This window comes from Bacteroides sp. 90-K9/2, from assembly GCF_047310725.1.
Classification (GTDB): domain Bacteria; phylum Bacteroidota; class Bacteroidia; order Bacteroidales; family Bacteroidaceae; genus Bacteroides; species Bacteroides vicugnae.
Genome location: NZ_JBCGVL010000016.1, coordinates 1 through 57,671 on the forward strand (window position 1 = coordinate 1; position 57,671 = coordinate 57,671).

At 39.8% G+C, this 57,671-nt stretch carries 42 protein-coding genes (1 of these 42 running past the window's edge); 26 read left to right on the forward strand and 16 right to left on the reverse strand.

Translation table 11 applies throughout. The features are described from left to right. Window positions 1–234: 234 nt before the first annotated feature. Window positions 235–846 (forward strand): HU family DNA-binding protein, encoded by a 612-nt coding sequence (locus tag AAHJ11_RS21615; protein ID WP_320975000.1) that lies wholly within the window; start codon window positions 235–237, stop codon window positions 844–846. A gap of 171 nt (window positions 847–1,017) precedes the next feature. Here AAHJ11_RS21615 and AAHJ11_RS21620 read toward each other — a convergent pair whose 3' ends face one another. Both AAHJ11_RS21620 and AAHJ11_RS21625 read right to left on the reverse strand, forming a co-directional pair. Next, window positions 1,018–2,571, reverse strand: coding sequence for an ATP-binding protein (locus AAHJ11_RS21620; RefSeq protein ID WP_320974999.1), 1,554 nt, complete (start codon window positions 2,569–2,571; stop codon window positions 1,018–1,020). A 364-nt stretch (window positions 2,572–2,935) separates the two neighbouring features. After that, window positions 2,936–4,135, reverse strand: a complete 1,200-nt coding sequence (locus AAHJ11_RS21625; RefSeq protein WP_074558232.1) for an ATP-binding protein — start codon at window positions 4,133–4,135, stop codon at window positions 2,936–2,938. A gap of 1,296 nt (window positions 4,136–5,431) precedes the next feature. Here AAHJ11_RS21625 and AAHJ11_RS21630 point away from each other — a divergent pair. The 5 genes from AAHJ11_RS21630 to AAHJ11_RS21650 all read left to right on the forward strand — a co-directional run bounded on the left by AAHJ11_RS21630 (window position 5,432) and on the right by AAHJ11_RS21650 (window position 10,910). Next, on the forward strand, window positions 5,432–6,757 hold the full coding sequence (locus tag AAHJ11_RS21630; RefSeq protein ID WP_258979038.1) for an MACPF domain-containing protein: 1,326 nt from the start codon (window positions 5,432–5,434) through the stop codon (window positions 6,755–6,757). Window positions 6,758–7,153: 396 nt separating this feature from the next. Continuing rightward, window positions 7,154–8,011: a glycosyltransferase family 2 protein gene (locus AAHJ11_RS21635; protein ID WP_259011304.1), complete on the forward strand. Its 858-nt coding sequence runs from the start codon at window positions 7,154–7,156 to the stop codon at window positions 8,009–8,011. Between the two features lie 190 nt (window positions 8,012–8,201). After that, the gene (locus AAHJ11_RS21640; RefSeq protein ID WP_320974998.1) at window positions 8,202–9,017 is read left to right on the forward strand and encodes a glycosyltransferase; all 816 of its coding nucleotides are present in this window, start codon (window positions 8,202–8,204) and stop codon (window positions 9,015–9,017) included. A 52-nt stretch (window positions 9,018–9,069) separates the two neighbouring features. Then, complete coding sequence (locus tag AAHJ11_RS21645) at window positions 9,070–10,071, forward strand: glycosyltransferase (protein ID WP_258979035.1); 1,002 nt, start codon at window positions 9,070–9,072, stop codon at window positions 10,069–10,071. After that, the gene (locus AAHJ11_RS21650; RefSeq protein WP_259011303.1) at window positions 10,071–10,910 is read left to right on the forward strand and encodes a glycosyltransferase family 2 protein; all 840 of its coding nucleotides are present in this window, start codon (window positions 10,071–10,073) and stop codon (window positions 10,908–10,910) included. Before AAHJ11_RS21645 ends, AAHJ11_RS21650 begins: the two co-directional genes overlap by 1 nt. Window positions 10,911–10,982: 72 nt before the next feature. Here AAHJ11_RS21650 and AAHJ11_RS21655 read toward each other — a convergent pair whose 3' ends face one another. Further along, entirely contained in the window at window positions 10,983–12,308 is a 1,326-nt protein-coding gene (locus tag AAHJ11_RS21655) for a glycosyltransferase (RefSeq protein ID WP_320978080.1), read from the reverse strand. 89 nt (window positions 12,309–12,397) lie between these two features. Beyond that, complete coding sequence (locus tag AAHJ11_RS21660; protein ID WP_258979029.1) at window positions 12,398–13,327, reverse strand: glycosyltransferase family 2 protein; 930 nt, start codon at window positions 13,325–13,327, stop codon at window positions 12,398–12,400. A 357-nt stretch (window positions 13,328–13,684) separates the two neighbouring features. Between AAHJ11_RS21660 and AAHJ11_RS21665 the strand changes: the two genes are divergently transcribed. Then, window positions 13,685–15,991, forward strand: coding sequence for a glycosyltransferase (locus AAHJ11_RS21665; RefSeq protein WP_320978081.1), 2,307 nt, complete (start codon window positions 13,685–13,687; stop codon window positions 15,989–15,991). 87 nt (window positions 15,992–16,078) lie between these two features. Here AAHJ11_RS21665 and AAHJ11_RS21670 read toward each other — a convergent pair whose 3' ends face one another. Both AAHJ11_RS21670 and AAHJ11_RS21675 read right to left on the reverse strand, forming a co-directional pair. After that, on the reverse strand, window positions 16,079–17,182 hold the full coding sequence (locus AAHJ11_RS21670) for a glycoside hydrolase family 99-like domain-containing protein (RefSeq protein WP_320974996.1): 1,104 nt from the start codon (window positions 17,180–17,182) through the stop codon (window positions 16,079–16,081). 28 nt (window positions 17,183–17,210) lie between these two features. Next, on the reverse strand, window positions 17,211–18,194 hold the full coding sequence (locus AAHJ11_RS21675; RefSeq protein WP_320974995.1) for a glycosyltransferase family 2 protein: 984 nt from the start codon (window positions 18,192–18,194) through the stop codon (window positions 17,211–17,213). Window positions 18,195–18,391: 197 nt separating this feature from the next. On the opposite strand from AAHJ11_RS21675, the gene AAHJ11_RS21680 reads away from it, so the two are divergent. Genes AAHJ11_RS21680 through AAHJ11_RS21705 form a run of 6 tightly spaced genes read left to right on the forward strand, consistent with a single transcriptional unit; the run spans window position 18,392 to window position 23,781 of the window. Then, window positions 18,392–19,201 carry a glycosyltransferase family 2 protein gene (locus tag AAHJ11_RS21680; RefSeq protein ID WP_234131657.1) on the forward strand — a complete coding sequence of 270 codons (810 nt, stop codon included), beginning with the start codon at window positions 18,392–18,394 and terminating at the stop codon, window positions 19,199–19,201. 1 nt (window position 19,202) lies between these two features. Then, window positions 19,203–20,252 carry a pyridoxal phosphate-dependent aminotransferase gene (locus AAHJ11_RS21685; RefSeq protein WP_148364199.1) on the forward strand — a complete coding sequence of 350 codons (1,050 nt, stop codon included), beginning with the start codon at window positions 19,203–19,205 and terminating at the stop codon, window positions 20,250–20,252. Next, entirely contained in the window at window positions 20,249–20,980 is a 732-nt protein-coding gene (locus tag AAHJ11_RS21690) for an NTP transferase domain-containing protein (protein WP_148364200.1), read from the forward strand. Before AAHJ11_RS21685 ends, AAHJ11_RS21690 begins: the two co-directional genes overlap by 4 nt. A 15-nt stretch (window positions 20,981–20,995) precedes the next feature. Further along, on the forward strand, window positions 20,996–21,808 hold the full coding sequence (locus tag AAHJ11_RS21695; protein ID WP_148364201.1) for a LicD family protein: 813 nt from the start codon (window positions 20,996–20,998) through the stop codon (window positions 21,806–21,808). A gap of 30 nt (window positions 21,809–21,838) precedes the next feature. Beyond that, window positions 21,839–22,972, forward strand: a complete 1,134-nt coding sequence (locus AAHJ11_RS21700) for a glycosyltransferase family 4 protein (protein ID WP_320974994.1) — start codon at window positions 21,839–21,841, stop codon at window positions 22,970–22,972. Further along, window positions 22,969–23,781, forward strand: a complete 813-nt coding sequence (locus tag AAHJ11_RS21705; protein WP_320974993.1) for an FkbM family methyltransferase — start codon at window positions 22,969–22,971, stop codon at window positions 23,779–23,781. The genes AAHJ11_RS21700 and AAHJ11_RS21705 overlap by 4 nt, the downstream gene beginning before the upstream one ends. A 4-nt stretch (window positions 23,782–23,785) precedes the next feature. Here AAHJ11_RS21705 and AAHJ11_RS21710 read toward each other — a convergent pair whose 3' ends face one another. After that, window positions 23,786–24,697 (reverse strand): lipopolysaccharide kinase InaA family protein, encoded by a 912-nt coding sequence (locus tag AAHJ11_RS21710; RefSeq protein ID WP_148364204.1) that lies wholly within the window; start codon window positions 24,695–24,697, stop codon window positions 23,786–23,788. A gap of 231 nt (window positions 24,698–24,928) precedes the next feature. Between AAHJ11_RS21710 and AAHJ11_RS21715 the strand changes: the two genes are divergently transcribed. Beyond that, entirely contained in the window at window positions 24,929–25,987 is a 1,059-nt protein-coding gene (locus tag AAHJ11_RS21715) for a glycosyltransferase family 9 protein (RefSeq protein ID WP_217723339.1), read from the forward strand. On the opposite strand, the gene AAHJ11_RS21720 is transcribed toward AAHJ11_RS21715, so the two are convergent. From AAHJ11_RS21720 to AAHJ11_RS21730, 3 genes are read right to left on the reverse strand one after another with little or no spacing between them, the layout of a single operon-like run. Then, window positions 25,970–27,046, reverse strand: a complete 1,077-nt coding sequence (locus tag AAHJ11_RS21720; RefSeq protein ID WP_320974992.1) for a glycosyltransferase family 1 protein — start codon at window positions 27,044–27,046, stop codon at window positions 25,970–25,972. The genes AAHJ11_RS21715 and AAHJ11_RS21720 overlap by 18 nt on opposite strands. A gap of 57 nt (window positions 27,047–27,103) precedes the next feature. After that, the gene (locus tag AAHJ11_RS21725) at window positions 27,104–28,135 is read right to left on the reverse strand and encodes a glycosyltransferase family 9 protein (protein ID WP_320974991.1); all 1,032 of its coding nucleotides are present in this window, start codon (window positions 28,133–28,135) and stop codon (window positions 27,104–27,106) included. Window positions 28,136–28,138: 3 nt separating this feature from the next. Then, complete coding sequence (locus tag AAHJ11_RS21730; RefSeq protein ID WP_004324325.1) at window positions 28,139–28,744, reverse strand: DUF4254 domain-containing protein; 606 nt, start codon at window positions 28,742–28,744, stop codon at window positions 28,139–28,141. Between the two features lie 117 nt (window positions 28,745–28,861). Here AAHJ11_RS21730 and pdxB point away from each other — a divergent pair, with 117 nt between their 5' ends. Further along, a complete protein-coding gene (gene pdxB / locus AAHJ11_RS21735) occupies window positions 28,862–29,902 on the forward strand; it encodes a 4-phosphoerythronate dehydrogenase PdxB (RefSeq protein WP_413580098.1) in 1,041 nt (346 codons plus the stop codon). Here the strand turns inward: pdxB and AAHJ11_RS21740 are convergent. Continuing rightward, on the reverse strand, window positions 29,899–30,522 hold the full coding sequence (locus tag AAHJ11_RS21740; protein WP_217723346.1) for a phosphoribosylglycinamide formyltransferase: 624 nt from the start codon (window positions 30,520–30,522) through the stop codon (window positions 29,899–29,901). The genes pdxB and AAHJ11_RS21740 overlap by 4 nt on opposite strands. 98 nt (window positions 30,523–30,620) lie before the next feature. On the opposite strand from AAHJ11_RS21740, the gene AAHJ11_RS21745 reads away from it, so the two are divergent. Genes AAHJ11_RS21745 through rnc form a run of 3 tightly spaced genes read left to right on the forward strand, consistent with a single transcriptional unit; the run spans window position 30,621 to window position 33,057 of the window. Continuing rightward, window positions 30,621–30,857, forward strand: a complete 237-nt coding sequence (locus tag AAHJ11_RS21745) for an acyl carrier protein (protein WP_002558672.1) — start codon at window positions 30,621–30,623, stop codon at window positions 30,855–30,857. A gap of 15 nt (window positions 30,858–30,872) precedes the next feature. Further along, on the forward strand, window positions 30,873–32,135 hold the full coding sequence (fabF, locus tag AAHJ11_RS21750; RefSeq protein ID WP_148364210.1) for a beta-ketoacyl-ACP synthase II: 1,263 nt from the start codon (window positions 30,873–30,875) through the stop codon (window positions 32,133–32,135). Further along, entirely contained in the window at window positions 32,101–33,057 is a 957-nt protein-coding gene (gene rnc / locus AAHJ11_RS21755; protein WP_148364211.1) for a ribonuclease III, read from the forward strand. The genes fabF and rnc overlap by 35 nt, the downstream gene beginning before the upstream one ends. On the opposite strand, the gene AAHJ11_RS21760 is transcribed toward rnc, so the two are convergent. After that, window positions 32,999–34,009 carry an ATP-dependent 6-phosphofructokinase gene (locus tag AAHJ11_RS21760; protein ID WP_148364212.1) on the reverse strand — a complete coding sequence of 337 codons (1,011 nt, stop codon included), beginning with the start codon at window positions 34,007–34,009 and terminating at the stop codon, window positions 32,999–33,001. The genes rnc and AAHJ11_RS21760 overlap by 59 nt on opposite strands. Before the next feature lie 137 nt (window positions 34,010–34,146). Between AAHJ11_RS21760 and AAHJ11_RS21765 the strand changes: the two genes are divergently transcribed. Continuing rightward, a complete protein-coding gene (locus AAHJ11_RS21765; RefSeq protein WP_148364213.1) occupies window positions 34,147–35,673 on the forward strand; it encodes a GH3 auxin-responsive promoter family protein in 1,527 nt (508 codons plus the stop codon). Between the two features lie 253 nt (window positions 35,674–35,926). Here the strand turns inward: AAHJ11_RS21765 and mnmA are convergent, their stop codons facing one another. Beyond that, window positions 35,927–37,084: a tRNA 2-thiouridine(34) synthase MnmA gene (gene mnmA, locus AAHJ11_RS21770; RefSeq protein WP_320974990.1), complete on the reverse strand. Its 1,158-nt coding sequence runs from the start codon at window positions 37,082–37,084 to the stop codon at window positions 35,927–35,929. A gap of 53 nt (window positions 37,085–37,137) precedes the next feature. Between mnmA and AAHJ11_RS21775 the strand changes: the two genes are divergently transcribed. The 7 genes from AAHJ11_RS21775 to AAHJ11_RS21805 all read left to right on the forward strand — a co-directional run bounded on the left by AAHJ11_RS21775 (window position 37,138) and on the right by AAHJ11_RS21805 (window position 52,581). Beyond that, entirely contained in the window at window positions 37,138–39,978 is a 2,841-nt protein-coding gene (locus tag AAHJ11_RS21775) for a DEAD/DEAH box helicase (RefSeq protein WP_320974989.1), read from the forward strand. A gap of 144 nt (window positions 39,979–40,122) precedes the next feature. Continuing rightward, window positions 40,123–42,711: a DUF4955 domain-containing protein gene (locus tag AAHJ11_RS21780; RefSeq protein WP_320974988.1), complete on the forward strand. Its 2,589-nt coding sequence runs from the start codon at window positions 40,123–40,125 to the stop codon at window positions 42,709–42,711. Window positions 42,712–42,732: 21 nt separating this feature from the next. Beyond that, entirely contained in the window at window positions 42,733–44,736 is a 2,004-nt protein-coding gene (locus tag AAHJ11_RS21785) for a PL29 family lyase N-terminal domain-containing protein (protein ID WP_148364217.1), read from the forward strand. A 161-nt stretch (window positions 44,737–44,897) separates the two neighbouring features. Next, window positions 44,898–45,710, forward strand: coding sequence for a Cof-type HAD-IIB family hydrolase (locus AAHJ11_RS21790; protein ID WP_032847443.1), 813 nt, complete (start codon window positions 44,898–44,900; stop codon window positions 45,708–45,710). A gap of 231 nt (window positions 45,711–45,941) precedes the next feature. Next, window positions 45,942–47,423, forward strand: a complete 1,482-nt coding sequence (cysS, locus tag AAHJ11_RS21795) for a cysteine--tRNA ligase (RefSeq protein ID WP_148364218.1) — start codon at window positions 45,942–45,944, stop codon at window positions 47,421–47,423. A 242-nt stretch (window positions 47,424–47,665) separates the two neighbouring features. Beyond that, window positions 47,666–50,926, forward strand: a complete 3,261-nt coding sequence (locus tag AAHJ11_RS21800; protein ID WP_148364219.1) for a SusC/RagA family TonB-linked outer membrane protein — start codon at window positions 47,666–47,668, stop codon at window positions 50,924–50,926. A gap of 14 nt (window positions 50,927–50,940) precedes the next feature. Then, complete coding sequence (locus AAHJ11_RS21805; RefSeq protein ID WP_148364220.1) at window positions 50,941–52,581, forward strand: RagB/SusD family nutrient uptake outer membrane protein; 1,641 nt, start codon at window positions 50,941–50,943, stop codon at window positions 52,579–52,581. Window positions 52,582–52,666: 85 nt separating this feature from the next. Here the strand turns inward: AAHJ11_RS21805 and AAHJ11_RS21810 are convergent, their stop codons facing one another. From AAHJ11_RS21810 to AAHJ11_RS21820, 3 genes are all read right to left on the reverse strand, one after another. Then, complete coding sequence (locus AAHJ11_RS21810) at window positions 52,667–55,528, reverse strand: chondroitinase family polysaccharide lyase (RefSeq protein WP_148364221.1); 2,862 nt, start codon at window positions 55,526–55,528, stop codon at window positions 52,667–52,669. 132 nt (window positions 55,529–55,660) lie between these two features. After that, window positions 55,661–57,211, reverse strand: coding sequence for a sulfatase (locus AAHJ11_RS21815; protein ID WP_217723362.1), 1,551 nt, complete (start codon window positions 57,209–57,211; stop codon window positions 55,661–55,663). 151 nt (window positions 57,212–57,362) lie between these two features. After that, on the reverse strand, window positions 57,363–57,671 hold the 3' portion of the coding sequence (locus tag AAHJ11_RS21820) for a glycoside hydrolase family 88 protein (RefSeq protein WP_148364223.1). It continues 894 nt past the right edge of the window; 309 of the gene's 1,203 nt are visible here — the last part of the coding sequence; its start codon lies off the right edge, out of view; its stop codon occupies window positions 57,363–57,365.

Sequence of the window (57,671 nt, forward strand, 5' to 3'; positions counted from 1 at the left end):
TAATAAGTTAATAATCAATTATATAAATAGAATGAAAACAGGAGTAGGATAGTAAAAAATATAATGCGTCTGCCCTGGTTCACTACAGTAAAAAGATATGTCTACTAGAGTGAAAAGAACCGTTCACTGTAGTGGAACAATCAGGATGGCGGTTGAATAATAAAAGAATAAAGGCAAGATGTGATAAGCGCATCAGGTATATAACATATAAACAACCATTAAATTAGAACAAAGATGGCAATACAATTCGAGTTTTATAAGAATCCCCAACCGGAGAAAGAAGGAGAAGAACCTAGTTATCACCCGCGGGTGGTTAATTTTCAACATGTGACCACTCAAAAGCTGGCAAGAGAAATCCATATGGCAACTACTTTCGGGAAAGCGGAAGTAGAAGCCATGCTAATGGAATTGAGCAGATGTATGGGAAACCACCTACGTGAAGGAGAACGAGTACATCTGGATGGAATCGGCTATTTCCAAATTACATTACAGGCTACCGAACCTGTACATTCGCTTGCCACTCGCGCAGACAAAGTGAAGCTAAAATCTATTAACTTCCAGGCCGACAGAGATTTAAAAAGTTTATGTATGAGTACTCACTTACGACGTTCGAAATACAAGCCACATTCGGCGTCCCTTTCAGAAGAAGAGATTGACAAGAAGCTCACTGCCTATTTTGCAACCCATCCTGTATTGACCCGTAGTAATATGCAGTCACTCTGTTGTTTTACCCAAAGCATGGCCAGCAGACAGATTCGTCGTCTAAAGGCACAGGGTAACTTACAGAATATCGGCAAACCCACACAGCCTATTTATATACCAGCTCCAGGGCATTATGAGAAATGAGTTCAACGGGTATGAGAAATAAGCCAAATTAAGGCCTATTCGCGAATGAAACTATGAGAAATGCCAAATTCAGAAACATTTCTCATAGTTTATACTATTAATAATCTGATACTTAGAACATATTTATGAGAATATGAGAAATGAATATTTTATATCCATTTCGGAGGCGTGTCAATTCTCCACTAACCACTTTTCTATATTTCTTGTTTCAGCACTAAAGTTCACACCAATCTTGAAAAGCTTTCGTGAATCCGTTGCAAACGGACGAGCATAATGTTTATCCTCTATCTGCCGCAAAGCTTCTTCCGCCGTACCATTCAATTTAAATTCCATGATATAGATGAATTTATCGGTCTGCAATACCATATCCACACGACCCTCACTCGTATGGTATTCTGCTTTTACATAAAACCCAACCAGTTTACACACGATATAAAGCACATTCTGATAATGTAACTCCAGTTCGCGTGCAAGCTCATAGGGAATATCCGAAAAGAAACTTTGCAAGCGACGAAAAAAAGATTCATAATCACCGGCCTCCACTTCACGAACAAATTTCAGAATTTCAAAAGGAGACTCCACTTTATTGACGTTCGCATAATAAGGGAGGAGAAAACGGATAAATCCTTCCTCCACTTCACGATTAGGAAAACCTAAACGATATATTCCAAAACGCTCATCATACCCCTTAATGGTGAGGTATCCGCTCTGATAAATCACCGGGATAGGATTGGTAGATTCAGAATCTATACTGTTCAGTACCTGTTCATCGGTTTCTTCATGGGCCATCCGATGAAGGTCGTAATGATGTTTCTTCAACAATTCCACCAAATAAGTGGGAGTACCTGTTTCAAACCAGTAGCTTTTAAACTCATTCCTATCAAAAGCCAAAAGCAGACTGAAGGGATTATACATTCCTTTGGAATTGTGCGTGAAATGATAGCCATCATACATTTCTTTCAACCGGGCACATATCTCCTCATACGTCACTCCCTGCACATTGGCAAATTCATGAAGTTCGGCATCCAGATTATCGTATAGTTCCTGTTCGCTCACACCACAAATGTCTATATACTTATTCCACATTGAAATGTCATTCAGGTTATTCAAATCACTGAATACACTGACTTTACCGAACTTGGTCACTCCCGTCAACAAAGCAAACTTAATGCAACCATCCTGACTTTTCAATGCGCCATAGAAAGCTTTCAATGTATTGCAGAAACTCTTTTGCAAAGCATCATCACCAATAGCCTGTAACATTGGTTTATCATACTCGTCCACAAGAATGACCACAGGCTGTCCTTCCTGCCGACAAGCACGTTTAATTATACCCTCAAAACGCATCGCCAAGGATTTTTCCGATGGCTCAGCACCATACATCTTCTCCCATTCCACTAATGCCCCGTTCAGCTTATTTTCCAAACTTTCCGAAGTATCGTATTTTTCCGTATTAAGATCAAAATGTAATACTGGATATTTTACCCAATCTTTTTCCTGCTTCTCCATAGCCAGTCCTTCAAAGAGTTCACGCTTTCCTTGAAAGTAGGCTTCAAGCGTAGAAATAAGCAGACTTTTGCCAAAACGGCGCGGACGACTCAGGAAATAGTAGCTCCCGGTTTTCACCAATTGATAAATCAATGCAGTTTTATCAATATAGAAATAGCCACCTTTACGAATTTTTTCAAAATTCTGTATGCCAATAGGGTAAATCTTGCCACTCATATTTCAATCTGTTTAAGTTCACATCGTACAAATATACATAGAAATATCTATATTGCAGCAAACCGCACAAGGAAAGAATTACGAGAATCAAGATATAATAGCAAAGGCAGACTATAGAATTTGGATAAAATCAGTGGATATGTTACTAAGTAGCATTCGATATGATCTATAAAGTGTATCCATCATTTCTCATTTTTGGGTTATACAGACAAATATAAAGTAAATTGCCGAATAAAACCAGCATTTTTTAGAAAAACTGCAGGTTTCATTCGGCAACTCTACTCTAACCTTACCATCAACCGCTTATGCACGCTTATTTACGCCCCAGACATTATAAGAAAGAATATTTCCTGCAGGTTTCCCGTCAATACAGGAAGCCTACAATCCAAATCGGCAATTTACACCTGTAAGGCGTTTCTATTCCATCAGCTAAAATATAAGAATCAGGCACATCTGCAATCTGATCATACGTTTTACCTTCACCACCAACTTCCAAAATATATCTTCCATTGACCCTAAAATCTCCGGTTTTCTTCCCGTACTCCACTTCATTGTCACACGAAAGTTGATTGACCACAAACGTTTCACGTGCCGTTCCTATTTTCACAGGATGAGAAGCTAAAGCATATAGCAGATTAGGATTATCCAGGAAAATCTTATCCGGCTTTTGCATCTTCTTGACAGACAACAGATCCGCGTATAGCAAATGGAGCAATTTCGCCTTTTCCAAGCTATTCAGATATTCGATGACAGTATTACGATGAACACCTATAGTTGTTGACAATTTGGAAATATCCACCTCAAAAGGAACAGAAGTTGCAAGAATGCCCAACAAGGCCTTTATCTTACGCACATTACCCACATCAATTCCACACAACTGGGGTAATTCCGTTTCTACAATAAAATTAACAACCTGTTCTATACTTGTATAATAATCTATCTGATTTTTCAAATAAAACGGATAATATCCATATTGCAGATATTCCTTAAAAAGAGGTAAAGGGCGACACACTTTATTCACTTCCGAACAAATCTTTTCGGGCGAGGTCAAGACTTCTTCCAGCGTACATACGGGAAAGCTCATTTGTTTATAAAACAATAGAAATTCTCGGAAAGAGAGCCCCTGCATCTCATAAGGGATACAGCGTCTGGATAAGTCGGCATCAGCATTTAATATATTGAGTAAAGAGGACGCGCTGAACACAACCTTCAAATCGGGATACATGTCATATACTTCTTTTATCTCCTTACTCCAAGTCGGATATTTATGTACCTCATCCAGAAAGAGATGCTTTCCTCCATTCTTTACGAATACATCCGCCAATTCCAGCAAAGTATGATTAGAGAAATAAACAGAATCCAATGTACAATAGAGCACGTCCCTACTATAAACCTCATAATGCAGTTTCATATACTGTAACATTAAAGTTGTTTTCCCCACTCCTCGAGGCCCTCTAATAGCCACCAACTGAGCATCCCAATTGATTCGATGCATCAATGTCCTTATAATCTCAGTCGATGTCAATGACAACAAACGGTCTTGTTTTGCAAAAAGAGTTTCCATACATTCCTATATCTTAGTATTATGAGACACAAAGATAATAAAATGCTGTTTGCAAACAGCATTTTATTATACTTTTTGCTGTTTGTAAACAGCAAATAAACACACTCTCAACAAAAGAGGTCTCAAGCCTATATCTACCATATAACATTTCACCTGATACAATATGAAACACTCCAGTAATTCGCTAAGATATTTTTCAATCAGACTCAATGGCCATTTGAAGGATATGGAAGCTTTTTTATGCGCTTTTACCTCCAGAAATGACAACAGAAGGAAAATGAGCGATTTGGATATTTATATGATGCAGCTATTTCTTATCAGAATTGGAATAGTATATGCCCAAAAGAAATAGGAGCGATTATTTAACATTGAACATTTATATAGAAGCAGAAAAGAATTTCCAAATCCAATATGAGAGTTTCTTTCCGTCGTACGGATAGAAGTCCATTGTCAGATCAATCAGTTTATGCTCTGCAAAACACAAGTCATCAGCTATCACAAACAAAATTTCGCCTATATTATCATACAGCTAGATATGTATGTTGCAAGAGCATAGTTGCTTTGCCAATGCCACATGGCCTCTAAATAGCAATAAGCTTATTATCCCACTCTATCTCATCATAGAAATAACGGACAAAATCAGTGGATATGTTTCTAAACAACATACGATATGACTTATAAAGCGTATCCATTATTTCTTATTTTGGGGTTATACAAACAAAATAGAGTAATTACCGAGCAAAACTGGCAATTTTTGGAAAAGCTGCAAATTTCATTCGGTAATCAGGTCTATATTTATATTTTTTATAGAAACGAATTATGACATCTAACAAAATGTTTTAAATATCCTCAAAGCACCGCCCATTTAGTCTATTCTACAAACTTTCCAGAATACCATATTTTACACATTAAGATCAAGATGTAATACTGACATTTTGCATAATCCCTTTCCAACTTCTCCATCATTATATTTACATAACCACAAGCAAAAGCTTATCAGACATTTTTTATAGACTTCTCAATAAACCACATCAATAGATAACACTTCAACTTAAATACAATTGACGTTTTTGATGTTTACAAACACACACTTAAGTTTTGCTATTTTCAACATTTTTCCTAACTTAGGCATTTATTAACTGTAAAAAATAATATTATGAGAAAAAATTATTGGTTATTAGGTTTATTATTAACCATTTGTTATTCTTGCTCTGACATTGAAGACTTTTCAAGCAATCCATCTTCCAAGCCTTTCTTAAGTTCTACAACTAGAGCTGCCGGCGATGAAAAGTATGTGTGTTAGGATATGGTTATGATGTGACAGGTGAATACCTACATCCTCTATCTGTTCGAAACCCTGTACTTAATATAACAAAGTATGATCAAGAAAAGCATGAACGAGTGCAATATGGCACTTCTTCTTTTGGACATGACCAAATGTATTATGGTTACTCGGCCTCGGATTATACAAAAGACATTATAAATGAAACTAATGTTGATTCAAATATGAGCTATGGCAATGAAAAAGTTGACACAGTACCTTATTTCTCTGGGAATATAACCAATAATAATTATTTAAAGACCGAATATGCCTATTCTGATAAATATTCATTCGCTAGTGTAGATGCCGTTAGAAATCGTAAATATATTAAAATAAACGATGAGGTAAGCAGTCTGTCACAATACTTATCAGACAGTTTCAAAGAAGATTTAGAAAGACTTTCTCCCGATAGATTAGTAGAAAGATATGGTACCCATGTATTAACAGACTTTATAATTGGCGGTCGGTACAAATTGATGTATAGATCTGTCATTACACATACAAAAGATGCAACTCATAAAAAGACCACTGTAGCCTCCGGACTTAAGGCAGCATTGTTTGGAATTGGTTTTTCTTTAAATATATCAAGAACCGTTCAAACAGATGAATCCTTAGTTAAGGATAATCAAAACAAAGAACTTTTTGTTCAATTTTATGGTGGTAATGGCACAAGTCTTAAATATGATTTAGAAAAAGGAATGCCTACTGGTATAGACGTACAAAGTTGGGAAAATTCTGTCTCTTTAAGTAACGCATGCCTTACTAATATTAACTGGAAAGAAACCTATCCTATTTATAATTTTATATCTGATCCAGTGAAAAAGGAGGAGATAAAACAAGCAGTATTCAAGTACATAAGCAACTCTCGATTTAAAGAACTTAAATTAAACCTTTTATATGCTTACGACTGCCGAGAAGGACGGAAACACCTCGTTACTACTGATGATGAAATAGCAACTCGCTACCCAGATTGGAAATTTTGGAACTATGATGGATATATTCTTACAGAACAACTACCCGGAACGATTCCACTATACGAATACAAGACAAATGATATAACATTAGACTTCTTCACAACAACAATTCCTAATTACGATTTAATGAATCCACTCTATAGAAAATCTATGATTATAGGCTATGTTTATGAAAAGCCGACAGAGTTTACAGTTCCACTTTATGAATATTATCATACCGAACATGATGACCACTTAACAACCTTAGATCTCAATATTATTTATAATCACGGAGGATGGATCCGAATAGAACCTCCTATAGTCGGGTACGTTTATCCCAATAATTAAACACCAAGAGAACACGCGTCAGAATTATAAATCTAAGATCTCAGTTCACAAGTAAGCTTCCTTTTAGTTTTGCTCTTTGAAAGGAAAAGAAACAGTCTTATTAATATCTACTAAGGAACTATATCGATAAAAAGCTATTTAAGCTTGGGGCTTATTAGTCCTCCGTTAACAATATTAACGATTATAAGAAGTTTCTCGCTTGAATGCAAAACAAAAAGAGAGCTTACAATTATCCAAACTTTATTCATTTTTCTAATCACTGAACATATATTATTATACATAATATCTATTTTTGCAGAAACATTATGGAGTAATTATCATAGAAAAATCTATATATACATACAAAAAAGCAAAAGTCTCATACAAACATTAACAACAACCATAAACTTAAATAATATGCCACAACTAACCATAATCACAATTAATAGAAATGATGCTCAAGGATTAGAGAAAACCCTAGAAAGTATATGGGAAAAGCAATCTTTTAAAAATTTTGAACATATTATTATCGATGGAGCCTCAACCGATAATAGCATTAACATTATAAAAAAGTATGCATCACATTTATCTTATTGGGTATCAGAGCCTGATAAAGGGATCTATAATGCAATGAACAAAGGAATTATTAAAGCTAAAGGCAACTATCTATTGTTCTTAAATTCCGGCGATTGGTTAGAAAATGACATTCTAACGCGAGTATTTAAGGAAAGTTTCACAGAAGATATTGTCTATGCTGATTTATACCTGTATCGTAATGCCGATGACATACAAATCAGCCCTTATCCCGACAAATTGACCCTACCCTTTATATATAAGTATTCTTTAGGACATCCGTCTACTTTTATTAAAAGAGAACTCTTTAAAGATATGCTATATGAAGAAAAATACCAGATTATATCAGATTGGGCTTTTTTTATAAAACAGATCCTTTTGTTTAATCGCACAACAAAACATCTAAATTTTGCAGTCTCATACTTTAATGTTTATGGAATAAGTTCTGACCCTAAAAGTGGCAACTTAATCATGCAAGAACGTTCCGATTTTTTTAAAAATAATTTCCCCTATTTGATTAGCGAGTTTTATCAGAATCATACTACCCTTCAAGAGAAGGTAAGAACTCAAGAGCAGGCATTAGACATATTATCAAAACACCGAGTTCAACAACTTATAGACAATGTTTGGATTCAAAGAAAAGCACGACAGTATATTAAATTCTTATTTTTAGTAAGAAGATTTCTTAGAAGAAGAAGATAATAAATATCTCAAGTCGTCACTCTGAATATCTAAAAGAATCTAATGCCAACCTCTATCCAAACACCATACTATAATAACATTGAATATACAATATTAGAAATGATGAATATTAATCAAAAAAAAATAGTAGCTTTGCAAGCTATAAACCAGAAAAAACTAATGTATAACATCATTGTTAACAGAAATAAAAATGAGAAGAAAGTTGATTCGAAAATATAAAGCATTCAATCAAGACTTTCAAAGGTCTAAAGAGCTAATTCTTAAATGGTTTATTCCCGAAATCAAAAAAAGGCTCTTTGGAGTAAAGAAAACCAACTATAAAGACATCCCTATCATTATTAACAACTACAACCGTTTGGAAATGCTAGCAAAGCTAATCCATAGCTTAGAAAATAGGGGATACCATAATTTATATATTATTGATAACCAATCAACATACCCTCCACTATTAGAATACTATACAAAACTACCATACCCTGTATATATGTTAAATAAAAATGTCGGGCATTTATCATTGTGGGAAACAGGGATATTTAAGCAATTCAAGGATTCTTATTATGCCTATACCGATTCTGATTTAGAGATCCTTCCTAATTGTCCTGACGATTTTATTGAGAAATTTATTTTATTGCTACAGAAATATCCAAAAGCATTGAAGGTTGGCTTCTCAATCTGCATAGACGACCTACCAGATCATTATAAATTAAAAGAAAAAGTTATAAAGTGGGAAAGCATTTTCTGGAAAGAAGAAATAGAACCTAACATATTCAAAGCTTTAATAGATACAACCTTTGCTGTATATAAGCCCTATTTTATCGGAGAACCTATTGACCCAGACTGTTTCTGTATTCGAACCGGACACCCTTATTCCGTCAGACATTTACCTTGGTATATGAATAGCGCAAAGCCAACTGAAGAAGAATTATATTATTTGGGACATATTAAAACGCTAACTCATTGGTCTAAACAAAATCAGACAAATACAAACTCGGCTAAAAAAGAGTGAAAAATATATCTATAATGTTCTCTATTAAATAACGCAATTAAAATATCAGATTATGAAATGCTATATTTGTCTAACAGACTCCATAGTCACTCGAAAAGATTATCTTGATTTACTAAAAGTCATGTTAATCAGTGCCAAGAAAAACACATCTCTCCATTTAGTTTGCCTATATGATGGCAACACAAATGACCTTGTTTATAGGTTATTAAAGGAATTCAATGTAGAAATAATCCTCCATCAATTACCCTATAAGCAAGAGTTGATGGAGATATATCCGCGTGAATGGATGTTGCAGAATTTAGGGAAAGAAATCGAATATAACCGAATTTTCGGAACATTTATGAGAATGGAAATCCCCGTTGTAGAAAAAGAAGAAAAGTATGTTCTTTATTCTGATATAGACGTGATTTTCAATTCTGACATTTTACTTGAGGAACTTCCACATCCCACTTATCTAGCAGCTGCCCCAGAATATGAACGTAATGTGGAAGATATGGAATATTTTAATGCGGGAGTATTAGTTATGAATATCCAAGGCATGAAAGAGAAATATGAGGAATTTATTCTTAAAATGAAAAATAGAGAAAGAAACATATCTGGACTTTTTGACCAAGGATATTTAAACGAGCTATGCTTCAAAGACATGGAACTACTACCAATAGAATATAATTGGAAACCTTATTGGGGTATCAATGACAAAGCTAAACTTATCCATTTTCATGGCATGAAGCCTAGCAGCAATCTCAATGAGGCTGGTTTTATTACTGATAATTCTTTTTTCCGTATCGTTTTCGAGGCAAATCCTGGCGGCTATGCAGGATATGTATACTATTTTACCCAATTCTATGATTATCTGGGAAGAAAAGAAGACAAATGGTTATACAATCACCTACAAGAAGTTTTCAATTTATATAAAGATCCATCTTTTTTCTTTTCTAAATATAACAAGTATAAGCTTAAATACCAGAAATATAAGAAATACTATTTAGTTACTTTAGGAATATCCTGTGTCCTACTAATACTGTTATGTTTAACTCTTATTTTAAAACAATAATGAAGAAACAACCATTGATATCAGTTATCGTTGCTTCGTACAACTATGCTAAATATATAAAAGAGACTTTAGATTCTTTAATCAGACAAACTAATAAATCATTTGAAGTTATTGTGGTAGATGATGGAAGCAGAGATCAAAGCCTTCCTATAATAGAAGAATATGCCAACCGTTTTAAAAATATAAAACTATACACACATCCCAGTAACCAAAATAGAGGATTAGCTGAGACTGTGAAATTAGGAATTGAAAAATCCAATGGAGAATACATTGCATTCTGTGAGAGTGATGATTATTGGACTAATAACCATATTGAATATTTACAAAATACAATCCAACAGAATCCCTTAGCAAATTTCATAGTCAATGGTATCAAAGTTATAAACCTATCGAATAACCCTGAATATGATTCATATATAGAATTTAGTTCCTCATTCCTCAAAAAACATTCAGGTAGTAACATATTTCCCTACCTTGATTCAAACTATATCCCTACATTCTCAGCTGTTTGTGTGAAAAAAGAAGTAATCCAAAATATTAATTTTAGCACCCCTTACCCCGCATGGTTAGATTTCTGGCTTTGGAGACAAATATGTGTGTTCAATAAAGTATATTACATTCCTCAAGAATTAACTTTATGGAGAAAACACAATGAAAGTTATGATGCAGTCTCTGATAATAAAGATTTCAACGGCTTTATAAAAAGCTCAGACCAATATCTAGTATCTCAATACAGTTTATCCCAGATAATAGCCAATGCCAATATTCCCAAAGATAAAAAGTCTCTCAAACAATTTATTAAATCTTTTTGCCACTCCATATCATTCAAGAATGAATAGCAGCAGCTAATGCGTAAAGAATCTAAAACGTTTTCAAGATGACAATATAGAATCAAAGGCTCAACAAAAACATTAAAATTCATCTTTAAGAATAGAAGTATAAACCGATAATCTCCGATCCAACATTTCTTGTGGATTATACATATTCTTCATTTTGTCATTAGCCTGATAAACCAACATTTTTTGTAACTCCAAATCATTGGATAATTTAATCATAGCATCTGCGAAATCAATAGTATTGTCAGCTATCAAGCAATCTACACCGTGGCTAAAATGAATACCTTCCAATCCTTTTGAAGTTGTAATAAAAGGAACATTTGAAGAAACTATATCAAGTATTTTCATTCTCATACCACTTCCGATACGAATAGGAACAAGAGCAATGCTCCCCTGCAAGAAAGAGGTCAAATTCTCAACGAATCCAACTAACTCTATCTCAGGACAAGCCGTTCGTAGTTCAGCAGAATAACGCTCATATCCCATTCCAACCACTTGCAAAGTGAACTCAAAATTGCATTCACGCAAATAGGGAACAATTTCTTTACAAAGCCATACAACAGCATCTAGATTTGGAAAATGCTCTCCATATCCCACAAAAGTAAAACGCCGATGAACACAAGGGATAAACTCCGTCTCTGAATTCGATTCAAATTTTATCACTGCAGGAGAAGCATAAATGTGATCTTCACGACCTAAAAAGTTAGCTAACAATAGCCTATCGACTTCCGTCAAAGCAATTATATGCTTATACTTCTGCAACGCATTCCATTCGAAGTCTTTTGCAATAAGAAAATTCATCCGATCGCTAGGCCATATTGCCTGAAAAAGGTTCATCTCATTCTCGTTACGTATATATCGCAATTCATGATGAACAAAAATCGTCTGTACATTCTGCGGTAACACATATCCCAATGCTATCAATTCATAAAACTCTACCTGAATGATATCAAACCCTGTATGTGCTACTTTTGTAACATAATCTATATATCGTGTATCAAATTCTTTATATACAGAATTAGGTAAAACAGACTTTTCACGTACAAAATCTTTATCTTTCAACAGATCGACAGTACCGTTTGACGTAGACAACAACTGCCTCCGCATTTTACGTTCAATAGACGTCTTGAGCTTTTTCAGCCACTTATAATAAAAAGGATTTCGCACCAAAGGAGAATCCGGTTCTTCTTTGGTCTCTTTAACAAAAGTATAAAAATCCACATCTCCCCACAAATCTTCTAACTTTTCTACTCTTTTTGCCTCATCAACCGTCCAAGCATAAAACAACACTGAAACTGAAATCTTATGGCGAATATAGTCTACCATCTGAAAAAAAGCCTGATTCCCCCCAGAATTCAAAGGATAAGGGACACAAGGTATAATAAAAAGTATTTTCTTCATTTTGTATTTCAATATAAATTACTATTCAACCATTTCTTTCTAACTAGGAGATAAATTATATACCGAACATTTCACCAAAAGAAATTATCTCAAATAAAAAGTTTGGCTTTTAAAATATGGGAGCGTAAAACACGTGAAGCCACATTAGGAGAAAGTCTTCTCAAAATAGCATATAAACAAACCAAATCTTTTAGACTATAGTTTCCTCTTACAGAACACTCTAATATTACATTCACATAAGTCACCAATGCATCTTGAAATCTAGACTCCCGGAGATTTAATCTATAATTCATTCCAATCCATTTTAGAAAAAGTCCGGTAGCTTTAAGCTTCTCCCTATCAAAACGTGTAGAATTACTTATATTCTTATCTTCAGCATTCCGCCAATAAACAGGAGTTCCCGGCAACGAAATAATACCAGCTGTATAATCTGCAAACTTTGCCCATGTTGCATCATCTGAACACCATGCCAAAGGAAACCTAACAAACCCTCCTGTTTTTTTCCAAACATCACGTGTAAACACATACTCACACGCAGCAGAGGATATTTTACCACTTAACTTATCCAATAAGAAATCAGAGCCAGAGATCCTTTCTGCCTCAAAAGGCGGATTAGTATATTTTAATTTACCATACGAATCCACTATAGCCAAAGGAAAACGAAATACGGCATCACATTCTCCTGATTTCCTCCAAGTCTTCATCACCCGCTCTACAGCATCAGGTGGCATTAAATCATCATCTGAAAAAAGCCATACCAGCGGCTCATCAGATAATTTAATACAGCGCTCCCAATGGGCAACCAAGTCTCTCCCACCCCAATTTTGTTCAAAACGGAAATAGAATATATCTAATTTATCCTTATAATCAGATACTATTGATTCTAAATCATCAGGACTGGCATCATCACCGATATAGACCGTAAAGTCACGATTACTCTGCCTTACAATAGAATCTAAAACCTCCCGAAAAAAACAAGCTTTATAAGCAGGTATAATGATCGCCAGTTTATTTTTCATTTTTCTAACTATTCAATAGTTTCATTTGCAAAGATAAGTAAATGAGATGAAAGATTTGCATTAATAAGATCACTTTAATTTCTGATATTCTTGATTCTAATAGAGGTAAACCTAACAATCAATTATACAAGAACAATTGACTTTATATCTTAGTAGTTATCTCCCTATGCCAAAATAAGATCAAAAACCATTGCAGAGTATTAAGTTAGATGAAAAAACATATTGTCTTAAAACCTATACCTCTGAGATTAATAACTTGCCACTCTTATTTTTTCTTTATACCTTTGTATCATTATATATAAAAACAATCTGTACTTCTATAAAGCGGTACTTCACCTCAATCTATTTTAATTCATCATGGATACTGATATTATAATACCCATCTATAATGCTTTTGATTTTACTAAGAAGTGTATAGAAACTGTGATTGAACATACAGATCTCACCAAACATACCTTACTACTTATCAATGATAAAAGTACAGACCAGCGAATCCTTCCTTTGCTAAACCTGTTTACGGCAGAATATCCATCTTTAAACATTGCAATAATCAACAATGAGAGCAATCAAGGATTTGTACGAACGGTTAATATCGGCATGCAACACTCGTTACGCGATGTTGTTTTATTAAATAGCGACACAGAGGTTACAAAAAATTGGCTCCCTAAAATACAAAAGTGCGCATATAGCAAAGCTGCAATAGCAACTGTCACTCCACTATCTAACAATGCGACATTAGCATCCGTACCTGATTTTATGTCAGAAAATACGATACCATCAGATTTTACGATAGAGAAATATGCAGAGATTGTTGAAAGATGCAGCATGAACCTATTCCCTGAAATTCCTACTGCAAATGGATTTTGTATGTATATTAGACGAGAAGCCATAAATAACATTGGTCTCTTCGATGAAAAAGCTTTTGGGAAAGGATACGGTGAGGAAAATGATTTTTCATACAGATGTCTACAAGCCGGATATAGGCATCTACTATGTGACAACACATATATCTATCATAAAGGAACCCAGTCGTTTTCTCAAGAAAAAACAGAACTAATAAATTCTCACCTACAAATATTAAAAAAGAGATATCCTTCATGCATCGAGAACACAGAATCCTTTGTACAACAAAATCCAATTTCAGATATACAGTTAAATATCCGCTATGCCATTAATTTACATTCTAAGAAAAATGTATTAATTGTAATACATGATTTCAAAGAAGCTGAAAAGAAAAATATAGGAGGAACAACTTTACATGTACATGATCTAATAAAAAACATGAAAGAAGAATTTAATTTTCATGTTCTTTATTATTCCGATGATGATTTTAAATATCATGTAACTTCTTTCTTACCATTTGATAAAATTACCTCCACACTAGGTGCATATTCACAATATACGACATTAAACCTCTACAATGATACATTCAATAGAGATATTAAAATACTAATAGACACTTTAAAAATAGACCTAATACATATCCATCATTTAAAATACATGTATTTGGATATATTCAAAGTAGCAAAAGAAAAAAGTGTCCCTGTCATATACACTTTACATGACTTTTATTCAATATGTCCTTCTATGAACCTCTTTAACAAAGAAACTTTTCTATGTAACTATGCTAACACAGCAGGATGCGGTTCATGTATAGCAAAAACATTCAGCCTAAATATCAACTTCATTCCACTGTGGAGAAAAGAGTTTTATGAAAATCTTAAAACTGTAAAGAAAATCATTGTTCCATCTTACAGTACAAAAAATATATTCCTGAACACATATAAGGATTTAACAATCGAAGTGGTAGAACATGGTTATGACAAAATAAACGAAAAGCCTAATAATGACAATCCAGATAAAAAGAAGAATAAAAAGTTTAATATTGCCTTTATTGGATATATTACAGAAGAAAAAGGACTAAAATATTTAGAGGAATTAACAGAGAAAGTAAAAGGCACAGACATAAACGTCCATCTTTTCGGACAAACAACAAACAAAAAATACAATAAAAATAAGAAGAATTATATTTATCATGGCAAGTATATACAACAAGATCTTCCCAATCTACTACTAGAGAATAACATAAAATTAATCTGTTTATTATCCATGGGACCCGAAACATATTCTTATACCTTATCAGAAAGTTTAATTTCAGAGATCCCCGTAGTCTCTTTTGACCTAGGAGCAATTGCCGAACGAGTAAAAAGAACAGATGTCGGCTGGATTTTACCTATAAATAGTACATTAGACGATATCTTTAAACTCATCTCAACTATTAAATCAGCCCCACAAGAATATGAACAGAAAGTGGAAAGAATCAGACATTTTTTAAAAGACATGAAGTCTTTAAAAGATATGGGCAATGAATATACGGAAATATATAACAAAACCATCAATGCATTTCCTATTGAAAATCACGACATATACTATGTACAATCAAGGAATGAATTTTACAGAAAAGGGAAAGAGATTCTGACGTTAAACCTTAGAGAAGAAAAAAAGGAGTATAAACGAGTAAAGCATATTATTAAAAGTTCAGTTCCTTTCAAACAAGCTTTTAATGAAGTACAAAATTTTCGTAGCACTTACACCAGCAGTAAATATAGAAACAAGATCTTTTTCAAATTTATATGGTACAGAATTCTACGAATTAACATCTAGAGAAATCTTACAAAACGATTTCTCTAGATCCGGCTCGAACACGAGCAACATTATATATTCTAGAAAAACACAATCACCTCCCTATATCTAAAAGCCACCTTCTTGCATACTTTTTACCACCTTTTCTGTTTCTTCTAAATAACGGAATCCCCATTTTAAGTCAGGTTCCAAATGATTACCCTCTGCCCATTCATTCCAAGCATTGACAAAAACAAAATTCTCGTCTTTGCTATAAGGCACAAATTTATTCATAACCGAACATAACCATTCACCGTATTTTTCGGGAGTACTCTTGTCTAAAATAAACATTTTCTGTTTTCGACGAGAAGTATTATCCCACATTGGAGTAACCCCCGGATACATTTTATAGTCAGGAAAAGGAGTTTTACAAATATAATCTACATATTCCGAGTAATCAATCTTTTTCTTCTTACATGTATTAAAAAGGTGACGATTTATATTATAAGCAAACTTCCGTAATGGGTTTCTCTTTTTTTGAAATTCATTCATTTGATGAGTGAAAGGTTGAAACTCTACGGCAGCATCAAAACCATCATGAAGGTATTCTTCTCCATAACAATCCATAGTTTCGACGCGGCATAAATACAACTCCACTCCTTTACTAGAAGCTTCTTCCCTCCAAACTCGAATAGTCTCTTTCATATTCGGGAAAAGCATGGAACGATAAATTAAAAATACAGGTTTACCATCTACTCTTATATATCGAGAATCACTAAATACATTATCTAACAGATAACGGATATGCGCACGATCATCCTCTTCCGAGTAATTTTGAGCAATCAGAACATGACGACTTCCACCATCCCATGCCCTTGTCCAATTTTCATTAGCCCAACAAAGCATAAATGGAAAATCAGGGTTGCCAGAAGATAATACTTCTTCTAGTGGTCTTTCCATCAATTGATGACCATTAAACCAATAATGATAATAACAAAAGCCATTAATCCCGTGCATTCGAGCCATATCAGCTTGCTGCTGACGAACTTCCGGAACACGCAGATCATAGAAACCTAAATCTGCTGGTAAATGCGGCTGATAATGGCCACGATAAAGAGGCCTAGCCTTGACCACATTTCTCCATTCAGTAAATCCCTTGCCCCACCATTCATCATTTTCAGGAAATGGATGATATTGCGGCAAATAAAATGCTATAATTCTTTTGTCAACCATATCTTTCTTTATTGCACTTCACAATTCATTACAACCTATCTCTATCTCTTGTAGGTTGCCATGGATTCAAAAAACTCATGTATTTATTAACCCGTTCCCATCTATATGTCCACACACTTGTTCCAAAACATCCTTTCAGTTTTTCAAACAACAACAATCTCATTTTCGAATCAACTGTTGCACGCTTTATATTTTTATAAAGCATTCCATGCCGCATCAAACGCTTATAACTCCCTATTGGATAAGAAAATGATTCAACATAATGTACTACTTGAATATCTTCAAGAATCGCATTACCTGAAGCATTACCCTCAACAGTTGTACTTGTTGAATGCAATCGAAAAAGGTTTAACTTTTCATATAACTCAACAACGATCCCTTGCCTCGCCATCTCTATCCAAAAAAGCCAATCACCACTATAGCGCATTGAAAAACAAGACAAATCCTTTATCCGTTCAAAACACTGTTTACGAAAAACAACGCCACTAGCGTTATAAATATAATTACGCCAATAAAGATTATGTTTTATGTAATCTTCACCATCAAAAACACCTATATTGTGAGGACGGCGTAATTGTTTTGAAGTCCAACGGTCAAAATCTGTAGATAGTTCATTCCCTTTCTCGTCTATACAATGTGAACCTAAAAAACAGAAAGAAGCATGAGAATATTGATTTAAGGCAGAAACAGCCTTTTCCAAAAAAGAAGAATCAGCCGCATCATCGCTCTCGGCAATCCATATATATTTTCCACGAGACAAACTAATCCCTTTTTGCCACTGAGCAAAAGGACTCCCTGTATTGACAGAATTAATCTCCAAATGAGCGACACGAGAGTTTGTTTTATAATGGTTTAAAATAGACACACTATCATCGGTTGAAGCATCATCTAATAATATAATTTCATAGTCTGTATATGTTTGTGCCAATACAGACTCGATACGTTGCTGCAAAAAACGAGCATAGTTATAATTAGGGATGATTATACTAACTTCCACCGGATGATTTTCCATTACAAACACACTATATTATCTTAGTTATTATAACAAACTGATAGCAAAGATACGGATATTATTCTTAAAAAGGATGCTAACCCCCTAATGTTTAGCAAAAAAGCCTTTAACGCTTGTCACAACCAAATAAAATGTATACATTTGTAGAATTTTAGTGCAAGCCCCCTTAACTATTTAACTAACTTAGTAATAATTATATGAATAAACCAATGGCGAGCAACATAAGTACATCGCTAATTATATCCACCTATAATAGAAGCGACGCATTAGAATTATGCGTTAAAAGCGTGCTACGTCAATCTCTCCTTCCTAATGAAATTATCATTGCCGATGATGGTTCTAAAGAAGATACAAGAGAACTAATTCATCAATTGGCTGTTTCTTCCGAAGTCCCCATTATTCATGTTTGGCATGAAGATTTAGGTTTCAGACTGGCCTCCATCCGCAACAAAGCTATTGCGAAAGCATCTAAAGAATATATTATACAAATTGACGGAGATATCGTCTTACACAAAGATTTCGTCAAAGATCATGCACATTTTGCTAAAAAAGGTAGTTTCGTAACCGGTAGCCGTGTATTAATCCGGGAAGGTTTAACCCAAAAGATGCTAGCAGAAAGGAACTGTATTATCTCTATTCACGACAAAGGTACTAAGAATGCAATCAACGGAGTACATTTGCCTTGGCTAAGCCCATTACTTCAGCATTATCGCCAATGGGATATTTCATATTCCAGAGGATGCAATATGGCTTTCTGGAAAGAGGATTTATTAAAAGTCAATGGGTACAATGAAGCTATTACCGGATGGGGAAGCGAAGATCATGAATTAGTGTGCCGCCTTATCAACAGCGGTGTACGCAAGCGTACCATCAAATTTGCGGGAATTGTGTTCCATCTTCATCACGAACTACATGGAACAGATAATTTGAGCAACAACCGCAGCATTTTGAACGAAACGAAAGTCAGGAAACTAACCTGGTGCGATAAAGGAATCATACAAAACTAATATGGAAAAGAATTTGAACTTTTTAGATCGAAACGAATTTAACTACAGTCCATCAAAAGAAGTAGTAGAAGCTTTAAAAAACTTCGATATAAATAAACTTTGTTTTTATACCCGCATTTATGATGAAGGAAAGAAAAGTATATTATCTGTTTTCTTATCCGAACTTTACGATATAGATGAAACACAAGTCTTATTAGGATACGGCGGAGAAGATATTCTGAAACAAGCCGTACACTACTTCCTGACTCAAGAAGATGGAAATAAAACGATGTTGATTCCCAAGTTCTCATGGTGGTATTATAAATCAATTGCAGATGAGGTGAATGGCCATACTTTGCAATATCCTCTCTACGAAGACGGAAATACTTTTAAATATGACTTTGAGACGCTAAAAGATATGATTCGGAAAGAGAATCCGAAGATTCTTTTACTAGCTTCTCCCAATAACCCTACCGGCAATGGTTTGACTCCGAAAGAATTGGATGAACTACTTGCAGAAGTACCCGGCCAAACAGTGGTATTGATAGACGAAGCATACGCTTCTTTTGTTTCAACTGATACCAGTTATATCAAAAAGCTGGTTAATAAATATCCGAATTTGATTATTTCCCGTACCTTATCTAAATTTTATGGATTGCCGGGTTTACGTATGGGATTCGGATTTATGAGTAAGGAGCTGGAAAAATTCAGCAGATACAGCAATAAATATCTGGGTTACAACCGGATATCCGAAGATATCGCCATTGCGGCTCTTAAATCGGACGCACACTATCGAAACATCGCAAAACTGATGAACGAAGACCGTGAGCGTTACGAAAAGGAAATCGGCGTGTTGCCCGGATTCAAAGTATATGAATCGGTTGCCAACTTTATTTTAATCAAATACCCGATAGAGCTGAAAGAGGCTTTACAAAAGGCTTTTGCTGAACAGAGTTATAAAGTGAAATTTATGAATGAACCGGATATCAATACTCATTTGCGTATCACATTGGGTCGCCCAGAGCAGAACCGGATCGTTATAGATACAATCAAAGAAATCGCATCCAAATGAAAGCAATAATATTAGCCGCAGGAATAGCTTCACGCTTACGCCCGCTGACCGATACGACGCCCAAATGTCTTCTCAAGATAGGAGAACGATGCCTTTTGGAAAGGGCTTTTGATGCTCTGATACAAAACGGATTTGATGAATTCATCATTGTCACCGGGTATCGCCAGCAGCAAATCGTTGATTTCCTACAGGCACATTATCCAACCCAAGATATTACTTTCATCTATAATGACAGGTATGAATCAACCAACAATATCTATTCATTATGGCTCACCCGCCCATATACGGATGGGGAGGAAATTCTGTTATTAGACAGCGACATTGTATTCGATCCGCAGATTGTAGAGAAGCTGCTTCATTCGGATAAGGACGACATATTGGCACTGAATCGCCATGAGCTCGGAGCAGAAGAAATAAAAGTCATCGTGGACGACGCACAAAAGGTCGTGGAAATCAGCAAAGTCTGTTCGATATCCGATGCTATCGGAGAGTCCATCGGCATCGAAAAGATGTCAGCTGAATATACCAAGGCGCTATTTCGTGAACTGGAAATTATGATTACTACCGAAGGACTGGATAATATATTCTACGAACGGGCTTTTGAGAGACTGATTCCGCAAGGATATAGTTTTTACGTTATGGACACCACCGAGTTCTTCTCGGCCGAGCTGGACACAGTAGAGGACTTTCAACAGGCACAGAAGCTGATTCCATCCAGTCTTTATTAATTAAAATCAGATAAAATGGCTAATTACGACATCCGCCCTCTACAGCTTCGCATATTAAAGAACTTATTAGCTGTTGACAAAGTTTGCAAAGAACATAATCTGCGATATTACATCATGGCAGGCACCATGTTGGGAGCTGTACGCCACAAAGGATTCATCCCCTGGGATGATGACTTGGATATCGGAATGCCAAGAGCTGATTATGATTTACTAATGGCTAATGCCAAAGAATGGTTACCGGAACCTTACGAAGCGGTATGCGCCGAGAATGATAAGGAATATCCTCTTCCGTTCGCAAAGGTGCAGGATGCCAATACAACCTTAATCGAGCGTATGCATCTCAAATATCTGGGAGGTGTATATATTGATATATTTCCACTCGATGGAGTTCCGGAAAGCCGCATGGCGCAAAGAATGCATTTTGCGAAGTATGAGTTCTACAAACGAATACTTTACCTGATTCATCGTGATCCATACAAACATGGGAAAGGTCCCAGTTCATGGATACCGCTATTATGCAGAAAGTTTTTCACCCTTACCGGAACACAGGAAAGCATCAGGAAGGTAATGAAGAAATACGATTTCGACCAATGCGCATTAGTCTGCGATTATGATGACGGAATGAAAGGAATCATGTCGAAGGACATTCTGGGCACTCCTACTCCCATCCGGTTTGAAGATGAAGAAGTATGGGGAGTACAGAAATACGACACTTATCTGTCACAGAAATATGGAGATTACATGACCATACCTAAACAAAGTGGACAAAGACAACACAATTTCCATTATTTAGACTTGAATAAACCTTATCGGAATTTTGAAGTCTAAATTATAATCATATAAAGGTAAGAAGTAGAAATGAGAATAGGTTTTGACGGAAAACGTGCAGTACAGAATTTCACCGGTCTGGGTAATTATAGCCGCTATATAGTGGATATTCTATGCCAATTCGGTCCGGAGAATGAATATGTGCTGTATGCCCCCAAGAAACGGGAAAACAAGAGGCTGGACAAATTAACGAAGCAGTATCAGCAACTACAGCTTTCTTATCCCACTACTTCTTCCTGGAAAAAGTTAAGTCCATTGTGGCGAGTATGGGGAGTCACCCGCCAATTGGAAAAAGAAAAAATCGATATATTCCACGGGCTTAGTAATGAGCTGCCCCTGAATATTCATCAAAGCGAGGTAAAAAGTATTGTAACGATCCACGATCTGATCTTTCTGCGCTATCCGCAGTATTACCATTCGATCGACAGGAAAATATACACATACAAATTCCGTAAAGCCTGCGAAAATGCCGATAAAATCATTGCTATCAGCGAATGTACCAAGCGTGATATTATTGAGTTTTTCAGGATTCCCGCCGATAAGATAGAAGTTGTTTATCAGGGATGTGACCCTTCATTCATACATCCTGTAGCAGAAGAGAAGAAAAGAGAAGTCCGGGCTAAATATCAGCTACCGGATCACTATATCCTTAACGTAGGAAGTATTGAAGAACGCAAGAACGCCCTTTCAGCGGTGCAGGCACTAATGATGCTTCCTGAACAAATTCATCTCGTCATCGTAGGACGCCATACGGAATACACTGATAAGGTTGAACATTTCATTAAGGAGAATAAGCTGGAAGAAAGAGTGCATATCATCAGTAATGTTCCTTTTGATGATCTACCGGCTTTTTATCAGTTAGCAGAAATTTTTGTATACCCTTCCCGTTTTGAAGGTTTTGGTATTCCCATCATAGAAGCTCTGTACTCCGGTATTCCGGTAGTGGCCGCTACAGGATCTTGTCTGGAAGAAGCGGGAGGTCCCGATTCTATCTATGTACATCCTGACGATATCAAAGGAATGGCCGATGCCTTCAAACAGATATACACAGATCCCGAGAGAAAAAAGAACATGATTGAAAAGGGGCATTCTTTTGCCAAAAGATTCTCTGAAGAAAAGCAAGCGGAAGAGATCTTAAACATCTACAAGAAACTAATGAAATGAACGTACTTAAACATACAATAAAGAAATTTATATATGGCACTCTTCCATATTATTTCATGAAAGGGTATAAACCTGATTCACCCTATCTGAAATATTATGAGTATATTAAAAAACACGGGTATTCAAGACATTTGTATGAATTCAAAGATGAATATACAAATATGCCTGTCAATATACAAAAGGATGAGAAAAAAGGCTTATACTATGTACAACAAGAAAAGAAACGGCTATATTTCAGAAAGAGTACTCCACCCAAGAAAATTCAAAAGTACTACAGGGCTTTGAGTATGGAGCAGGACAAGCGATCACCGCACCATTATTTCGATAGTGTAAAAGATGTCACAGGAAAAGTTTTTGTGGACATTGGTTGTGCCGAAGGATATTCTTCACTGGAAATCGTAGAAGAAGCCAAGCATATCTATTTGTTTGAGCAGGACGAACAATGGCTGGAGGCTATCAGAGCTACTTTCGAACCATGGCAGGATAAAGTTACAATCATACAGAAGTATGTGAGCGACCATAATTCTTCGAGAGAGCAAACTCTTGATGATTTCTTCAATAACCAGACGGATGAACATCTGTTTCTTAAAATGGATATAGAAGGAGCCGAACGGCACGCATTGACCGGATGCAAGAACTTATTTCAAAATTGCCAAAAGCTGGATTTTGCTATTTGCACATACCACTTGCGTGATGACGAAGAAGTTATCTCTACATTCCTGAACAAACACAACTGCGCATATATTAATCAAAAAGGTTTTTTCAGGCATAGAATCCGCAGTGTAGTGATGCGCGGAAGTAAGAGGTAATCAATCATTGATAATCAGCAGAAAGCAATTCACAATAATCATACTTGCACAAGTATGTATCATAGATATGCTTTTCCTTTTTCAATAAGAAACGTGAGATATGCGGCTCCCAAGAAAAGAATTTACGTACGGAACGGTATAAACGGAAGAATAAAATCAGGGATACAATATGCTTTTCTTTTTCTTTCCGTGCCGCACGACGATAAATGTAATGAGTAAAGAACTGATCGCTGTAACGAAGAGCCAGACTGACCGTAGATTCGATGTCCCATCCACGCAAAGAAGCATATTCTGTCATGATGTAAGTCAGTACCTCACGCGAAATACACAAACGGCACATATTACGGCATACCGTATCACAATCAATTTCCGATAGCAACTGCATGCGATTCACATCGACCAGGGAGAAACTGTATTCATTCGTTTCATTCTGATGGATCAGTATATTACCGGGAGAATAGTCTAAATGGAGGATACCTGCCTGATGCAAAGCAGCAGTGTAGCGTGCAAAAGCTGAAAGTTTGTCTTCATTCCCCTCCACCTTTCCATCCATCAGGGAACGGACAGTTTCGCCACCATCATAACAACAAATGTAATAGCTATGCGAGAGAAGACCATCTTGAAATTGTTCGATCATAGCCACTGGCTCCGGAGTGTCAAAACCATGCTGTTGGATCTCCATAGAATAAATATAGGAACGTTCTGCTTTCGACTGGCGGAAAAACGAATATACAACACGATTGATGATGTGAGGCTTTTTAAAGCTCTTCACCACAACATCAATGCTGCCCAAACTAATCCGTTTCAGAACATTACGACCATCGTACACCACATCTCCTTCGTTCTGGAAGGACCTCGGAACTTCTTCTATCTCCTTCTGCAAATGTGCGTACTTGGGATTTACAATCACTCTCATTACACTCTCCTATATAATCCTAATTACAAAGATTGAGCAAAGATAAAGAAATTAGGCCATATTCCGACTATATTTTTCTCTTTTCTCACAAAGATTGGCTAACTCTCTCCACATATAAGCACCATCACGGTGGCTTTAATCGTTTTTTCTTTTTTCTTTTCATTTATATTTAGACATAAATGCTTTTTTTTAGTTATGTTTGCACGGTAAAAAGCATAAAGAAGTTTAAGCATGAAACCAATCAAAAGAATTCTGATTATTCGATTTAGACAAATAGGGGACTCTATTCTGGCTGTTGCATTGTGCAGCACACTGAAAAAAAGTTTTCCCGATGCGGAGATACACTTCGTGCTTAATAAAAATATTGCTCCACTCTATGAGGGGCATCCGGACATAGACAAAGTCATTACATTTGACAAGAATGAGAATAAGCCGTTCACTGCATATATAAAAAAAATATGGCAGGTAATGCACCAAAATAAATACGATGTAATCATCGATATGCGTTCTACCATCCGGACCCTTTTTTTCTCTCTTTTCTCATTAAAAACTCCTTTTCGGATAGGACGTATCAAAGGATATACCCGTTTTCTACTGAACTACCGCACAGATACTTACAGCAAGAATCTGACAACTGATATGGTACAACGCAACCTGTTACTTGCAGCACCATTAGAGAAGATCAGACCTATTCAATACACAAAAGAATTCAAGTTATACCTGACTGACCGGGAGAAAGAAGATTTCCGATATTATATGGAAAAGGAAGGGATTGATTTTACACACCCCGTGTTATTAATAGGAGTCACAACCAAACTCATCCATAAGAAATGGAATACGGAGTTCATGATAGCCACACTGAAAAGAATATTAGAGGAACACAAGGACATACAAATGATCTTCAACTACGCACCGGGGTACGAAGAAGAAGATGCCAGAAATATCTACAAGGAATTAGGATGTCCGGAACGCATCAAGATTGATATACAAGCTTCTTCATTACGACAACTGGCAGCACTTTGTGCCAACTGTTCATTTTACTTCGGGAACGAAGGAGGAGCCAGACACATCGCCCAAGCTCTTGGAGTTCCTTCATTTGCCATTTATTCACCAAGTGCGTCAAAATCAATGTGGTTACCCGCCAATTCCGTACTTGCCGAAGGAATTAGTCCTGACGACATTCTTCCGCCGGAACAGCAGGCAACATTAACCTATGAAGAGCGTTTTGCATTAATTACCCCCGAAAAGGTATACGGGCAATTGACTTCAATACTAAGGCAATTGAGCTAACTCCCGATATAAATCAAGGTAGGCTTGTATATGCTTCTCGTAACTGAATGAAGCGGCATGTTCCTTGATTTTCTCCAGACGCTCCTTGTCTTTATAAAAATCAGGCAGATGCTCCCGGATACTTTGCACCATAGATTCTGTATCCAAACGCTCCCACATGATAGCGTGTCCATTACAAACTTCCGGCAAACTAGTGCGATTAGCGGCAAATACAGCCTTCCCAAATTGCATAGCTTCCACCACCGGCAATCCAAAACCTTCTCCCTCACTAGGAAATAGGAATGCCTCACAGTTCCGATATAACCATATCTTCTCGTTTTGAGAGATAACATCCGTCAAGAAGACATTAGTAAGCTGATTCTCACGAATCAGATTGCGCACTTCTTCAGCATAAGCAAAATGAGCATCTCCACAAATATATAGATCATATTCCGGAAAATGACGCATTACGTCAACCAAGAGATGGAAGTTCTTTTTTCTACGGATTTGTCCAATCGTAAAAAAGAAAGGACGCCCTGTAGCAAACGACGGTTTTGTTCCTTCCAGTGTATCAATCCTCTCCACTCCATTATAGATGACCCGTACCTCTTTCCCTTTCAAATCTACATGCTGTCGAATGACATCTGCCACATAATGAGAGATCGTAGTCACGACCGCTGCCTTATTGACCTTATTCTGCATCCGGCGAAGATACATTTTCGCCTTCCAGGGCTTTTTCTCGGTTAAGAAATTAAAGTCATGTATAGTAAAGATAAATTTTGTACCGCCGGCAATACGCAACAACTTGCGCTGTTGATTCACTGCATGCCATACATCTACCTTGGGAAGGGTAAAAGGAAGAAACTTATTGATACGACGTACCGGAACAGAAGTCACATTCGGGCCAAATTCCTGCATATATTTCTGCCGCAATAAATATACAAAATGAAGATCTTCTACCGGCATAGACGAAAAGGCGGTTGCATAGTTGGCCGCAATCTGCCCGAAGCCGGCTGTGAGACTACCATAATTCGTAAGATCTATCAGTACTTTTTTCTTTCGTTGTATCTCTTTCATCATTATTTGATTCTACGCTCTTTCGGCTCAATAAACAGCTAATTTGAACTTCAGCAAGGATTAATTTACAATCCCTTCTATTTTCGCAATGACCTGCTCCGGTTTTATATCCCTCAGGCAGGCATAATCACCTCGCCAGCAAGGCTTCTGTCCATATACGGAACAGGGGCGGCATGACAAATCGAGTTGTACGGTATTGACCGGCAATTGTTTCCAGCCCATAAAACCGGCATAAGGATGGGTGGCTCCCCAAATAGAGACAACCGGAATATTGACCAAGGATGCCAAATGCATGTTGGCAGAATCCATTGAAAGCATCACATCCAGATGGCTCATCAGATTCAGCTCGGTACGCATATTCAGTTTACCGATCATTGAAACAACAGAAGGATATTTAGCAATCCATGCATCAAATACGTCCTGTTCGCTTTTACCACCTCCAAAAAGGAAAACCTTTACTTTGGGGTTGGCAGCAAAATGTGCTATAACTTGCTCTTGCAGTTCTAACGGATAAATCTTACCTGCATGTTTGGCAAAAGGAGCTATACCAATCCATTTCTGGTCTTCTTTAGGTCCTGTGACTGGTTCTATTTCCGCAAAGTTTCCTTTTCCTTCGCCATAAATGGAAGAGAAATTTAATAGTACCGGTAAACCTAGCTTCTCAAGTACATCGGCATAACGACGAAAAGAACTCTTCTGATTTTCCATCACCTTATCATGACGGCGAACCAGCTTCTTTTTGCCTGCCCTTCCTTTACAAATGGAAGCTACCGGTTTATTGGCAAGACGGAATCGCAAACATAAATACTTAGAACGAAGTACATGATGAAAATCAGCAATGTAATCAAAATGCATCGCTTTTAATTCCGAATAAAGGCTATTCAAGCCCCAAAATCCCTTGTGTTTGCCAGTTAAATCAGCTCCGACAAAACCCACATTGGCAGGCAACCCCTGAAAGAGCGGCTGCCATACAGCACGACTTAACACTGTTATTTCGTGCTGCGGGTATTGCACAGCCAACGAATGTATTACCGGGATTGTCATGGCTACATCGCCAAGAGCTGAAAAACGAATAATGAGAATACGCGCCATTCGTTATTTTTTCGCATAAAGCACCGGATTTAATGCCGGGTCATTATACATCTTCATCTGTTTATATACTTTCATATATTTTCTTCCGGCCTCGATATCAGCCAACAGCTGTTCAATAGCCGTAGAAAGGTCTTTGCGTTGTTCCAGCAGGATATTCAACTTAGTCTGGCATTGAGCACGGTGTTCCTCGGTAGTATCCGTACGCTCCACCTCCTGCTGCATGTGGTAAATTTTCAATGCAAGAATTGACAAGCGGTCAATTGCCCATGCAGGGCTTTCCGTATTGATCGTTGCGTCAGAGAGAGGTTTTACCTCTTTGTATTTGTCTAAAAAGTAGCTATCAATTAATTCCACCAGATCCGTACGGTCCTGATTTGATTTATCAATTCTTCTTTTCAAGGCCAATGCTTCTACCGGATCAATCTGCGGGTCACGGATAATATCCTCAAAATGCCATTGCACGGCATCAATCCAGTTCTTTAGATATAAATAATACTCAATAGTTTTCAACTCGTAAGGATTGTTCATCGGAGCATCCACACTATCCGTCACATGGTAATCAGTTGTCGATTTCCAAAAAATCTCGTTGCAAAGGTTACTAAATGTCATAATCTTAACTAGCTAATAGATATATAATAGGGCAAATCTATGTAATATTTTTCAGACAAGCAACCGTTTCTTACTTTTTTATTTGTTACCTTTGTGGGTACAAAAGATGAATTGTATATGAAAATTATTATCGACAATAAAATACCTTATATAAAAGAGGCGGTTCAGAGAATAGCCGATGAGGTGGTTTATGCACCGGGTAAGGATTTCACCCCGGAGCTCGTACGAGATGCGGACGCTCTTATTGTCCGTACCCGCACACATTGCAACCGGGATTTATTGGAAGGTAGTCGAGTGAGATTCATAGCGACCGCAACCATAGGTTTCGACCATATTGATACGGAGTATTGCAAACAGGCAGGCATTGAATGGACGAATGCACCGGGATGTAACTCGGCTTCTGTCGCCCAATATATACAGTCATCGCTTCTGGTGTGGAAATCTTGCAGAAACAAAAAGCTAAATGAACTGACGATTGGAATCATAGGAGTAGGAAATGTCGGGAGTAAGGTAGCTAAAGTTGCCCAGGATTTTGGCATGCGTGTTTTATTGAATGATTTGCCACGGGAAGAAAAAGAAGGTGCAGAACGGTTCTCTTCACTAAAGAAAATAGCGGAAGAGTGTGACATCATCACTTTTCACGTACCTTTATATAAGGAAGGAAAATATAAAACGTTCCACCTGGCAGATGAAGATTTCTTTCAGTCACTCAAACGGAAGCCTGTTATTATCAATACCTCACGAGGAGAAGTCATCCAGACTGATGCTCTTTTAAAAGCCTTGAACAGCCGGATGATTTCGGATGCCATCATCGACGTATGGGAGCATGAACCGGAAATCAACCGTGATCTACTGGAAAAGGCATTTATCGGAACTCCTCACATTGCAGGTTACTCTGCAGATGGAAAAGCAAACGCCACACGTATGTCATTGGATGCTATCTGCAAATTCTTCCAAATAAAAGGGGATTATGAAATTAACGCACCCGCACCCGCCTCCCCCATTATTCACGCTAAAAACCACGCAGAAGCAGTCCTCCAAATGTATAATCCAACCGAAGACAGCAACCGGCTAAAAAATCAACCGGAGCTATTCGAAACCCTGCGCGGATATTATCCTTTGCGGCGGGAAGAGAAAGCATACATTATTAAGTATTAGGTGTTACTTAATACCTGTTCTATGATTTTCGGGAAGTGTTCATATTCCAAAGCATGCACCTTTTTAGCTACATCACCCGGAGAATCAGTCGAAAGAACAGGGCAAGTAGCTTGAAAAATCGTATTTCCTTCGTCGTAATGCTCATTTATATAATGTATAGTGATACCGCTTTCTTTTTCACCGGCAGCTACCACTGCTTCATGCACTCGGTCGCCATACATTCCTTTACCTCCATACTTCGGCAGAAGAGCAGGATGTATATTTATAATTTTATCGGGATAAGCATGCAAAAGCAAATCCGGTACACGAACTAAGAAGCCGGCCAACACGACAAAATCAATGCGGTACTCCTGCAAAATAGCCAAAATTTCATCTCCGGCTATCCAATCCTCCTTTGGAAACACGTTAGAAGGCACTCCCAAGCGATGCGCACGTTCCAAAACATAGGCATCACTCTTATTAGAAAGTACCAACGAAACCTGAACGGAATCGTTTTTTTGGAAATACCGGATAATATTCTCAGCATTAGAGCCGGAACCGGAAGCGAAAATTGCGATGTTTTTCTTCATAACCCTCAAATTCGATGCACAAAACAGTGAAAAATGTGCAAAACATTGCATTTATTTAGTCAAATATTTGCGCAAAACGATAAATATTCATTCCTTTGCACCGCAAATTTAAAGAAATAAAACTAATTATTAATTAAAAACTTAAAGTTATGTCTGAAATTGCATCAAGAGTAAAAGCGATTATCGTTGATAAATTAGGCGTAGAAGAATCAGAAGTTACAACCGAAGCAAGCTTCACTAACGACCTGGGAGCAGATTCTCTTGACACTGTAGAACTTATCATGGAATTCGAAAAAGAATTCGGTATCTCTATTCCTGATGACCAAGCAGAAAAGATTGGTACTGTAGGTGATGCTGTATCTTATATCGAAGAACACGCTAAGTAATTCGATTTCATCAATATGGAATTAAAAAGAGTGGTAGTAACAGGCCTTGGCGCCATTACTCCCGTTGGCAATAGCGTTCCCGAATTTTGGGAAAACATTGTGAACGGGGTTAGTGGAGCAGGGCCTATTACTCATTTTGATGCGTCGTTATTCAAGACCCAATTCGCATGCGAAGTGAAAGACTTCGATGCAACGAAATACATAGACCGCAAAGAAGCAAGAAAGATGGACTTGTACACTCAGTATGCCATCGCTGTTGCCAAAGAAGCGGTAAGTGATTCGGGGCTTGACGTCGAGAAAGAAGACTTGAACAAAATCGGTGTTATTTTTGGCGCCGGTATTGGTGGTATACATACATTTGAAGAAGAGGTAGGCAACTACTACACTCGTCAGGAAATGGGTCCGAAGTTTAATCCGTTCTTCATTCCAAAGATGATTTCGGATATTGCAGCCGGACAGATTTCTATCATGTATGGTTTCCATGGTCCTAACTACGCGACTTGTTCAGCATGTGCTACTTCAACCAATGCCATTGCAGATGCCTTCAACCTGATTCGTTTGGGTAAAGCAAATGTAATTGTATCCGGTGGTTCGGAAGCAGCGATCTTCCCGGCAGGTGTAGGTGGTTTCAACGCTATGCACGCCTTGTCAACACGCAACGACGAAGCTTCTAAAGCTTCACGTCCGTTTAGCGCAAGCCGCGATGGTTTCGTTATGGGCGAAGGTGGCGGTTGCTTGATCCTGGAAGAACTGGAACACGCTAAAGCTCGTGGTGCAAAAATCTATGCAGAAGTTGCCGGTGTAGGTATGTCTGCAGATGCACATCACCTGACAGCTTCTCATCCGGAAGGTCTGGGAGCGAAATTGGTGATGAGAAATGCACTGGAAGATGCGGAAATGGATCCGAAAGAAGTAGATTATATCAATGTACACGGTACATCTACTCCGGTTGGTGATATTTCAGAAGCAAAAGCAATCAAGGAAGTATTCGGTGATCATGCGTTCGAGCTGAACATCAGTTCAACCAAATCAATGACAGGTCACTTGCTGGGAGCTGCCGGTGCGGTAGAATCTATTGCAAGCATCCTTGCCATCAAGAACGGCATTGTTCCTCCGACTATCAACCACGAAGAAGGTGACAACGACGAGAACATCGACTATAACCTTAATTTCACGTTCAACAAAGCACAGAAACGCGAAGTTAATGTTGCCTTGTCCAATACATTCGGATTTGGCGGTCACAATGCGTGCGTTATCTTCAAGAAATACGCAGAGTAATATCGTGTTACGTAACGAAATAGATAAGATAAGGCTCTTGTTCCGCAAGGATAGAGAGTCTTATCTTTGTTTTTACCGGATACTCGGATTCTACCCGCGCAATATCCAGCTTTATGAGCAGGCTCTCCTGCACAAATCGACTTCTGTCCGCTCCGACAAGGGACGTCCCCTCAACAATGAACGGCTGGAGTTTTTAGGTGACGCCATCCTCGACGCCATCGTGGGAGATATTGTCTACAAACGTTTCGAAGGGAAACGGGAAGGTTTCCTGACCAATACACGTTCCAAGATTGTACAACGGGAAACGTTGAACAAGTTGGCCGTTGAAATCGGCTTGGACAAGCTCATCAAGTATTCCACCCGCTCCTCCTCTCACAATAGCTATATGTACGGAAATGCTTTTGAAGCGTTTATCGGAGCTATTTATCTGGATCAGGGATATGAACGTTGCAAGCAGTTTATGGAGCAACGGATCATTAACCGTTATATCGACCTGGAGAAAATATCCCGAAAAGAGGTTAACTTCAAATCCAAACTTATCGAGTGGAGCCAAAAGAACAAAATGGAGGTTTCCTTTGAATTAATAGAGCAGTTTCTCGATCATGACAGCAATCCTGTATTCCAAACCGAAGTACGCATTGAAGGACTTCCGGCAGGAACAGGTACGGGGTATTCCAAGAAGGAGTCTCAACAGAATGCCGCCCAGATGGCTATAAAGAAAGTAAAGGAGCCTACATTTATATCAACTATCGAAGAGATCAAAGCACAACATTCTGCAACTGCTGCTGAACCGGAAAATATTTCAGAAGAAAACATCCTCGTCGATGAGATTTCCACAATGCAGGACGCAGAAGCTCCGGAGTCTAACCAAAGCAAATCCCCATGCGACGACCCTGAATCACCAAATCGTGATCTTCAGTAACTAATTTCAGTTTTCCTGCAACTTCTTCAAGAGGGATAGATGCTATATCATCCCCTTTTAAAGTCACCATACGCCCGAATTGGCCATTGGCTATCAATTCTGTTGCATGCCCGCCCATGCGGGTAGAAAGATTGCGGTCGAAAGGAGTAGGCGAACCACCACGCTGGATATACCCCAAAACTGTTTCGCGGGTTTCTATACCGGTTTCATATTCAATTTCCTGCGCGATATATTCAGCAGCACGTTTACGCCCGTCAGTCTGAATACCTTCCGCTACCACTACAATAGAATAGGGTTTGCCTTTCTTTAGTCTTTCCAGAATCGTATTGCCGATATTCTTAATGTCATAAGCAATTTCTGGGACGAGAATCACATCCCCTCCTCCTGCCATACCGGAATACAAAGCAATCCAACCCGCTTTATGCCCCATCACTTCAATCACCATCACCCTTTTATGAGAACTTGCGGTGGAATGTAGACGGTCAATGGCATCAGTAGCAATACTTACCGCCGAATCGAAACCAAAAGAGATGTCCGTGCCCCAAATATCATTATCAATGGTTTTAGGAACAGACACGATGTTAACTCCCATTGCAGCAAACTTGGCTGCGGTCTTCTGTGTTCCATTTCCACCGATACAAACGATACAATCCAGTCCCATTTCACGGATATTCTGAAGAATTAAAGACGGTTTGTCAACATCCGAGACAACACCTCCTTTTTTGAAAGGCTTCTCGCGAGAGGTTCCCAACATCGTTCCACCCAAATTCAGCAGACCGGAAAGCGACTTGTCTGTAATAGATTCGACATCTTTGGTCAGCAAGCCCTGAAAACCGCTGTGAATGCCTATCACTTCCATCCCATAATAATTGATGGCAGTTTTGCACACGCCACGAATGGTGGCATTGATGCCGGGACAGTCCCCGCCGGATGTTAAGATTCCAATTCTCATTGTCGCATTTTTTAGTCTAAAACTCGGGTATTCTATGGAAGTCGTCAATTTTTAACGATTATTTCCGTCGTAAAGATAGAAAAAAAAGATAAATAAGTTACTTTTGCACGACTAAACATTATTATGTTAAAGCAGAAATGAATATTACAAAAATTATTAGTAAGACTTTCGATTCCCGTTTAAAACAGATAGACCTATATGCTAGTCAGGCTAGTGAGATACAGCATCGTGTGTTAAGCCGCTTAATACACCAGGCCGCTCAGACTGAATGGGGAAGAAAGTACGATTACTCCTCTATCCGTAACTATGAAGACTTCCGGAAACGTGTTCCTATCCAAACATACGAAGAAATCAAACCTTATGTAGAACGTTTGCGAGCCGGGGAACAGAATCTGCTTTGGCCATCGGAGATACGCTGGTTTGCAAAATCCTCCGGAACGACTAATGATAAAAGTAAATTCCTTCCTGTCAGCAAAGAGGCACTGGAAGACATTCATTACAGAGGAGGAAAAGATGCGGCAGCTCTTTATTTCCGCATCAATCCGGATAGCCATTTTTTCTCCGGCAAGGGACTGATTCTTGGAGGTAGCCATAGTCCGAACCTCAACTCCAACCATAGTTTAGTAGGAGATTTATCCGCTATTCTGATTCAAAATGTGAACCCGCTTATCAATTTCATTCGTGTACCCAGCAAGAAAATTGCATTGATGAGCGAATGGGAAACCAAAATAGAAGCAATCGCCAACAGCACTATTCCGGTAAATGTGACAAGTTTGTCCGGCGTACCGTCATGGATGCTCGTACTTATCAAACGTGTTCTTGAAAAGACAGGAAAACAGACTTTGGAAGAAGTATGGCCCAATCTGGAAGTTTTCTTCCACGGTGGAGTGGCTTTCACTCCTTATCGTGAGCAATACAAGCAGGTGATTCAAACACCGAAGATGCATTATGTTGAGACTTATAATGCTTCTGAAGGATATTTCGGAACTCAAAACGACCTCTCCGATCCTGCCATGTTATTAATGATCGACTATGGAATCTTCTACGAGTTTGTTCCGCTGGAGGAAGTAGGAAAAGAAAGTCCACGGGTTTACTGCCTTGAAGAAGTCGAGCTCAACAAAAACTATGCAATGGTTATTTCTACTTCTTGCGGTTTATGGAGATACATGATTGGTGATACGGTGAAGTTTACCAGCAAGAATCCCTATAAGTTTGTCATCACAGGAAGAACAAAGCATTTCATCAACGCATTTGGCGAAGAACTGATTGTCGATAACGCTGAAAAAGGATTGGCAAAGGCTTGTGCCGAAACCGGAGCGCAAGTTAGTGAATACACCGCGGCACCTGTGTTTATGGATGAGAATGCAAAATGCCGGCACCAGTGGTTAATAGAGTTCGCTAAGATGCCGGATTCAGTAGAAAAATTTGCAGCGATACTTGATGCCACACTGAAAGAGGTTAACTCCGATTATGAGGCGAAACGATGGAAAGACATAGCTTTGCAACCATTGGAAGTGATCGTTGCCCGTGAGGGATTATTCCATGATTGGCTGGCACAGAAAGGAAAGCTGGGAGGACAACACAAAGTTCCCAGATTAAGTAATACGCGCGAATATATAGAAACAATGCTAGCGCTGAATGACAGTATTCCTTCGGAAGAATAACCAAAAACCAAGACATAACCGACACAAGTATCTTTATTACAGAGATTGCTTGTACAAGGAAGGTATTTCGAAACAGAAGCACCATTCTAGTATCTTTTAGGCACGGATTACGCGGATTACACGGATGAACATGGAAAGAGAATAAACTTGTCCGTGTAATCCGCGTAATCCGTGCCTAATCTTTGTCAGTCAATAAGCTAAATTTCGTTTTGACTCACCCCTATCAGACGAATCACCTTCCCCCATATAAAGATTACCGAGCATTGACTATTATCCCTCCTCCCAATAATAAACCATCTTTATAGAATGCGGCAGCTTGTCCCGGAGCAATGGCGGTTAAAGGCTCATGAAGTTGCACATGTAGTAGATGATCCGGTGTAATGGTAATCATAGCATGGTTTTCCTGTTTGCGATACCGTATTTTCACAATGATGTCAGAATGCCCTAAAGTACGCTCCTGATTGACAAGATTCCAGTCTTTCAGCCACATTTCTGTTTTCTCCAGAGCTGAAAGAGAAGCTAATACCACTTCGTTCTTTTCAGGATTAATCTCTTTCACAAATACGGGACGGTTCAAATGAATGCCCAAGCCACGTCTCTGTCCAATGGTATAAAAAGGATAGCCCTCATGCCAGGCAATAAAATCTCCCTTTTCATCGACAAATCTTCCTCGTTTCACTTTATTGAGTCCTGCCTGACTGCTTCCAACCAATCTCTGACAATCTTCAACCAATGATTGGGCCTCTTCCATCAACAGCTTTTCCCCTGCCAATACCACACTATTTTGAGCCAACCAGTTTTTCAGAAAAGTCCGATAGTCCATTGGGCAAAAACAAACGCCTATACTGTCCTTTTTAGTTGCCACCTTCCGGAACCCATGTTCGGCAGCCCAAGCACGGGCTTCCACTTTCGTAATATTTCCCATCGGCAAGAGCATCCTGCAAAGAATATCTTGTTTCAATCCCCATAGAAAGAAAGTTTGATCCTTATCCGAGTCGGCAGCGTATGTTATATAAAAGGTATTATTTAGTTGTATATTCTGCGCGTAATGCCCGGTAGCGATATAGAAAACGCCCATTTCATCGGCAATTCTAGCAAGCAGAGGCCATTTCAGATAATTATTGCACAATGTACAAGGGACTGGAGTCCGTCCTGCCAGATACTCCTGCACAAAATAGTCAATAATCTGCTTACTGAATATTTCACGGGCATCGTACGTTATATGCCGTATTCCTAAACGTTCTGCCAGATTACGGGCATCTTCCAGATACTCTGTCGAGCCATTCAGTTCATAAAAACGAAAGGTTACTCCGATTACTTCATAACCGGCTTCCAACAATCGCATAGCAGCAACAGAACTATCTGTACCGCCGCTCATTCCAAGCAATACTCGTTTGTTTTCCTCCATCATGCTGCAAAATTAAGTATTTTCCCGTATCTTTGTCTGTTAAAGCCTAAAAGAGAATGAAAGAGAGACCAACTAACGGACAAGTTATAATCGTTTTCACAGAGCATCCGATACTCGGCATATTGCTGATTCCCTATATTGCGGAAAGGCTGGACGATGGAACCTTGCAATTGGTGGAACAAGCATTTCATGCCTCTCCCGAAGCTATGAGCAAGATGAGTGAGGCAGAAAGACAAGCTATTCATATCGCCTCTTATTATACAGAGAAGCATCTAATGAGCGTTTACTCCCGCGAAAAAACAGTATCGCGTTTTCTACATAAGTTATCCGAAGATCCGGAACGAATTAAAAATGATATCCGTCCGTCTATCGAAAAGAAACTGTTGGAGATGCTGGCACTGATACGGGACAATGGACTGCCTTTTTATCAGAAACAAGCCGGCAGTAAAATACTATACGCCCATCATGCCTATCACATAAATCCTCATAATGCAGAAATTCGCGTAACGTTTCATGTTGACAATAAAACGTTCCGTTATCAGTTGCAGTGCTATTATGAAGGGCAGCCATTCTCTTTGAGTGAGTTGAAACCTGTGGTTGTACTGACTTCCTCGCCGACGACGCTATTATTGGGAATGGAGCTATACTTCTTTCCGCACATTGAAAGTGCACGTATCTTACCTTTTACAAAGAAAAGATCGATCAGCGTAGACGCTTCCCAAATTGAAAAATACATAGATAACATTGTCATCCCGATTGCACGCTATCACGAAATCGAGGCTCACGGTTTGAGTATGATGGAAGAAAAATGTACTTGTGAAGCAATTCTCTCATTCGAAGACACGACGTACAACGGACAAGCATTGCAGCTTGGTTTCCGTTATGGAGATCAGACATTTACACCGGATAGCACCCTTGAAATGAAGAAAATCGTCTATCGGAAAACATCCGGTGGGATCTTCTTTTTTCGCCGGAACATTACTGCTGAAAAACAAGCCGTTCAGCTCTTAACGGATGCAGGCCTGCAACAACTCAATGATACACATTTCAGCCTATCCCCCGAAGCTCCGGAAAAAACGATTGTCGAATGGATCAACAGCCATCGGGAGATGTTGCAGCAGTCCTTCCATCTCACCAGCAATATGGGAAACACACCTTATTGCCTGGACGAGATACGCATCGAGCAAAGTTGCGACGATGAGGTCGACTGGTTTGAATTGCGCATCACCGTTGTTATCGGTAATCTGCGTATTCCTTTTTCACGTTTCCGCAAACATATCCTGGAAGAAAAGAGAGAGTATCTGCTACCCGATGGCCGCATGATTCTCCTGCCAGAGGAATGGTTCAGCAAATATGCGAATTTATTAGAGATAGGAATTCAAACGGAAAAAGGAATCCGCTTGAAACATACATTTGTGGGCGCTGCACAGACCGCCTTAGGCGAAGAGGAATTAAAGAAATTTCCGGTGAAGCAACAGATACAAAATGTTGCCGTACCCAAAAACCTCAAAGCAACGTTACGTCCCTATCAGCAGAAAGGATTCTCATGGATGGTACATTTGCATAAACAAGGATTTGGCGGATGCCTGGCAGATGACATGGGACTTGGGAAGACACTTCAAACTCTTACCCTATTACAGTATATATATAAGCCATCTACTCCCAGGCAACCGGCTACCCTGATCGTTGTCCCCACATCGCTACTTCATAACTGGCGACGGGAAGCCAAACGCTTTACAGCGCTCTCGATGACGGAATACAACAACACCGTGGCTATAGACAAGGAACGACCGGAAAAATTCTTCGGTCATTTTCACTTGATCTTTACGACGTATGGCATGATGAGGAACAACATTGATATACTCTGTTCATACCGTTTCGAATACATCGTGCTCGATGAAAGTCAGAATATCAAAAATAGTGAATCGCTCACCTTCCGGTCAGCCATTCGACTACAAAGTAAACACCGGCTTGTGCTTACAGGTACTCCCATCGAAAACTCATTAAAGGACCTGTGGGCTCAATTTCACTTCATACAACCAGACTTACTGGGCACGGAAAGTGCTTTCCAAAAGCAGTTTATAATGCCGATTCGTCAGGGGAATACCCGTGCAAAAGTATTATTGCAGCAGCTGACAGCCCCATTTATCCTCCGTAGAAGCAAGAAAGAGGTAGCTCCGGAACTTCCGGCACTTACCGAAGAGACCATCTACTGCGACATGACTGAAGAACAGAACACTTGTTACGAACAGGAGAAAAACAGCCTGCGTAACATCCTTCTTCAGCATCCTCAAAGTACCGACAGGCTTCATTCGTTTAGTGTATTAAATGGCATCTTACGTTTACGACAACTATCCTGCCACCCGCAACTGATCCTTCCCGACTATACCGGAACATCCGGAAAAACGGCACAGATAATCGAAACATTCGATACGCTACAGAGCGAAGGCCACAAAGTTTTAATTTTCTCCTCATTCGTCAGGCATCTGGAGGTGCTCGCCGAAGCTTTCCACGAACGGGGTTGGAAATATGCCTTATTAACAGGATCGACCAACAACCGTCCTTCCGAAATCGCCCATTTCACCGATCAAAAAGACGTCCAGGCATTCCTGATTTCACTAAAGGCAGGAGGCGTGGGACTTAATCTGACTCAAGCCGACTATGTATTTATCATAGATCCCTGGTGGAATCCTGCCGCCGAATCGCAGGCGATCGCCCGCGCCCATCGTATCGGGCAGGACAAGCAAGTGATTGCTTACCGCTTCATTACCCAAAACAGTATCGAAGAAAAGATTCTTCACCTACAAGATGAGAAACGGAAACTGGCGGAAACATTTGTTGCCGATAGTGAGCCATTGCCTATGTTAAGCAACGAGCAATGGGTAGACCTGCTCTAATAATACATAAGTCACAATCTATCACAGAGGCGTGTAAAATGTATTATTTCATCGTATTCCTGAATTTTTTTATCCATATATTCTTATTTTATCCGGTTATCTTTGCCATTGTGAAAATTATAAATAACCCGAAATAATAAACGTATGAAAAACAGGAGCATTACCTACCTATTACTATTTGGTATTTGCAGCATGTTGGCAATCATGCAATCGTGCCAGAAAACAGATGACCTGGAAGCAGACATCAATTCTCTGAAAGACCGTGTCGCTGCTTTGGAAAAAGCAACGGAAGGACTGAATACTTCATTTGCCAGTCTGCAAGCCCTTATGCAAAAAAACAAAGTCATTATCGGAATTACTCCGACTAAAGATGGTCTGGGATATTTGCTGGAACTTAGTGACGGAACAAGCATTAAAGTCATGGAAAGTGAAGCGGTACAGGCATCTGTCCCTGAATTTTCCGTAGATGAAGAAGGCTACTGGATATATAAAACAAGTAGTGATACCGATTTCAAATATCTGCCGGGAGCCGATGGAGAGAAAGTATCGGCATGGCCCCGTGATGAAGAAGGCAATGTGGTGGCAACTCCATTAATCAGCGTATCCTCCAGTGGATATTGGCAAGTGAGCTACGATAATGGACAAACGTATACAAGCTTAGGAACTAAGGCCGAAGGTGGAAGTCAGGGAGGAACCAGTATATTCAGTAAGGTAGAATATAATGAAGCAAACCACACTTTCTCATTCACATTATCCGATGGAGGAAAAACATATACCTTTCCGGTAGATGACACCTTTGGACTGATAATTTATGGTCTCAATGATGCCGACAGCGAACAAGCCGTGCAGGTTTTCGCCCCCAATGAGAATCATAAGGAATATAAAGTAGAACAGAATGACGTACAACAAGCCGTAGTACAAGCTCCTAAAGGATGGAATGTTCTTTTGTCCGAGAACTTGTTAACTATCACACCACAAGCAACTGCGACAAAGGATGTGGAAGAAACTATTAAAATTGTACTGACTTCATCAAAGAATTATATCCGTATTGTATCTATTGAAGTTAAACAACTTTCCAGCGAAGCCGGAGCAGAAGCCTGGCAGCAGTTTGTTAACGCTGACCAACAGAATGTGTTATTAGACTTTTCATACGCCGGATATAAGTATGGCGAAATGGCTCCTCCCGAAATAGAAACGCTAACAGCGCAAGGATATAAAGTATACGATGTTACAGATCCCAAATATGGAGCTATCCCCAACGACGGTAAATCTGACAGAGCAGCTTTCATGAAGGTCTTGGCAGAAATAGCGAGTCAAACAAAGCAAGAAGACAACAATATGACCGACCGATATATCAAGGAAAATGCTAAAGCTATTATCTACTTCCCCGAAGGAAACTATATTCTGCAAGATGAGGATTCTAAAGATCGCAGGATTCGTATATCAATGAGTGATATTGTTTTAAAAGGAGCCGGAAAAAACAAAACGACACTCGAAATGACCGCTGCCAATAATTCTCCCAAGCCAACCGAAGAGATGTGGAATGCTCCTGTCATGATGGAGTTCAAACACAATACAGGATTAGGAGAATCTGTCGGTACCATCACCGAAGACGCTCCGATAGGCAGCAAAACCATAACGGCTAGTTTAACAGGAGTAAGCGGAGGCAGCTGGGTATGCCTTGTGTTGGAAAATACGGATGACAATGTAATTAACTCCGAATTATATCCACACAAATGGGAAGATATTAAGATACAGCAAGGTGGTACTCCCAATATCAAGACAAAAGGGATTCAGATATACGAATATCATCAGATTGAGAAAATCAGCGGTAACAATGTTACCTTCAAAGAGCCGATCATGCACGCTATCAATAAAGATTGGGGATGGAAAGTACATAAGTTCGCAAACTATGCTAATGTGGGTGTAGAAGACCTGACCTTCAAAGGACACGCCAAAGAGAAGTTCATTCACCACGGCTCTGACATTGACGATGGTGGTTTTAAGCTCATCGATTTTGTGCGTCTGACCAATTCGTGGATGCGCCGGGTTAATTTTGAGAGTGTTAGTGAAGCCATGTCAATCACCAGTTCTGCCAACTGTTCTGCTTATGACATCACTATTGGCGGTAATCGTGGACATGCTTCTATCCGATCGCAAGCTTCTTCCCGTATCTTTATTGGAAAAGTAACTGAAAACAGCAATGGCTACACACTTAGAAAAGGAGAAGGTGAAAACACATTGATGGAATATAAAACGAATGTTGGACAATATCACGCTTGCGGTGTTTCAAAGCAAAGTATGGGTGCTGTAATATGGAATGTTAGATGGGGAGATGATTCTTGCTTTGAATCACATGCCACACAGCCACGTGCAACACTAATCGACTGCTGTTCCGGTGGTTTCATGCATTGGAGACAAGGAGGAGACTCTGCCCAAATGCCTAATCATATGGAGAATCTGACAATATGGAATTTCTATGCAACAAATGCACAAACAGACCAGGACATCGATACAGAAGGTAAATTTACCTGGTGGGATGGTAACGGCTTTTGGTGGAAATTTATGCCTCCTATCATTGTCGGTTTCCACGGAAGTCCTTTAGATTTTGATGATACTCAAATGAAACGACTCGAAAGCAACGGAACTGCTGTGGAACCATATTCACTCTATGAGGCTCAATTACGTAAACGTTTGGGATATGTTCCTTCTTGGCTATCCTCTTTAAAATAATAACTTTAAAACAATATAATCATGAAAAAAGTATGGAGTATGTTCATGTTATTGGCTGTATGCCTGGTAGCATGTACCAACATTGACGATTTGGAAGATGATGTAGACGCACTGAAAAAGCGCGTTACCGCACTCGAAACACAAGTACGTGATATAAATAGTAATACTGAAGCTCTTCGCGAACTTTATAATGAAGGAACATTTATTACTAATATAGAGGAAAAGTCTGATTCTTACACACTCACTTTGAGCAATGGAAAGACAGTAAATCTATATATGAAAAACGATAATAACCTCTTATGCCCTATTATCGGTATCGATTCAGAAGGCTACTGGACTGTTCTTTACAACAAAAATGAAACTCCGGAACGTCTGACTGTAAACGGACAACCTGTGAAAGCTAATGGAGAGAGTGGCAAGACTCCTACATTCAATGTAGATAGTGAAGGTTACTGGCAGGTTAGCTATGACGGAGGAAAGCACTACAGTTATATATACAAAGAAGGAACTACTGACAAAGTCAGTGCAACCGGTGACGGTTCTGCTCCGACAGAAGACAAAAACTTCAAGAGTGTAACAGTAGAAAACAACGAACTGGTCTTAGTACTTGCAGGTGAGGATGCTCCAACCATACGCATCCCTATCGTTAGCGATTTCGAATGTAGTTTTGCAGCCGAAGATTTAAAACAAGTACAGGAGTTTTCGGCAGGTGAAGTGAAAGAGTTTACCATGACCGTGAGAGGAGTAGAAAATACAATGATTACTGCTCCCGAAGGATGGAGTGCTAAATTCTCTAAGGAAGCTGGAAAAGAAAATGTATTGGTTGTTACTGCCCCTGTATCAAGCGCAAAGATGATGACTCGTGCAACAGCTGATAACAGTACTGATATTGCGGTATTGGCAACAAGCGGAAAGTATGCTATGATTGCTAAAATTCAGGTTAAAGTTATAGATACCCCACAATCCAAAGACTTCTACACAGAGTATAATACAAATGGGAATATTACTATTGGAAATGTTTCTATAACAAAAGGAGCAAATGAAGCTATATTATTAGATGGCTCTGATGAGAGTGCTTCTAATATCAGAAACCTAATCCATCAAAAGACAGAACAAACTGTTATTTTCTTGGAAAAGGGAGCTTATGATTTTAACACACCATCCATTGCTGAAATCACAGGGACAGTTGTTATAATCGGAAGATATAGTGACAGTAAACCTATACTAAAACCAGAGCTTTTGTGGAAACTCAAATCTGGTAAATTGATATTCAAAAATATACAATTAGACCTAACTAAAATTGATGCTAGTGGAGGTAATAATAAGTATATGTTCTGTAATGCAGATGCTACTGCAGATTTTGAAGACTTTATACTCGAAGACTGTGAAATAACTAATATTCAAAAGAACTTTTATTATAACAATGTAGCAGCTTATACAATCAAGAATATTTATGCAAAGAATTCACGTTTCCAATTAAATACTACAGCAGACGGTGTTCTAATATTCAATATTTACAATACAACACACTTAGATGCAATGCAAATGTTTACTTTTGAAAATAACATTGTATACAATAAAACATCTGTTATCGGACAAATTCTTTCATGGAATAACAACATTGTGCAAAGTCCCGATCAGCAACAAATAGAGGTGTCTTTCTGTAATAATACCATTGTAAACTATGTAGGAAAGAACTATCATCTAAAATTTTATGATACTAAAAAAATTACGATTTCGAAAAATATTTTCTATGCAGATCCCAAAATGAGTAGTGACGCTACAATGTGTGGTATTTATAAAAAAGAAAGTACTCCAGAATTCGATGTGAAAGATAATATAGCATATGGACTTACCGAAACAAATAAATGGAATAGTTTTGGCGCAACAGTTAAGCCTACCAACCCAATCGAAGAACAATTACTTCGCCTGACAAATAGTCCGTTCACTTCAATGGATTTGGATAAAGGCATCTTTATACTAGACAATGCATATACAGGATTTGGGTCTACTATTAACCAATAAACTATAAACTCACGTTTCTCAATACAAAAAAGGATGCCCTACAGGTATCCTTTTTGTATATTGCACTATCACAGTGCAATTTTAGCTAAAACCACATCTTTTCCCCCACCACCTTGCAGAAATATTTTTTTAATTTATCTTTGCATCCAAAACAACCCTACATGAAATACAAACTTATCGTGCTCGATCTTGACGGCACACTCACCAACTCTAAAAAAGAAATCACTCCCCGCAACAGGGAAACTCTGATACGTATGCAAGAGCAAGGAATACGACTGGTATTAGCTTCCGGACGGCCTACTTATGGCATTGTGCCATTAGCTAATGAGTTACGTATGAATGAATTCGGTGGATTCATCCTGTCCTATAACGGAGGAGAAATCATTAATTGGGAAACACAGGAGATGGTATATGAAAATGTGTTGCCTAATGAAGTTGTTCCAGTGCTTTACGAATGTGCCCGTACCCATCAACTAAGTATATTAACCTATGACGGAGCAGAGATAATAACCGAAAACTCTCAAGATCCATACGTATTAAAAGAGGCCTTTCTCAATAAAATGGCAGTTCGGGAGACAAACGACTTCCTGACAGACATCACGCTTCCCGTAGCCAAATGCCTCATCGTAGGAGATGCCGATAAACTGATTCCACTTGAAGCCGAACTTTGTCTCCGGCTGCAAGGTCGCATTAATGTTTTCCGTTCAGAACCCTATTTTCTCGAATTAGTCCCGCAAGGTATCGACAAGGCTCTTTCTTTGGCTGTCCTGTTAAAAGAAATAGGAGTAGCACGTGAAGAAGTTATTGCCATAGGTGATGGCTATAATGACCTATCCATGATTAAGTTTGCAGGATTGGGGATTGCCATGGGAAATGCTCAAGAACCTGTAAAGAAAGCAGCAGATTACATCACTCTAAGTAACGAAGAAGACGGTGTAGCAGAAGCAATCAATAAGTTTTGTAATCAACAATAGCCAAACATTTACTGACATGCTGACAGAGTTTTAGTTTCTCGGTGAGAAACCTTTGGTTCCTCGTAGTGAAACGATTGTTTCCTCGGTGTGAAACTGTCAGTTTCATACCGGGAAACAAATCACCTTACTAGCAAAAACGACCCAACACTTAAAATCAACCGATTAAAGATAGGGCGCATATTCAGATTTTATACTAACTTTGCGATTCCAATAAAACAAATATAAAATGTTATGGAACATCAACTTACCATTTACAACACCTTAGATAGAAAGAAAGAGTTGTTTGTACCGCTTCATGCACCTCATGTAGGCATGTATGTGTGCGGACCGACTGTTTACGGAGATGCCCATTTAGGACACGCCCGCCCGGCTATAACCTTTGATGTGTTATTCCGCTATCTCACCCACCTAGGATATAAAGTACGCTACGTACGAAATATTACCGACGTAGGTCATCTGGAACACGATGCCGATGACGGAGAAGACAAAATCGCCAAAAAAGCACGTCTGGAAGAGTTGGAGCCAATGGAGGTTGTTCAATATTTCCTGAACCGCTATCATAAAGCAATGGAAGCGTTGAATGTACTTTCTCCAAGCATTGAGCCACATGCTTCAGGACATATCATTGAACAAATCCAACTGGTACAGAAGATTTTGGATGCCGGATACGCCTATGAAAGCGAAGGCTCCGTCTACTTCGATGTAGCCAAATACAATAAGGATTACCACTACGGAAAACTTTCCGGACGTAATCTGGACGATGTATTAAATACCACCCGTGACCTCGACGGACAAAGCGAAAAACGCAATCCTGCCGACTTCGCCCTTTGGAAAAAGGCACAACCGGAACATATCATGCGCTGGCCGTCTCCATGGAGCGACGGCTTCCCCGGATGGCACGCCGAATGTACCGCTATGGGACGCAAATACCTGGGTGAGCACTTCGATATTCACGGAGGAGGAATGGACTTGATTTTCCCCCACCACGAATGTGAAATCGCACAATCGGTAGCTTCGCAAGGGGACGACATGGTTCACTACTGGATGCACAACAATATGATTACCATCAATGGAACAAAGATGGGTAAATCACTTGGCAACTTCATCACACTGGACGAATTCTTCAACGGTACCCATAAGCTGTTGGCACAAGCCTACACACCAATGACGATCCGCTTCTTCATCCTGCAAGCTCATTACCGCAGTACGGTAGATTTCAGCAATGAGGCATTGCAAGCATCCGAAAAAGGCTTGCAACGTCTGATGGAAGCTATCGACGCATTGGATAAGATAACTCCCGCATCGGCAACTTCAGAGGGAATCAACGTGAAAGAGCTACGTGCAAAATGCTACGAAGCAATGAATGACGACTTGAATACACCGATTGTCATCGCACAGCTTTTCGAAGGCGCCCGCATCATTAACAATATCATTGCCGGCAATGCCACTATCTCCGCCGAAGACCTGAAAGACCTGAAAGAAACATTCCATCTGTTCAGTTTCGACATCATGGGATTGAAAGAAGAAAAAGGCTCTTCAGATGGTCGTGAAGCAGCTTACGGCAAGGTAGTAGATATGCTACTGGAACAACGTATGAAAGCGAAAGCCAACAAAGACTGGGCTACTTCCGACGAGATCCGCAACACACTGACAGCACTCGGATTTGAAATCAAAGATACCAAAGACGGTTTCGAATGGAGACTGAATAAGTAATATTTATATTTCCAAGCTTTACAATAAAAAGAAGATAGCAGATCTTTTACAGACCTGCTATCTTCTTTTTATTGTAAAGATACTGCTGCAAAAGGCATCATTCCAGCATACTGACTAAAAAATTCACATCAAAGATTAATTTTTCCACATTACAACTATAAATAATTTTTAATTTCGCATATCGTAACAGCATAAATTATCCTGTTATACACCTTATTTAATAACTATAAAAACATAAAATTATGGATCTAAAAATGCAAGTCCGAAAATTAGCAGTGACTCTTTTTCTGAGCATGCTATGTTTAATTGCCTTTGCACAAGGCCGTCAGATCACAGGTACAGTACTCGATTCAACCGGCGAACCTGTAATTGGGGCCAATGTAACAGAAATCGGTACAACCAACGGAACAATCACAGACATTGATGGGAAATTTACCTTGCCAGCCGTTTCAAAAGGTGCAAAAATCAAAATCTCGTTTATCGGCTATCTTCCACAAACAATTACAATTGCCGACCAGACAAACCTAACAGTAAAGCTGACGGAAGACCTTCAGACTCTTGATGAAGTGGTCGTTGTGGGTTACGGTGTACAAAAAAAATCCGATTTGACCGGAGCAATCAGTAGTGTGGACAACGCAAAATTGACCGGCAAAGGTGCATCAACCGTCATGGAATCCTTGCAAGGACAAGTGCCCGGAGTCGATATTTCCCAATCATCCAGCCGTGTAGGCGAAAGCTTCAGCATTTCCATTCGTGGTAAAAGTACATTAGGTAGCAGTACAAGTCCTTTATTCGTAGTAGATGGAGTGGTATGTGATGATATCAATTTCTTGAACCCGTCGGATATAGAAAAAATAGATGTATTGAAAGACGCCTCCTCCACAGCCATTTATGGTTCACGCGCCACGAACGGTGTAGTCATCGTTACTACTAAATCGGCTCAAGTAGGGGCGGAAATGAAAGTAAACGTTACATACGATGGTTATGTAGGCTATAAGACAGTAGCCCGCATGCCCGAATTCATGGACGATGTGGAATGGATGGATTATCGTTATATGAAATATACTTCTCCTGTGAAGAATGCGGGAATTGTGGATGGTCGTCTGCCACTTGAAATGACTGAGGGTAACCTTGCCTCTGTCTGGAATGACAAAGGAAATGCTCTTTCTACTAAGATGCGCGAACAGTTCATCAACAGAGATTTTACAGACTGGCGTGATTTGATGTTGAAGGACGGAACACAGCAGAATCACTTCATCCAAGTTGCAGGCGCCGGACAAAAAGTATCCTACCGCCTTGGAGCCGGCTATCAGCAGGAGGACGGAGTGATGGGCGATGGTATGAAACGCTTCAATGTGAAAATGGCTATTGACGGCAAAATCAATAAATATATCAAGGTAGGGGCAACAGCCAATCTAGTCGCTTTCAATTATGACTACGGTTCCAAACGTGCCGTTCAAGAGTCATTCCGCGCTAATGGATATTGGCTGCCTTATAACACAGAAACCGGTGAGGTCAACTACCTCCCGGGCAAAGATTTAGCACCGGGACAGGCTTCCAGCTCTACTTTCCCCGCCGGGTTTTCTTCTTCCGTTTCTCCGCTGATCGACTCTCAGAATTCGGAGGACAAGACGAAAGGATATCGTGTGCTGGGAACGATGTACGCCCAATATCAACCGATCAATGACGTGATTATCAAGACTACCTTCTCTCCTACGTTCTCTACCCGTCGCAGAGGGGAATATTACGGAGGACTGTCGTCTGCACAATCCAGCACATATAATGCTTCAACAAACCCTACCGGAACTTCTTCGGCTACCGTCACCCGCAATGAATCTTTCTCCTATACTTGGGACACTCAGGTGAATTACGTCAAGACGGTCAAGGAAGACCATAGCTTTAACGCCATGGCATTGTTGAGCGTATACAGCACAGAAGCAGAGAAATACGCCTTAACCGGCGAAGGAGTCACTCCGAAAACATTATGGTATAATATGGGCTCTGCCAAAAGTTACAGCGATATTGAGAGTTCTTACGGAAAGGCGACCATGCTATCCTACGCGCTTCGTTTGAACTATGCTTATAAAGGACGTTATCTGGCGACAATTTCTTCCCGTTGGGATGGCTCTTCCAAATTTCAGGACGGACATCGCTGGGGAAGTTTCCCTTCCGCAGCTTTGGCATGGCGCATCAGTGAGGAATCATTTATCAAAGACAAAGCTCCGTGGATCAGCAACCTGAAACTCCGTGGCAGTTTCGGAGCAACGGGCAACAATGCTTCCGTAGGCAACTATGAAACTATGTTTCTAGCTAATCAGCTTTATTATTCCAGCTTTGGAAAGGGTTACGGTCCCGAAGTCATCAATGAGTTATTGAGCTGGGAGAAAACGACTGAGTTGAACTTTGGTCTGGACTTCGGTTTCTTCAACGGTCGCCTGTCCGGTACCATCGACTGGTATAACAAAACCTCCAAAGACCTGCTGATGGATCAGAAATTATTGCTTGAGCAAGGTTCTCCCACAGGTACAATGACTGCCAATGTCGGAAAAGTCCGCAACAGTGGTATCGAACTTATGTTGAAAGGTGTTTTGCTTCAGACCAAAAACTTTTATTGGGATGTCACTGCAACATTTGCTAAAAACAAGAATGAGATTCTCGAACTGCAAGGTAAAAAAGAAGATATGCGTGCTGAACGTTGGTTTATCGGACAGCCCATCGACGTGGCTTACGACTTACGTCAAACGGGCATCTGCACACAAGCAACAGCCAATGAGAAAGTAACGATTGACGGAGTGACGAAAACCAAGAGTGAATGGTATGGCTATTTTGAGGGCTGCATGACCTACGAAGACATCAACAAGGATGGTAAAATAGACGACAGCGACCGCCAGATTATCGGTCAGGCCATGCCCAAATGGACAGGTACTCTTTCCACGTCTTTCTCTTACAAGAACTGGGATTTCTCCATGTCTGTAAACACCAAACAAGGACACACGCTCTACAGTCCGTTTATGCAAGAATTCACGGATTATTCCGACCGTGGCCGTACGAAACTAAAAATGGACTTCTACATCCCGGAAGGTGCACCAGTATTCAACTACACATGGGATGGAAGCAATCCGTCTTCCCTGACTTCCGATCGCACAGTTGTTGCCGGACAAACCCACGTAGGCAGCTACCCCTACCCGCTCAACGATGTCAACTACAATCATGGTGGCGGCAATGGCTGGTACACTGGTAAGAACACTGAATTCAAGTCAAACAATTATGTAGATGCTTCTTATTGGAAAATCAAGAACATCACGCTGGGATATACTTTCGACAAGCAACTCACCAAGAAGATCGGTATCGAACATTTGCGTATATATGCCAACGTATTGAATCCGTTCACTTTCACAGACTATAAAGGATTTGATCCGGAATGGGCAGATGCCGCTATACTTGACGGAACAGGCGGCCCAAGTTCCATTTCTTACCAGATAGGTCTTAATGTTAAATTCTAATCACCATTACAATTATGAAAAATATATATATACTTACAGCTACAGCACTACTAACCCTGTTTACCGGTTGCTCCGATTTCCTGAATCAAGACTTGAAATCCGACATTCCCGGTGCCGACTATTATGGAACAGCCGAAGGTTTTGAATCTCTGTCGAATGCAGCTTACAGTTCATTGCGTACCATATACGGCGGTGACCCGTGGCTCTTTGAAGGAGGAACAGATTTATTCGCTACCGGCCGTACATCCGTTCCGACGTGTAATCTGTACAGCAATGCCTATTCTGCCGCAGAGGAGAACGTGCAGACCTTTTATACAAATCATTACAAAGCCATTTCCTTGACTAATGAAGTTATTTACTGGGGTGAAAAAGAGGCAAGCCGTGCCGGTCGTATCGATGAAGCTCGCGGTCTGCGTGCCTTGTTCTATTTAAATCTGGTACAGCAATTCGGCGGCGTGCCGATGATAACGGAACGTTCCGCCACTCCTATCACAGGTATTGCCCGCAGCTCGGCAACGGATGTTTATGGATTTATCATTTCCGAAATGGGTGCATTATCCACTTCTGTCAACTTGCCTGAAAGTGCAACAGACGGCCGCTTCAACCGGAAAGCCGCCTACCACTACCTGGCTAAAGCCCTGCTATCAAGAGGATATCTTACCAATAATGACCAGGACTATCGTGACGCTATCACAGCTGCCAATGCAGCAGGTGCGGGAGCAGCTCTGACTACTTCATTCCCGACTTTATTCAGCAATGCAGGCGAAGGTAATGCCGAAGTCCTTTTCTCAGTGGTTTACAATGTTGCTACTGTCAACGACCCGAAAGCAGACGGAAACAAACAACAGGCTCATTTCTGCGATTACCTGGACGGACAGGAAAAAGGTCATAAATATACTTCGTCTACATTGACTCCTACCTTGTGGATGCATGAAGTCTTTAACACCAATACTTCCTCACCCAATCTGGATATCCGTTATGAAAGCACATTTATGACAGAACTTCGTCAAAGTTACTGGGATTATTACGATGACAATAAAAACACAAGTGCTGTCACCTACTACTATTGCCCGTCATGGGAAATAGAAAATGTGGATGCCTGGCGTGCAGCACTACCGAGTCGTGCTAATGCGCAAGTAGTGGAAATGCTTCCCATGGGTACCAACATCAATGGAGATGAAACCAGTTATGAAACAAAAATGAAAGAAGACGTGTATGGTGTTGCTTCCTTCCGCAAATTTGATGATACAGAGAACGGACGCACTTATTTCAGTACTACTTCTTCCATGCGTGACATTTATCTGGCTCGACTGGCAGAAACAAATTTAATTGCCGCCGAGGCATATGTGAAACTCAATGATGGAACAAATGCCGCTCGATACATTAACATTGTCCGCAATCGTGCCAATGCAACTTTAGCTACTGCAAGTGAAATGAATATTGACTATATTCTGAATGAACGTGCCCGCGAACTAGCCGGCGAATATCATCGCTTCGCTGACCTGACCCGTACCGGCAAACTTTCTGAGTATGCAAAAGCACACAATCCGGATATTAACAGTGACATTGATTCTAAATTTAATCTGCGTCCTATTCCATTGGCAGCTATGGAGCTGAATCCGGCATTGGAGGGAGACCAGAATCCTAAATGGTAGAAAAGAAATTGTTGAAAGAAAAAAGCAAGAGGTGCACAAAATGTGCACCTCTTATTCTTTACGATCATTTCTCTATAATACTAAATCAATCGGATTGCATTACCATCTCAACAGGCTGCCCATGCTGGCAGACGACTGTCAACTGCGTGTTATTACCTTGTTGTTCCAACCGCACATTTTCCTGTGGATTCTTCAATGTCCAATGTCCTTTCAGCAATACCTTTTTAGTAATCGGGCGACTCGGTTCTTTCGTCGTATAAGTCTTTTCCGCAATATTCAGATTAGGGTCACATACACTGATACGAATCTTCCCTTCTCCTTCTTTACCTGCCATCACCATCGTTTCCGCCGGAATAGCGATGAATATTCTGTCGCTGGCTGGATGGTAGTTTTCAAATGCAGCATAGGCCGTAATCTCCGTTTTCCTGTCAAAGACTACGTGAGCAGTCTGATCGCGTTGCAACACCTCGTATACAGAGGTTTTACGCAGCTCGTCGAGTTCGGAAGCCGAAGGCTGAATCAGCACCATATACTCGTATGTTCCGTCTTTCGGAGCCTTACCATGTTCTATCCAGGCAGAAGAGAATTTCCCCTTGGTTACTTCACGTGTCTTTTCATGTCGTGATTCCTGATCTGCCACTTGTGAACGAACGGTTCCGTCCACTACATGATAATAATTGTCATAACCATCATGAAGCCAATAGTTATCCTCTCCCACCTTGGGCTCCTTCCCATTGTATTTTGTCTGGAAAAGAGTGGTTTCCGTAGGATAGTCCGCATTAGAGTTCGAGATACCTGTTCCCAGGCAAACCATCCGGTTATCAAAACAGAAAACAGATTTACGGGCCACAAAGTCCGGTGTGAAGTTCTCATAATCCCGTTCTGACAACTTCATGGCAAACATACCATTTTGGCCATTCAAAGAACTGCTTCCGGAAAAATTCTCTTTGGAGTGTGCCATAGTTGTTCCTTTCAGCGGACTGTCGAGTAACTCAAAAGGCAAATGAATGGTCGTTGTACCCGGCAAGCGATTCCAGTCCCATCCCTCCTGCACAAAGCCGCTTCCGGCACGTGACACGGGACTTCCTTTCCCCATAATCTGCACGGAACCATAGCTCTGATAACGTCCGTAACGGTTATCTTTCGTATAAATTTCAGCCCCCCATACATCAGTGGTATATCCTTTCAATGTCACCATCCAATCCGCACGACGGAAAATCCCCGCCGAACCGTAGTTGTAAACGAAGAATCCCTGTGGAGCCTGCGCCGGTTGAATACCTTCCTTCTTGAAGAAACGCGCATTCGGAGTATCACTATTGCGTATCAGACGTAAATAGTCGGCAGCCAGACCACGATCAAACGCGTTTCCCTGACCGGACAAATCGCCGGATAAAGCGATATTGGCAAATGCTTCGATATCATCGCTTCCCATCTTCCCTCCAAAAGGATGACGGCCACTGATTCCGATGCCCCATTCATAGAGATTACAATAATTGCGCATAGCAATAAAGGCTGATTTCATGTGTTTGCGCGCATCTTCTGTCAGCTCAAAACTTGTGCCATTGGTAAATGCAATATATTCTCCTACAGTCGCAAGTACTCCAGTAGTATATCCCGGATAGAAACCGCCATGATGGAACGTCGTACCGTCTACCTTTATACCACCGATCGTTCCCGGAGTATAACGCAAAGAAGAAGACAACCAATGTGACAAGCCGCTCAAAGCTTGCGCTTGTTCCCTTGCATCGGGAAACATCATAGCGGAAATAAACTTCGCCATCAATAACGTATGCCAGGAATCCAACAATTCGTCACGCGTTGGAGAACATGGCTGACGGGTTTCTTGCAGAGCCGCCCAAAAACGCAATGTGGAGAGATAAGCATCCCGATGAGGATGTTTATAGATTGCATCACGCATCAGCCAGGCAGTCGTATATATCTTACGCACCTGATAACCATAATGATGATTGGTACCCATACCGCTGCCATAGGCAAATCCCTGATCGATAGCATAGTCGAACACAGTAAAGTAGTTTTTCTTTGATGTTTCGTTCCGGTTATAATAAGCATCATAGGCAAAACCGGAAAGCATCGTTTCAATATCATTCCATGACATCTCCCCTTTCTTCTTGTCCTGTTCATCAGGAGCAACAATAGGAGTTCCTATAAATCCCGTTCCGGCGATGGATGGACTGATAGCCGCTTTCTCAAACGTTCTATAGGCAGCATTAATCGGTCCTTGCGGAGCCTTTTTCACTTCCAAAAAGTCAGTCAAACGTTGTTCGATAGTCTTCAGCTCCTTCTTTTGCTCGCTTGTCAATTTAGAAGGCAGAGGAATAGCATACGACTGTTGTTCCCATTTCCACACCAGACACCAATGCCACAAATCACGATTAGACAGCCCATTATTAGCAGGCAACTGCTGGTCGGGAGTGGTACGAAGATTCATTTTCTTTTCCGGGAAAATAAGACGGTCAAGAAAGATACGTCCCTTCCGTTGCGGGGCAACCAGCCGATAGGCTACGATCTTCTTATCTTTCTTGTCGCCCTGCATATACTCAAAAGAGATCCAGCAAGCCCGCCATCCTGCTGCCTGCAAACGATAAGAGAACCAATAAGAGACTTTTCCCTCTTTATTCAGAAACTCAAAACGAATAGAATCCTGCTGTGGTTTCTCATTATAAATCCACAAAGTAATGCCGAACTGCTTCTCGTTTCTCGTATTCAACGATAAAGGAGCAATCTGAACATCCAGTGTAGAACCGGGCTGAAAGTCCCATTCCAAACTGCTTTCACCCTCCTTGTAAAAAAGAGAAGAGATTTTCACTTCTCCCTTTCCGGAAACTTTAAATGTTTCGGGCACTTCCTTTTCAAATCCGATGAGTTGGGCGAAAGCTGAAGGAATAATTCCCAGAAGGAATAATACTATAAAACAACTGTTTTTCATTACTGAATTGCTTTCGTTTTTTAGGCACGGATTACACGGATGAACGCGGTTGCCTTGCAACAATGAGAACACTAAAGACCGTGAAATCCGTGTAATCCGTGCCTAAATGATTATATAAGAATACATAAATCGCTAATAAGGGATCCGATCCGACAGAATCTTTTCCGTATACCAAGGATCGTTAATCTCTTTCAACATAGCTCCCATTTCACCGCAAAGTTTTGCCACAATCTCTTTATTTTCTTCCAAAGGCAAGTTATGCAGCTGATATGGATCTTTTACATCATCGAATAAGAGGCTTTTCTTCAATTGCTTCGTATCACGGTCGATATATAAAGCCAATGTATATTGAGCTGTCTTGATACCTCTTGAAGAAGGGAAGTAAGTCTGCACCAATCCATTTTCATCTTTATCACCGTCTACATTCTGAATATACAGTGCACCTGTAGGGCGAACAATTTCAGCCTTTTCATCGAAGAAAAGAGGAGCAAAATTACGTCCCTGCACTTCTGCCGGAATAGAATCACCCAGCCCGCATAAGCCAAGCACCGTAGGCATAATATCAGGAGCAGAGAGCAATAAATCATCTACCCGCGGCTGAATCTTACCGGGGAAACGAACCAGAAACGGAATATTCATGGATTCAGAATAAGGGGAATTCTTCGGATCATCAGTGCGCTGGCTACACATCGTCTCGCCATGGTCGGAAGCAAAAATTACGACTGTATTCTTATCCAATCCCAGCTCTTTCAATGTCGTCAAAATCTGTCCGAAAGCACGGTCTACTCCGGTTACGGAAGCGAAATAATAACGTGCGGACTCCGCTTTCTTCATCTTCAAATCGACATTCGGGCGAATCAGCAGACTATCCAGAGGCTGATCTTTATAAAGATTGAAATCCTGCTCTTCACAGTCATTCAAAGAACGATACGGGCTATGGGGAGGATTCATACCCACCATTATAAAGAAAGGTTTCTTGGTATCACGCACGTTACCGTCATTTTTCAGATAAGAAATGACTTTGCCTGATTCATGCAAAGGTGACCATTCCTTCGGATCATGTCTCTTACCATCCGTATCCCAGTAATGCGGATTCTTGTGTTCATCAAATGTTCCGTAAGAATACCAGTAGTTAAAACCGTGCCGGCGTTCTTTCGGTGTATAGGCATCCCATGCCGGACGTTTTTCTTCCACATACTGTCCCGGATGTTCGGGATCGTTCGGAGTTGGGAAGTCAGCATGAAGTTTGCCAAAATAAGCACAGTCATAGCCTGCTTTGCTGAATACATCGCCGATACATTCCGCATCCTCGCGCAAGGAACTGATCGGACGTGTAGAGTTGCAATTCAATGGTACACCACTTTTGTTCGGATACATACCGGTCAGTAACATTCCACGATGGGGGCTGCTCAACGGACAGTTACTCTGTGCAGACGACAAGACCATAGATTCACGTGCAAAGGCATCCAGATTAGGAGTATGCACGGGGTCTCCTTCAAAGTTTACTTTATCCCGGAATCCGTTCTGGCTCCAGAAGCCCATCGCCTGGTTACGGTATTGATCGGGAAATACATAGATTATATTAGGATGCTCCGCTTGTTGGGACACTTGTTTCGGAGCCTTGCAACCTTGTGCGGCAAACAGCGTCAATCCTCCTACAAGAAGGTTAATAGGTTTATTCATGATAGTTTATGATAAATGATTAAAACAGGTAAATGACAAACGGTCAATAGAGAGTTATAAACAATAAGTAGCGAATGATAAACGGTAAACATTTTCCGTCAGAATCCGCCAAGCATTCACCGTTCACTGTTTACCGTTCATTGTCTATTTCTTATTTCTTTTCCAAATCTCTTTTACGCATCAGTCCTTCCAGGAAGTAATAGTCAGCATAGTTCAAAGGAACGTCAATTTCCTGACCGTGAGGAATACTGCCAACGGAGTGCATCAGGATAAAGTTGCCGTTTGTTCCGACCTTTGCACGATAAGCAGGTGAGCCTAAACTTTCCATTATCTTATCAGCAGTTTCCTTGTAGTGGTTGCCCGGCAGGTAGCCATCCAGTTCGTAAAGGGCAGAGGCTGTACAAGCTGCTGCAGAAGCATCGCGAGGTTCGTTCGGAATATTCGGAGCATCATAATCCCA

Coding starts and splice junctions, on each gene's coding strand:
- AAHJ11_RS21710 (WP_148364204.1), bottom strand. CDS start 24,697: ATGAGAGTGATTGTAAATCCCAAGTACGCACATTTGCAGAAGGAGATA.
- AAHJ11_RS21640 (WP_320974998.1), top strand. CDS start 8,202: ATGAGAAGAAAGTTGATTCGAAAATATAAAGCATTCAATCAAGACTTT.
- AAHJ11_RS21650 (WP_259011303.1), top strand. CDS start 10,071: ATGAAGAAACAACCATTGATATCAGTTATCGTTGCTTCGTACAACTAT.
- AAHJ11_RS21705 (WP_320974993.1), top strand. CDS start 22,969: ATGAACGTACTTAAACATACAATAAAGAAATTTATATATGGCACTCTT.
- AAHJ11_RS21690 (WP_148364200.1), top strand. CDS start 20,249: ATGAAAGCAATAATATTAGCCGCAGGAATAGCTTCACGCTTACGCCCG.
- AAHJ11_RS21740 (WP_217723346.1), bottom strand. CDS start 30,522: ATGCAATGTTTTGCACATTTTTCACTGTTTTGTGCATCGAATTTGAGG.
- mnmA (WP_320974990.1), bottom strand. CDS start 37,084: ATGATGGAGGAAAACAAACGAGTATTGCTTGGAATGAGCGGCGGTACA.
- AAHJ11_RS21790 (WP_032847443.1), top strand. CDS start 44,898: ATGAAATACAAACTTATCGTGCTCGATCTTGACGGCACACTCACCAAC.
- AAHJ11_RS21730 (WP_004324325.1), bottom strand. CDS start 28,744: ATGACATTTAGTAACCTTTGCAACGAGATTTTTTGGAAATCGACAACT.
- fabF (WP_148364210.1), top strand. CDS start 30,873: ATGGAATTAAAAAGAGTGGTAGTAACAGGCCTTGGCGCCATTACTCCC.
- AAHJ11_RS21675 (WP_320974995.1), bottom strand. CDS start 18,194: ATGGAAAATCATCCGGTGGAAGTTAGTATAATCATCCCTAATTATAAC.
- AAHJ11_RS21715 (WP_217723339.1), top strand. CDS start 24,929: ATGAAACCAATCAAAAGAATTCTGATTATTCGATTTAGACAAATAGGG.
- AAHJ11_RS21720 (WP_320974992.1), bottom strand. CDS start 27,046: ATGATGAAAGAGATACAACGAAAGAAAAAAGTACTGATAGATCTTACG.
- AAHJ11_RS21655 (WP_320978080.1), bottom strand. CDS start 12,308: ATGAAGAAAATACTTTTTATTATACCTTGTGTCCCTTATCCTTTGAAT.
- AAHJ11_RS21645 (WP_258979035.1), top strand. CDS start 9,070: ATGAAATGCTATATTTGTCTAACAGACTCCATAGTCACTCGAAAAGAT.
- AAHJ11_RS21615 (WP_320975000.1), top strand. CDS start 235: ATGGCAATACAATTCGAGTTTTATAAGAATCCCCAACCGGAGAAAGAA.
- AAHJ11_RS21635 (WP_259011304.1), top strand. CDS start 7,154: ATGCCACAACTAACCATAATCACAATTAATAGAAATGATGCTCAAGGA.
- AAHJ11_RS21760 (WP_148364212.1), bottom strand. CDS start 34,009: ATGAGAATTGGAATCTTAACATCCGGCGGGGACTGTCCCGGCATCAAT.
- AAHJ11_RS21695 (WP_148364201.1), top strand. CDS start 20,996: ATGGCTAATTACGACATCCGCCCTCTACAGCTTCGCATATTAAAGAAC.
- rnc (WP_148364211.1), top strand. CDS start 32,101: ATGCGTGCGTTATCTTCAAGAAATACGCAGAGTAATATCGTGTTACGT.
- AAHJ11_RS21665 (WP_320978081.1), top strand. CDS start 13,685: ATGGATACTGATATTATAATACCCATCTATAATGCTTTTGATTTTACT.
- AAHJ11_RS21780 (WP_320974988.1), top strand. CDS start 40,123: ATGAAAAACAGGAGCATTACCTACCTATTACTATTTGGTATTTGCAGC.
- AAHJ11_RS21680 (WP_234131657.1), top strand. CDS start 18,392: ATGAATAAACCAATGGCGAGCAACATAAGTACATCGCTAATTATATCC.
- pdxB (WP_413580098.1), top strand. CDS start 28,862: ATGAAAATTATTATCGACAATAAAATACCTTATATAAAAGAGGCGGTT.
- AAHJ11_RS21765 (WP_148364213.1), top strand. CDS start 34,147: ATGAATATTACAAAAATTATTAGTAAGACTTTCGATTCCCGTTTAAAA.
- AAHJ11_RS21660 (WP_258979029.1), bottom strand. CDS start 13,327: ATGAAAAATAAACTGGCGATCATTATACCTGCTTATAAAGCTTGTTTT.
- AAHJ11_RS21745 (WP_002558672.1), top strand. CDS start 30,621: ATGTCTGAAATTGCATCAAGAGTAAAAGCGATTATCGTTGATAAATTA.
- AAHJ11_RS21685 (WP_148364199.1), top strand. CDS start 19,203: ATGGAAAAGAATTTGAACTTTTTAGATCGAAACGAATTTAACTACAGT.
- cysS (WP_148364218.1), top strand. CDS start 45,942: ATGGAACATCAACTTACCATTTACAACACCTTAGATAGAAAGAAAGAG.
- AAHJ11_RS21725 (WP_320974991.1), bottom strand. CDS start 28,135: ATGGCGCGTATTCTCATTATTCGTTTTTCAGCTCTTGGCGATGTAGCC.
- AAHJ11_RS21620 (WP_320974999.1), bottom strand. CDS start 2,571: ATGAGTGGCAAGATTTACCCTATTGGCATACAGAATTTTGAAAAAATT.
- AAHJ11_RS21810 (WP_148364221.1), bottom strand. CDS start 55,528: ATGAAAAACAGTTGTTTTATAGTATTATTCCTTCTGGGAATTATTCCT.
- AAHJ11_RS21815 (WP_217723362.1), bottom strand. CDS start 57,211: ATGAATAAACCTATTAACCTTCTTGTAGGAGGATTGACGCTGTTTGCC.
- AAHJ11_RS21670 (WP_320974996.1), bottom strand. CDS start 17,182: ATGGTTGACAAAAGAATTATAGCATTTTATTTGCCGCAATATCATCCA.
- AAHJ11_RS21700 (WP_320974994.1), top strand. CDS start 21,839: ATGAGAATAGGTTTTGACGGAAAACGTGCAGTACAGAATTTCACCGGT.
- AAHJ11_RS21805 (WP_148364220.1), top strand. CDS start 50,941: ATGAAAAATATATATATACTTACAGCTACAGCACTACTAACCCTGTTT.
- AAHJ11_RS21625 (WP_074558232.1), bottom strand. CDS start 4,135: ATGGAAACTCTTTTTGCAAAACAAGACCGTTTGTTGTCATTGACATCG.
- AAHJ11_RS21785 (WP_148364217.1), top strand. CDS start 42,733: ATGAAAAAAGTATGGAGTATGTTCATGTTATTGGCTGTATGCCTGGTA.
- AAHJ11_RS21800 (WP_148364219.1), top strand. CDS start 47,666: ATGGATCTAAAAATGCAAGTCCGAAAATTAGCAGTGACTCTTTTTCTG.
- AAHJ11_RS21775 (WP_320974989.1), top strand. CDS start 37,138: ATGAAAGAGAGACCAACTAACGGACAAGTTATAATCGTTTTCACAGAG.